We start from the raw sequence: 56,192 nt of genomic DNA on the forward strand, positions 1-56,192 counted from the left end.
GGCGGACATCCAGTTCGGCGCGCTGGCCGGCGTCGGCGCGGGTGTGCTGCTCTCGGCGGTGAGCTATCTCGGGCTCGCCTCGATCCCGGCGCGCTACGTCTTCTCGGTCACGAGCGTGCTCATCACCTTCCTGGCGGCGGGCCTCGCCTCGCAGGCGGCGCAGTTCCTGGCCAATGCCGGCGTGATCGACATCCTCGGCCACACGGTGTGGAACAGCTCCGCGATCATCGCCGAGAACTCGTGGACGGGCCGCGTGCTGCACGCCCTCGTCGGCTACACCGACCGCCCGACCGCCCTGCAACTCGCCGTCTACATCGCCACCATCGTGGTGATGGTGGTGCTGATGCAGTGGGTCGCTGCCGACAAGCGCCGGGCGGTGCGGACGGCCTGACGCCTCAGCCCTTCTCCACCGGGCGCTGCGGGTCGGCGCCCCATTCGGACCACGAGCCGTCGTAGAGGCTGCGGGCCGGGTGGCCCATCGTCTCCAGGGCGAGGCTGATGATCGCCGCCGTCACGCCCGAGCCGCAGGTGGTCATCACCGGCCGGCGCGGATCCACGCCGGCGGCGGCGAAGACCTCCGCCAGCTCTTCCGGGCTCTTCATCCGGCCGTCGCGCTGCAGGGCGGCGTAGTGCAGGTTCTTCGCCCCCGGCATGTGGCCGGGGCGCACGCCGGGGCGCGGCTCCTCCTCCTCGCCCCGGAAGCGCGTGGCGGAGCGGGCATCGACCACCTGGGCCGCGCCACTCTCCAGGGCGCGGGCGATGTCCGATCCGTCGGCCACGGCGCCATGGTCGAGGCGGGCGGTGAAGTGCCGTCGCTCGCGCGGCTGGCCCTCGCCCTCCTCGGTCGGGTAGCCGGCGGCGGTCCAGGCGGGCAGGCCGCCGTCGAGGACGAGCGCGTCGCGCATCCCGAAGGTCTTGAGCATCCACCAAACGCGTGGGGCCGAGAACAGGCCCATCCCGTCATAGACCACCACCTGCTGCCCGTCGCCAATGCCGAGCGCCCGCATCCGCGAGGCGAAGACCTCCGGCCGGGGCAGCATGTGCGGCAGGGGCGATTCGGTGTCGCTCATCGCGTCGAGGTCGAAGCGGATGGCGCCGGGGATGTGGGCCGCGCGGTATTCCGCCTCCGGGTCGCGGCCGGCGGCCGGGAGATACCAGGAGGCGTCGAGCACCACGATGTCCGGCGCCGACAATCGCTCGAACAGCCAGGCCGGCGGGACGAGGGGCGGGTGCGTCATGGTCGCTCCGTCTGAATCAACGGCGCGAATGAACCACAGGGCGGCGGCGGATGCACGGGGGGCCGTGGCGGCCGGCATCGCGACGGTCGAAATCCGTCACGCCCCGGCGATCAGCTACGCATCCGTCACTGTGGTCAATTGCGTGCAGTGCATCACGCACTTGTTTTCAAGGCTCTGGACCCCAGCTACGACAGTACCATGACAGCTCTGCGCCGGTCGCGAACCGGCTTTACGCGGGTTTTAGGGTACCACGCTGCCGTCAGCGGGTGTCCCACCCCGCGCGGCGGCAGGGCGTTTCAACTCCGCACTTGAAGGAGGCGACCCGGGCGGTCGCCGTCAGGACACGACCGATGAACCAACTCGTCCGCATGTCGCAGATCGGGGACGCCGAGACCGTCAAGGAGCCGTCGGCGGACCTTCGGGTGCCGTTCGCCCAGTCGGGCGCCTTCGTGTGCAAGTACATCATCGGCGAGCCGAGCGATCAGGCGATCTGCTGTGGCGCGCCCGTGCAGGACGGCAAGAGCTGGTGCGCGTTCCACCGCCGCATCGTGTTCGAGCCGGCGCGCCCCGGCCGCATCCGCTGACCGCAGCGCAGCGATTGCCTCGCGGGGCATCCCTCGGGCATGGTCGGCCATCACTTCGGAGATGCCGACCTTGACCGAGCCCCGCACGCCCGACCACGCGATCGACCCCCTCTTCATCGAGCGGCACTCGCCCCGGGCCTTCACCGGAGAGGCGGTGCCGGAATCCGAGCTGATGCGGATGATCGAGGCGGCCCGCTGGTCGCCCTCGGGCTACAATTCCCAGCCCTGGCGCTTCCTCTACGCCCTGCGCGGCGACGCCCACTGGCAGACCTTCTTCGACCTCCTCGTGCCCGGCAACCAGAAATGGGTGGCGGACACGGGAGCGATCCTCTTCCTCGTCTCGAACGCCCGGATGCGGGTGGGGGACGAACTGAAGCCCTCCTACAGCCATTCCTTCGATACCGGCACGGCCTCGCTCGCCTTCCAGCTCCAGGCGGTTCGCCAGGGCTGGCACGCCCACGGCATGACCGGGTTCGACCATGCCCGCGCGCCGGAGGTGCTGCGCCTGCCGGAGCATCACCGGATCGAGGCGGCCTTCGCCGTGGGCCGCAAGACGGCGCCCGCCGACCTCACCGTGGAGCAGCGCCCCCGCGAGGCGCCGAACGGTCGCCGGCCGATCACCGATTTCGTGATCGCCGGGGCCTTTCCCGCCGACGCCGGCTGAGCGAGGCTTCCCGGTCCTGCGGGGCCGGTCTCGTGTCTGTTCTGTCCTTCCTCAAGAACCTACTGGGTGCGGCCATGGCGCGGATGGGCGAGACCGAATCGGCCTCGGAGACGGGCTTCATCGACGGGGGCGGGGTCGATCACGTCACCGGCCTGCAGACGATCGCGGACCGGCACGGGGTGAGCCTCGACGCGGTGCGTCACCTCGTGCAGGCGCTGGAGCGCGGCCATGGCCGGATGGCGCAGTTCGACCATCCGGATCTCGGCGGTATGGGCCAGTGGAGCGCGGGCGGCATGACCATGGTCGGCCGCATGTTCGACGATGGCCTGCGGGCGCGGGTGGCCGCGCTCTGCACCGAACTCGCCGCCACCCTGCCGGCGGAGGGCTTCGCGACGCGAGCCTCCCCGGAGACGTGGTGGCCGGGCGATCTCGGACACCCGTCCGCGACGGGCTCGCAGAACGGGATGCGCTACGCCTATTTCCCGACGAGCCGGCGGCTCGCGGTGGAGGAGGCCTCTGGCGTCGCCGTGTACGATACGGGGGAGCACGCCATCTCGGGCGTCTCGCAGGCGAACGGCCTGCTGCGCTTCACCGGGTCGGCGGGGCCCATCGCCCTCGACACGCTGACACGCATCGGAGCGGAGGCCCCGGAGCCGAAGCCCGCGACACCGGAGCCGCAAGCCGTGCAGGGCTCCGGCGGCGACATCCTCGCCACGATCGAGCGGCTGGCGGATCTCCACGCCCGCGGCGTCCTCACGGCGGAGGAGTTCCAGGCCAAGAAGGCGGAGTTGCTGGCGCGGCTCTGATTGCTAGGATATCTGCCCGAGATGTCACCGCGTTCGGTCATTGCGGCCCAGGAGGCCCCCGCGCTTGGGATCGGTTACTACACCGTCCCCGAGGCGGCGCGTCTCATTCGCATGCCGGCGCGGAGCATCAACCGCTGGCTCGGTGGATATGCCTACAGGTCCGGTGGGAAGCCCCGGCGGATGCCGCCCCTGTGGACGCCCGAACTGCCCGCGAACGACGACGGACTTGAACTCGGCTTCCGCGACCTCATCGAGTTGCGCTTCATCCAGGCCTTCGTACGCGAGAACGTGGACCTCCGGGTGATTCGCGCCTGTCTCGAAGGGGCGCGGGAGGCCGTGGACGACCCGCGCCCCTTCTCGACCAGACGCTTCAAGACGGACGGACGGACGATCTTCCTCGAAAGCCTGAAAGCCGACGGGGCCAGCGAGATGCTCGATCTCAAGCGGGGTCAGTACGTCATCAAGGCCGTGCTGGAGCAGACGTTTCGCGACCTCGACCTCGACGGCGACGTGGTGAGCCGGTGGCGGCCCTATCAGGGCAAGGACACGATCGTCATCGATCCGAAGCGCGCCTTCGGCCAGCCCATCGCGGCGGAGGCCGGCGTGCCGACCGTGGCCCTGGCCGATGCTGTGAAGGCGGAAGGGTCGATCGAGCGCGTCGCGCGCCTCTACGAGGTCCCAGTTGCCGTCGTCCGCGACGCCATGCGGTTCGAAGAGTCCCTGCACGCCGCGTGAAGGTGATCGTCGACGAGAACCTGTCGCCTGCCCTCGCCCGGGCCCTCCAAGCCCTGTTCGCCGAGCAGCACGAGATCACCCACATCCGTACCCGTTTCGGGCCGGGCGTCACCGACCTTCAGTGGATCTCTACGCTGAGCCGCGAGGGGCGGTGGGTTGTGTTGTCGGGGGATCGCCGCATCCGGCGCAACAAAGCCGAGTTCAGCGCCTTCCGCGCCTCCCGGCTTCTTCCTGTCTGCCGGCCTCACGAAGGCGCCTCTGGTGAAGCAGGCCGAACGCATCCTCGCCCTCTGGAGCGGCATCGAGGCTTTCGCGGACCGGGCGCAGCCCGGCTCCATGTTCGAATTGCCGATGACGAGTACCCGGATCGGGACGCTCTGACGCCCCTCAGGCGATGCCGGCGCGGAGCAGGTCGTGGATGTGCAGGATGCCGACCGGTCGACCGTCCGCCACGGCGAAGACCGCCGTGATGAGGCGGCGGTTCATCAGTTCGAGGGCCGCATGGGCGAGCTTGTGCGGCTCGAGGGTGATCGGGTCGCGGGTCATCACCCGGTGGACCGGCGTCGCGAGGATCGCCGGGCCCATGTGGCGGCGCAGGTCGCCGTCCGTGACGATGCCCACGAGCCGCCCGTCCGGGCCGGTGACGCCGACGCAGCCGTAGCGGCGGGCGGCCATCTCGATCAGCACCTCGGACATCAGCGCGTCCTCGTGCACCAGGGGCATCTCGGAGCCCCCGTGCATCAGGTGCTGCACCGTCTTCAGGCGGGCGGCGAGGGTGCCGCCGGGATGGAGCGTGTGGAACCGCGCCGAGGTGAAGCCGCGCCGCTCCAGCAGCGTCACCGCGAGAGCGTCGCCCAGGGCGAGCTGGATTAGGCTCGACGAGGTCGGGGCGAGATCGTGCGGGCAGGATTCGCGCACGCGCGGCAGTTCGAGCACCACGTCGGCTGCCTTGCCGAGCGTGCTCGCGGCATTGCGCGTCACCGCGATGAGCGGAATGGAGTAGCGCCGGGAGAAGCCGACGAGATCGGAGAGTTCCGCCGTCTCGCCCGACCATGACAGGGCGAGGATCACGTCGTCGCGGGCGATCATGCCGAGGTCGCCGTGGCTCGCCTCGGTCGGGTGGACGAAGAAGGCATGGGTGCCGGTGGAGGCGAGCGTCGCCGCGAGCTTGCGCCCGACATGGCCGCTCTTGCCGATGCCGCTCACGATCACCCGGCCCCCGGTGCCGAGGATCAGGTCCACCGCGCGCTCGAAGGCTTCGCCCAGCGCGCCGTCGAAGGCGGCGGTCACCTCCTGGAGGGCGTTGATGCCGAGGGAGAGGCTGCGCAGCCCGAGTTCGCGCGCGCCCTCCGCGTCGCGGGCGACGGCGGGGTCGAAGGCTTCGTCGAAGAGGGCGGGCGCGGCCGAGGGCGTCATGGCGTTCCGGTTCGGTTCGGTCGCAGCGAGGCTTAAGGTCGCCCCATGGCCGGATTGTGACCCGGCTACCACCGTTGCCGGAGCCCCCGGCGGGGGTGCATGATGCGGCCCACGCCAGACCACCTCGCGCACCGAGGGACCACCATGACCATTCGCTTCCCCGAGCCCGACCCCGCCATCCTCGCGCGGCGGGACGAGATCGTCGCCGGCCTCGCGCCCCTCGTCGCCCCCGAGGCGCTGATCACCTCCGAGGACGAGCGCCGCGCCTTCGAGACGGACGGGCTCACCGCCTATCGCCAGATGCCGCTCGCCGTGGTGCTGCCCTCGACCACCGAGGAGGTGTCGAAGGTGATGGCCTATTGCCACGCCAACGGCGTGCGGGTCGTGCCGCGCGGGGCGGGTACCTCCCTCGCGGGCGGGGCCATCGCGCAAGGGGATGCGATCATCCTCGGCACCGCCAAGATGACGAAGATCCTCGACATCGACTTCGCCGACCGGCTCGCCCGGGTGCAGAGCGGAATCACCAACCTCGCCATCTCGGGGGCGGTGTCGCACGAGGGGTTCTTCTACGCCCCCGACCCGTCGAGCCAGCTCGCCTGCACCATCGCGGGCAACATCGCCATGAATTCCGGCGGCGCTCATTGCCTGAAATACGGCGTGACGACCAACAACCTCATGGGCGTCACCCTGGTGATGAACGACGGCACCGTGGTCGAACTGGGCGGCGACCATCTCGACGCGGCGGGCTACGATCTCCTCGGCCTCGTCTGCGGCTCCGAGGGGCAGCTCGGCATCGTCACCGAGGCGACCGTGCGCATCCTGCGCGCCGCCGAGGGGGCGCGGCCGGTCCTCGTCGGCTTCTCGAAGGTGGAGGATGCGGGGGATTGCGTCGCCGCGATCATCGCCGCCGGCATCATCCCCGTGGCCATCGAGTACATGGACCGCAACGCGATCCTCATCACCGAGGATTTCGCCAAGGCCGGTTATCCCCGCGACGCCGAGGCCATGCTCATCATCGAGGTCGAGGGCTCGCAGGCGGAGTGCGACGCGATGCTCGCGCGGATCGAGGCCATCGCCGCTGACTTCCGGCCGACCAGCATCCGCGTCTCCCGCTCCGAGGCGGAATCGGCCGCCATCTGGAAGGGCCGCAAATCGGCCTTCGGCGCGACGGGCCGCATCTCCGACTACATCTGCATGGACGGCACTATCCCCACCGGGCAGCTCGGGCCGGTGCTGGAGCGGATCGAGGCGATCTGCGCGGGCCACGGCCTGCGGGTCGCCAACGTGTTCCACGCCGGCGACGGCAACCTGCACCCGCTGATCCTGTTCGACATCAACACGCCCGGCGAATTGCAGAAGGCCGAGGCGGCGGGGGACGAGATCCTGAAGCTCTGCGTCGAGGTCGGCGGCTGCCTCACGGGCGAGCACGGCGTCGGCATCGAGAAGCGCGACCTGATGCGCTTCCAGTACACGCAGGAGGATCTGGAGCAGCAGATGCGGGTGAAGGGGGTGTTCGATCCCGACTGGATGATGAACCCCGCCAAGGTGTTCCCCCTGGACGGGCGCATCGCCGCCTGAGACGGCCCGAGCCGACCCAAGGCGGCGCAACCAGAGATTGTTGCGCCGCCGTAGGGCCGGCGGAAGTTTCTCTCAAGTATTACTCGGCGTCCGCCGTCTTGCGGCTGGACCGGCCCTTGGCGGTGGCGGTGGCGGCCTTGCGGCGCCCGCGCGGGGCCGGGGCGGCCTCTTCCTCGATCTCGTCGACGGCGTCGCTGCCCTGTCCCGAACGGCCAGGCTGGCCGAGGCCGAGGCTCTTCGCCAGGGCGGAGCGCTGGGCGGAATAGTTCGCGGAAGTCGTGGGGTAGTCGGCGGGCAGGCCGTAGCGCTCGCGATAGGTGTGCGGATCGAGCCCGTGCTTGGTCAGGTGGCGCTTCAGCGTCTTGTAGGACTTGCCGTCGATGAAGCTGATCAGGCCATCGGGGCGGATCGACTTGCGAACCTGGGCGGGGGTCGGCTTCTCGACGGATTCCGACGCCTGGGCGACGGGGCCGGAGGCGACCCGGTTCAGCGCCTCGTGAACGCTGGCGATCAGGGCGGGCAGTTCCGTGGTGGGCACCGAGTTGTTCGAGACATAGGCCGCGACGACGTCGACGGTGCGTTCGATGTAGTCCAATTGCGATGTCGGCGCGGTTTCAGACATCCTCGATACCCTCATTGGTTTTTTGATGAAATGGCCCCTCGGCGTCGAGTTATGTGGATCGACGGAAAAAGCAAGGTGTTTTCCGAAGGTGACCTGTGCTGGCTTGATAGTTTACGCACAGTTCCTTTGGCTGCGGCGATCGAGGGACGCTACGGAATGAAACATCGCGCGTTTTACCGCTCAGGGGAATGACTTTATCATCCGGCCGTAGCGAGAAGAATTTTCTCGTGAGAAAAGAGACCGTTACCCGTTGCTGAAACCAGCCGCGAACGGCCGGGACAAGCCAATTTAATCCACTAAAAGTTGTGTTAACTGTGCGCAACCAATCGCGCGCAATCGGACTGCCGGCATAGGCATTCCGTCCCATGCGACAATCTGGCTCATTCGCCGGATGGGAACGCGGTCAGGCGAAGGTTTTCCGGGGATCGAACGCATCGCGCACCGCCTCGCCCGCGAAGACGAGCAGGCTCAGCATCGCCGCGATCACGACGAACCCGGTCAGGCCGAGCCAGGGGGCGGTCAGATTGTCCTTCCCCTGTGCCAGGAGCTCGCCGAGGGAGGGCGAGCCGGGGGGCAGGCCGAAGCCGAGGAAGTCGAGGGAGGTCAGGGTGGTGATCGAGCCGTTCAGGATGAACGGCAGGAAGGTCAGCGTCGCCACCATGGCGTTGGGTAGCAGGTGGACGCGCATGATCCGCACATTCGACAGGCCGAGCGCCCGCGCGGCGCGAACATACTCAAAGTTGCGCGCTCGCAGGAATTCGGCGCGGACCACGCTCACCAGCGCCACCCACGAGAACAGCAGCATGATGCCGAGCAGCACGAAGAAGCCGGGGGCGATGAAGGCCGAGATGATGATGATGAGGTAGAGGGTCGGGATGCCGCCCCAGACCTCGATGAAGCGCTGGAAGGCGAGATCGACCCAGCCGCCGAAATAGCCCTGCACCGCCCCGGCCAGCACGCCGATGGCCGAGGAGACGGCGGCGAGGATCAGCCCGAACAGCACCGAGATGCGGAAGCCGTAGATCACGCGCGCCAGCACGTCGCGGGTGGTGTTGTCGGTGCCGAGCCAGTGCCAGGGGATGTCGGCGCAGCCCGTGCCGCCGAGGCGCTCGGCCACGGGCTTGCACTGCGCGTCCGAGAGCATCCAGGTCGGCGGGGAGGGGGAGGGGGTCGGCAGGTTCTCGTTGATCGTGTCGTAGGAGAACGGGATCGGCGGCCAGATGGCCCAGCCGTTCTCGGCGATCTCCTTGCGGATCTCCGGCGAGCGGTAATCCGTGACGGCGAGGAAGCCGCCGAACTTCTCTTCTGGGTAATCGACCAGCACCGGCACCAGCCACTCGCCCTTGTAGGAGGCGAGGAGCGGCTTGTCGTTGGCGATGAACTCCGCGAACAGGCTGAGGACGAACAGCAGGGCGAAGACCACGAACGACCAGTAGCCGAGGCGGTTCGCGCGGAAATTGGCGAGCCGCCGCCGGTTGAGGGGCGACAGTCCCCCACGGACGAGGGGCGCCTGGGCGCCGGGCATCGGGACGGCGTCGGTCATGCCCGGGACTTGCCGTCACGGGCGCCGTTGTCAAGGCGCGGCGCCCCTTCCGCTCAGTCGGGGAGCCGGGTCGCGGTGCCCTCGATCTCGTTGGGGCGCACGCCGCCGTGGCGCTCCATCCAGCGGCGGAGCAAGCGGACGTTGCGCCGGTTCGCCTTGAACGCCGCGTCGAAGATGTCGCCGGCCAGCGGCACCGCGCCGACCACGCCATCGAAGGCGACGTTCAACGCCATCCGGCCGATCAGCCAGCGGGGGGCGCCGAGGCGGCGCGCCTCGTAGACGATGAAGGACGAGATCACCATGCCCGCCACGTCGCCGACGAGGGGCACGAGGCCGATCAGGGCATCGAACCCGACCCGCCGGTTGATGCCGGGGATCACGAAGGCGCTGTCCATCAGGTGCGCCAGGGTTTCGAGCCGGGCGAGGCTCGCCTCGCGGCCGAGGTCGAGGGCGCCGGGGAACGGCCCGGCCTGATGCGGGATGTCGCGCCGGGGCGGGAAATCCTGCGGGGGAATGCGTGCGCTCGACATCGTCATGAGCAACGATGTGGCGGCGCCTCCGGTTGCGCGCAAGGAGCTTCAGGCGGCGAGGCGCGCCAGATCGCCCATGCGGTCGAGGGCGGCATCGAGGGTCGCGTCGGCCTTGGCGAAGCACAGGCGGACCACGTGGCGCACCGCCCCGTCGGGATAGAAGGCGCTGACGGGAATTGCCGCCACCCCATGCCGGGTCACGAGGGTTTCGCAGAAGGCCACGTCGTCGGGGTGGCCGAGGGGCGCGATATCGATGTTGAGGAACCACGTCGCCGCCGCCGGCAGCACGGTGAAGCCGCGCTCGGTCAGCCCCGAGGCGAGGCGGTCGCGGGAGCGGGCATAGCCGGCGCGCATCGCTGCGAACCAGGGCTCCTCCTTGCCGAGCCCGAGGGCCACGGCGGCCTGGAGGTTCGGCGGCGTGGTGAAGGTGAGGAACTGGTGCGCCTTGGCGAGCACCCGCATCAGCCGCGCGTCGGCGGTGACGAAGCCGACCTTCCAGCCGGTCAGGGAGAAGATCTTGCCCGCCGAGCCGATCTTCACCGTCCGCTCGCGCATCCCCGGAAGGCCCATCAGCGGAACGTGGCGGGCGCCGTCGAACACGACATGCTCCCACACCTCGTCGCACAGGGCGACGACGTCGTGGCGGCAGCACAGCGTGGCGAGCAGGGCGAGGTCGTCCGACCCGAACAGCGTCGCGGACGGGTTCAGGGGATTGTTGAGGAGGACGAGCTTCGTCCGGTCGGAGAAGGCCTCCGCCAGGGCCGCCGCGTCGAGGCGGAAGGCGGGCGGGGTCAGGTTGACGATCCGCGCCACGCCGCCGGCCCGGCGGACCAGAGGCAGGTAGGCGTCGTACATCGGCGCGAAGAGGATCACCTCGTCCCCCGGCTCGATCAGCGCCAGCAGCGCCCCGGCCAGGGCCTCGGTGGCGCCCGACGTCACCATCACCTCCGTCTCGGGGTCGAGGGTCAGGCCCTGATGCCGGGCGTAATGCGCGGCGACGGCCTCGCGGAGGGCGGGCAGGCCCATCATCGGCGGGTATTGATTCGGGCCGTCGATCAGCGCACGGGCGCCGGCCTCGCGGATGTCCGCCGGGCCGGGATCGTCGGGGAAACCCTGCCCGAGATTCACCGCCCCATGCTCGCGGGCGAGCCGCGACATCGTCTCGAAGACGGTGGTGGGGAGCTCTGCGAAGACGCGATTCATGGAGGCCCTTACCATGGTGCCTCGCCCCTTTCGAATGTGCGCTCGCGCACGGGGCACCTATCCGAACGCATCGGGACGGCTGACGATTGTTGACATTCATCACCCGGGGCATAGGTTGTCGTCACGGCCAGGGCGATGCCCGTTTCCAGCGGGGCTCTGCCCCCTCGCTCCGCTTTCCCGCGGTGCGTCGCCTGGGTCGCGTGTAGAGGGCCACCGGCTTGTCGGCCGGTGGCCCTTTCCGCGTTCGGGGGCTATCGGTCGGGGCTCGCAGCGGGCTTGGTCGCGATGACGCGGTGTCTGTTCTTCGCCCTGATGGTCACGGGCCTGGGGCTCGTCCTCAGGATGTCGCTCGTGCCGCTGCCCGTCGATGGCGCCTTTCGCGATGTTCTGCGTTCCTATGGCGCCTCGGTCAGCAATACCGCCGAAACGTCGTCGCCCTAGTGCAGGCTCATTGGACGCCTAGTTCAGGGTCCGTCACCGTTTTCGTGCGACACCGATGCGAAGCGGCCCGGTCTTGGGGTCGCGCGGCGATCCTGCCGATGGGTGTCGCGACCGGAATGTGCTTGAGTCGGGAATGAACGAGAGTTCGCCGATCCGTACCGAGACTGCTCGTGCCTACGAGCCGGGGCCGATCCAGGCCCCCGTCCGCACGCGCCGCCGGTTCCGGCCGATCCGCTGGCTGGTGCTGCTCGTCGCGCTCGCCGCCATCGGCGCCGTCGCGCATCGCTGGTACGATTCCCGCACCCAGAAGGGCACGGAGCAGGCGGCCGGCGCGGCGGGCGGTCGCCACGGCGGCAAGCGCGGCGGGTCCGACCTGCCCCAGGCCGTGGGCATCGCTCCCATCACGGCGGGCGACATGCCGGTGGTGCTGCAGGGCCTCGGCACGGTGACGCCGCTCGCCACGGTGACGGTGAAATCGCAGATCAGCGGCTACCTCACGGAGGTGAAGTTCCGCGAGGGCCAGATGGTCAAGGCGGGCGATCCCCTCGCCCAGATCGATTCGCGCCCCTACGAGGCGCTGCTCGCGCAGTATCAGGGGCAGCTCGCCCGCGATCAGGCGCTCCTGCAGAACTCGAAGCTCGATTTCCAGCGCTACCAGACCCTGAACCGCCAGGATTCGATCTCGAAGCAGAACGTCGACACCCAGGCCGCGCTGGTGAAGCAGAACGAGGGCACCGTCGCCGCCGACCAGGCGCTGGTGGACCAGCAGAAGCTCAACATCGCCTACACGCACATCACCTCGCCCGTGGACGGACGGGTCGGCCTGCGGCAGGTGGACCAGGGCAACTACATCTCCGCCGCCTCGACGGCGATCGTGGTGGTGACGCAGCTGCACCCGATCTCGGTGGTGTTCACCCTGCCCGAGGACGACGTCGCCCGCGTGATGCGCCGGGTGCGGGCGGGGGCGAGCCTCGCGGTGAAGGCCTACGACCGGGGCGATTCCCACGAGATCGCCACCGGCAAGCTCGACACGGTGGACAACCAGATCGACACGACCACCGGCACGGTGAAGCTGCGCGCTCTGTTCGACAACGCCGACGAGGAGCTGTTCCCGAACCAGTTCGTGAATGCCCGCCTCACCGTCGAGACGCTGCACGACGCCACCCTGGTGCCGAACGGCGGCATCCTCCAGGGCAGCCCCGGCGCCTACGTCTACCTGATGGACGGGGACGACAAGGTGTCGGTCCGTCCGATCAAGACCGGCGAGACGGACGGCATCCACACGGTGGTGCTCTCCGGCCTCAAGCCCGGCGACCGGGTCGTGACCGACGGCACCGACCGCCTCAAGGACGGGGCGAAGGTGCGGGTCACGGAGGGGGCTCAGGCGTCCGCCGTCAGCCCCACCCCCTCCGCCGGCCCGCAGGCGCCCGCCGCCGACGCGGCCAAGGAGGCGACCGCCGAAGGCGCCCCGCAGCAGGGCGGCCGCCGGCGGCACCGACAGCAGGGGCAATAAGGGCACGCGCCCATGAACCCCTCCCGCCTCTTCATCCTCCGCCCGGTCGCTACCACGCTGCTGATGCTGGCGATCCTGATCGTCGGCGGGGTGTCGTACCTGAACCTGCCGGTCTCGGCGCTGCCGTCGGTCGATTACCCGACGATCCAGGTCCAGACCTTCTATCCCGGCGCTTCGCCCGAGGTGATGACCTCCTCCGTCACCGCGCCCCTGGAGCGGCAGTTCGGGCAACTCGCCAACCTCAACCAGATGACCTCGCAATCCTCGGCGGGGGCGTCGGTCATCACGCTCCAGTTCAACCTCGATCTCCCCCTCGACATCGCCGAACAGCAGGTCCAGGCCGCGATCAACGCGGCGGGCAACCTCCTGCCCTCGGACCTGCCGGCGCCGCCGGTCTACGCCAAGGTGAACCCCGCCGACGCGCCGATCCTGACGCTGGCGCTCACCTCCAAGACCCTGCCGCTGACCCAGGTGCGCGACCTCTCCGAGACGCGCCTCGCGCAGAAGATCAGCCAAGTGGCCGGCGTCGGCCTCGTCAGCATCTCCGGCGGCCAGCGCCCGGCGGTGCGGGTTCGCTTCAACGCCCGGCAGCTCGCCGCCTACGGTCTCAACATCGACGACCTGCGCACGACGATCACCAACCTGAACGTCAACACGCCGAAGGGCACGATCGACGGCCCCCGGCAATCCTACGCCATCAACGCCAACGACCAGATCCGCGACCCGAAGGCCTACGATTCGGCGATCATCGCCTATCGCAACGGCGCACCGGTCCGCCTGTCGGACGTGGCCGAAGTCGTGGACGCACCCGAGAATACCAAGCTCGGCGCCTGGGCCGACGAGACCCCCGCCGTCATCCTCAACATCCAGCGCCAGCCCGGCGCCAACGTCATCGCCACCGTCGACAAGATCAAGCAGTTGCTGCCGCAGTTACAGGCGAGCCTGCCGCAGGCGGTGAGCGTCGCCCCGCTCACCGACCGCACCACCACGATCCGCGCCTCGGTGGACGATGTGCAGTTCGAACTCGGGCTGGCCATCGCCCTCGTGGTGCTGGTGATCTTCTTGTTCCTGCGCAGCCTGTCGGCGACGCTGATCCCGAGCCTGTCGGTGCCGCTCTCGCTGATCGGCGCCCTGTCGGTGATGGACCTCTACGGCTTCTCCCTCGACAACCTGTCGCTGATGGCACTCACCATCGCCACCGGCTTCGTCGTGGACGACGCCATCGTGGTGATCGAGAACATCGCCCGCCACGTCGAGGACGGCGATTCGCCCCTGGAAGCGGCTCTCAAGGGCTCGCGCGAGATCGGCTTCACCATCATCTCGCTCACCGTGTCGCTCATCGCGGTGCTGATCCCGCTGCTGTTCATGGGCGACGTGGTCGGCCGGCTGTTCCACGAATTCGCGATCACGCTCGCGGCCACCATCGTGATCTCGGCGGTGGTCTCGCTGACGCTGGTGCCGATGCTATGCGCGCGGCTGCTGAAGCACGTCCCGGCGGGGGTGGCCGTCCGGCGGGAGGGCCCCCTGGCGCGGATGGGCCGGCGGGCGACGGAGGGCACCATCGCCGCCTACGGCCGGGCGCTGCGGGTGGTGCTCGACCACCAGGGGCTGACGCTCCTCGTCACCCTGGGGACGGTGGCGCTCACCGCCTATCTGTTCGTGGTGATCCCGAAGGGCTTCTTCCCCGTGCAGGACACGGGGGTGATCCAGGGCATCACCCAGGCCGACCAATCGGTCTCCTACGCGGCCATGGCCGAGCGGCAGCAGCGGCTCGCCGCGATCATCCTGAAGGACCCGGACGTCGCGAACCTGTCCTCGTTCATTGGCGTCGATGGCCAGAACGTCACGCTGAACTCCGGGCGGATGCTCATCAACCTCAAGCCCCGCGAGGAGCGCACCGCCACCGCGAGCGAGATCATCCGGCGGATCGGCGCCGCGACGAATTCCGAGCCCGGCATCCGGCTCTACATGCAGCCGGTCCAGGACCTGACCATCGACACCGCCGTCTCGGCGACGCAGTACCAGGTGATCCTGGAGAGCCCGAACCTCGAGGATTTCGAGACCTGGGTGCCGCGCTTCACCGAGGCGCTGGCCGCCTCGCCCGTCGTCGCGGACGTGACGAGCGACCACCAGGGCAAGGGGCTCGCGGCTTACGTCACCATCGACCGTCCCACGGCGGGCCGCTACGGCATCACCCCCGCGACCATCGACAACGCCCTCTACGACGCCTTCGGCCAGCGCATCATCTCGACGATCTTCACCCAATCGAACCAGTACCGGGTGATCCTCGAAGCCGATCCGGACCTGCACAAGACGCTGGAGAGCCTGAACGGCATCTACCTGCCGTCCTCGACGGCGACGAACGGGCAGGTGCCGCTCTCCTCCGTGGCGCGTGTCACCGAGAAGCGGGCGCCGCTGCTGATTTCGCATCTCGGCCAGTTCCCGGCCACCACCGTGTCGTTCAACCTCGCGCCGGGCGCGGCCCTGGGGCAGGCGGTGGAGGCGATCGACGCGGCGAAAGCCAAGATCGACCTGCCGCCCTCCTTCCGGGTGGTGCCGCAGGGCTCGGTCTTCGCCTTCCAGGCGGCGCTGGGGAACGAGCTGTTCCTCGTGCTCGCGGCCATCGTCACCGTCTACATCGTGCTCGGCGTGCTCTACGAGAGCTTCATCCACCCGATCACGATCCTCTCGACCCTGCCCTCGGCCGGGATCGGGGCGTTGCTCGGGCTGATGCTGTTCGGCCTGTTCCTCGACATCATCGCGATCATCGGCATCGTGCTCCTGATCGGCATCGTGAAGAAGAACGCGATCATGATGATCGACTTCGCGCTCCAGGCCGAGCGCGAGGACGGGATGGCCCCCCGCGACGCGATCTTCCAGGCCTGCCTGCTCCGCTTCCGGCCGATCCTGATGACGACGCTGGCGGCGCTGTTCGCGGCGGTGCCGCTGATCCTCGGCACGGGCGTCGGCTCGGAACTGCGCCAGCCGCTCGGCATCTGCATCGCGGGCGGGTTGATCGTCAGTCAGGTGCTGACGCTGTTCACGACCCCGGTGATCTACCTCGCCTTCGACCGCCTGGAACGCCGCATCGCCGGCCGCGGGCGCGGCCTGGAGGGCGGGGAGGCGGTGCCGTGAGGCCGGCCCCGTGAATATCTCCGCCCCGTTCATCCGGCGGCCGATCGCCACGACGCTGCTCACCATCGGCGTGCTGCTGGCGGGCGTGTTCGCGTTCCTGAAGCTGCCCGTCGCGCCGCTGCCGCAGATCGACTTCCCCGTCATCCTCGTCCAGGCGCAGATGGCCGGCGCCAGCCCCGAGACCATGGCGACCACCGTCGCCGCGCCCCTCGAACGGCGGCTCGGCGTCATCGCCGACGTCAACGAGATGACGTCCACGAGTTCGCTCGGCACGGTGCGCATCGTGCTGCTGTTCGGCCTGAACCGCGACATCGACGGCGCCGCCCGCGACGTGCAGGCCGCCATCAACGCCGCCCGCGCCGACCTGCCGACCTCGCTCCGGCAGAACCCGACCTACCGCAAGTTCAACCCCGCCGAGACCCCGATCATCATTCTCGGCATGACCTCGGACACGCTCACCCGGGGCCAAGTCTACGATTCCGCCGCCACGGTCGTGCAGCAGAAGCTCTCGCAGCTGCCTGGCGTCGGCAACGTCGATGTCGGCGGCTCGTCCCTGCCGGCGGTGCGGGTGGAGCTCGATCCCACCGCCCTGTTCCACTACGGCATCGGCCTGGAAGGCATCCGCGCGGCGCTGGCCTCGGCCAACGCCAACTCGCCCAAGGGCGACATCGACGTCGGCAACCGGCGCTACCAGCTCTACGCCAACGACCAGGGCCGCAAGGCCCAGGATTACCGCGACATCGTCGTGGCCTACCGCAACGGCGCGGCGGTGAAGCTCACCGATGTCGGCCAAGTGCTCGACGGCGTCGAGGACAAGCGCAACCTCGGCATCGTCAACGGCAAGCCCGGCGTGCTGCTCTTCGTCTACAAGCAGCCCGGTGCCAACGTCATCGACACGATCAACGGCGTGAAGAAGGCCCTGCCGCAGATCATCGCGGCCCTGCCCGGCGGCATCGACATCAAGCTCACCGGCGACCGCAGCGCCACGATCCGCGCCTCGCTGGAGGCGACGGAGGAGACGCTTCTCGTCGCGGTCGGCCTCGTGATCCTCGTGGTCTACGCCTTCCTGCGCTCCGGCCGGGCGACGCTCATCCCCGCCGTGGCGGTGCCGATCTCCATCGTCGGCACCTTCTCGGCGATGTACCTCTTGAACTACTCCCTCAACATCCTGTCGCTGATGGCGCTCATCATCGGCACGGGCTTCGTCGTGGACGATGCCATCGTCGTCCTGGAGAACATCCAGCGGCACATCGAGGAGGGTAAACCCCGGTTCCAGGCGGCGCTGATCGGCGCGCAGGAGGTCGGCTTCACCGTCATCTCCATGAGCCTGTCGCTCATCGCCGTGTTCCTGCCGATCCTGCTGATGGGCGGCCTCGTCGGGCGCATCTTCCAGGAATTCGCCGTCACCCTGTCGCTGGCGATCCTGATCTCCCTCGTCCTGTCGCTGACCACGACGCCGATGATGTGCTCGCGGCTGCTCAAGCGCGAGGGGCATGGCGCGCAGGGCAAGGAACGCCGCAACCTCCTCGTCCGGGCGCTCGAAGGCGGGTTCGACGCGATGCTGGCGGGCTATGCCCGCACCCTGGAGATCGCCCTGCGCCATCCCCGGCTCGTGCTGCTGACGCTGCTCGCGACGGTGGGGCTCAACGTCTACCTCTACATCATCGTGCCAAAGGGCTTCTTCCCCGAGCAGGACACGGGGCAGATGATGGGCGGCATCCAGGCCGACCAGCGCATCTCCTTCCAGTCCATGGAGAAGAAGCTCACCGAGGCGACGCGGATCGTCGGGGCGGACCCGGCGGTGGAGAGCGTCGTCGGTTTCACGGGCGGGCGCGGCACCAACTCGGCCAACGTGTTCGTGGGGTTGAAGCCCCTCTCCGAGCGCGCGTCGATGAGCGCCGTGACCGCGCGCCTGCGCCCGAAGCTCGCGCAGGTGGCAGGTGCCCGGCTCTACGTCTTCCCCCGGCAGGACCTGCAGATGGGCGGGCGCCAGAGCTTCGCGCAGTACCAGTACACGCTGCAGGGCGACACGCCGGAGGAGCTCTACTCCGCCGCGCCCAAGCTCCTGGCCGCGCTGCAGAAGGATCCGACCTTCGCCGACGTCACCTCCGACCAGCAGGAGGGCGGGCTGGAAAGCCGCGTGGTGATCGACCGGGCCACCGCCTTCCGCTACGGCATCACCCCCGACAAGATCGACCAGACCCTCTACGACGCCTTCGGCCAGCGGCAGGTCTCGACCATCTACAATCCGCTGAACCAGTACCACGTCGTGATGGAGATCGCGCCGCGCTACCTGGAGACGCCGGAGACCATCAAGCGGATCTACGTCTCGACCTCCGGCGGCAACGCCAAGGGCTCGGCCACCACCAACGCCGTCGCCGGCACCGTCGCGGCGGGGGGCACGGTGAACACCAACGCCGCCACCGGCACGAGCAGCCCCACCGCCGGCGCAGCCTCCGGGACCGGGGCGGTCGGCAGCGGCACGGCCGGCGCGGTTGCGGCCGCCACGGCCGCGACCTCCACCGCCAGCACCGATGCCAGCACCAACGCGGCCGCCATCGCCTCCGATTCGGCCCGCAACGCCTCGTCCAACGCGCTCGCCGCCAGCAAGGGGGGCGCCTCGTCGAGCGCGCCGGTCTCGTCCGCCAAGGAGACGATGGTGCCGCTCTCGGCCTTCGCCCGGTTCGAGACGGGGAACGCCCCGGTGCAGATCAGCCACCAGGGCCTGTTCGTCGCCACGACGATCTCGTTCAACCTCGCCCCGGGCAAGAGCCTGTCGGACGCGACCGAGGCGATCGACCGGGCCATGGCGTCCTTACGCTTGCCCGCGAGCATCCACGGCGAGTATGCCGGCGCGGCCAAGAACTACGTGTCCTCCGCGTCGCGCCAGCCGCTCCTGATCCTCGCCGCGATCCTCGCCGTCTACGCGGTGCTCGGGATCCTCTACGAGAGCTTCGTGCACCCGCTCACCATCCTCTCGACCCTTCCCTCGGCCGGCGTCGGCGCGGTGCTGGCGCTGCTGGTGACGGGCACGGAGTTCACCATCATCGCCCTCATCGCGGTGTTCCTGTTGATCGGCATCGTGAAGAAGAACGCGATCATGATGGTCGACGTCGCCCTCGACGCGCAGCGCACCCGCGCCGCGAATCCGGTGGACGCGATCCGCGAGGCCTGTCTCCTGCGCTTCCGGCCGATCATGATGACGACGCTTGCCGCCCTTCTCGGCGCCGTGCCCCTCATCGCCTCGATGGGGGAGGGCGCGGAATTGCGCCGGCCCCTGGGCATCGCCATCGTCGGCGGCTTGATCGTGAGCCAGATCCTGACCCTCTACACGACCCCCGTCGTCTACCTCTCCCTCGACCGCCTCCGGCAGCGCTGGCAGAACCGCCGCGGCCGGGCCGGCGGGGCGCTCCCCGTTCCGGCGGGCGAATGAGGATGCCCGTGGTGTCGGCCGGTTCGCTGCGCGCCCTGTCGGGTGCCCTTCTCCTCGCGACGGCGCTCGCCGGCTGCGTGGTCGGGCCCGATTATTCCCGGCCCTCGGTGGAGACCCCGCTCGCCTACAAGCAGGGCGGCGTGCACGAGGACAGCCCCGGCTACGTCGCCGCCCGCAAGAAGGGCTGGCGCGAGGCGCGCCCCGCCGACGCCGTCGAGCGCGGCGACTGGTGGCGGGTGTTCCACGATGCCAGCCTCGATCGGCTGATCCGCCTCGTGGACGTGGACAACCAGTCCCTCCGGCAGTCGGTGGCCAATTACCGGCAGGCCCGTGCACTGGTCGCCTCGGCGCAGGCCGCGCTCTATCCGACCGTCATCGGCGCGCCCTCCATCACCCGCTCGCGCACGGCGGGCTTGGAGCGGACCAGCGTCTCGCTCCAGGGACAGGCGAGCTGGGAGCTCGACCTGTTCGGCGGCACCCGCCGCAACATCGAGAGCGAGACGGCGCTGGCCCAGGCGGACGCCGCCACCGTCGCGCTCACCCGCCTGTCGATCCAGGCCGAGGTCGCTGCGAACTACTTCTCGGTACGCTACGCCGACGCCCTGCAGAAGGTGCTCGACGAGAACATCGAGAACTTCCGCAAGACCTTGAAGATCACCGAGAACCAGTACGCGGCGGGCGTCGCCGCGCGCTCCGACGTCATCACCGCGCAGACGCAGGTGCAGACGATCGAGGCGCAATCCATCGCGGTGCGCCTCACCCGCGTGCAGTTCGTGAACGCCATCGCCACGCTGATCGGGCGCCCGCCCTCCGAGGTGGCGATCGCCGTCGCGAGCCTGCCGCGCACTCCCCCGGAGGTGCCCGCCGGCATCCCCGCCGACCTGCTGGAGCGGCGCCCGGACGTCGCCCAGGCCGAACGCCTCGTGCAGGCGCAGAGCGAGCGGATCGGCGTGGCGGTGGCGGCCTTCTTCCCGACCGTGACCATTTCCGCCTCGGGGGGCATTTCGGGGCTGACGAGCAACGGCATCCTCTCGCCGGTCAACCAGGTCTGGGCGGTGACGGCGGCGGGCAGCGAGGTCCTGTTCGAGGGCGGCGCCCGCATCGCGGCCGTGCGCGCCGCCCAGGCGGGCTACGACGCGGCGGTGGCCAATTACCGGCAGGTGGTGCTCGCCGCCTTCGCCGAGGTCGAGACCCAGATGGCCGCCCAGCGCATCCTGCGCCAGCAGCAGCGCGCCCAGGACGCGGCGGTGGACTCCTCCCGCAAGGCGGTGGAGATCACCCTCAACGAGTACCGGGCCGGCACGCAGAACTTCACCACCGTGGTGACGGCGCAGGGGCTCCTCGTGAACAACGAGATCACCGCCCTGCAGGTGCTGCTGAACCGCTACACGGCGGCCGTGACCCTGATCCGCGGCCTCGGCGGTGGTTGGGACGCCCGCGCCCTGCCGAGCGATTCCGAGTTGAAGGGGCCGAGCCTGCCCATCGATACCGGCGGGCAGGCGGTGCGCCCCGACGAGTGAGGAACGCCCTTCGGCACGAGGGGTTGTCCCGCCGATTTCGTTGCGGTGCCGCAACCGAGAGGGATCGCCGATGCCCGAGACCACGCCCCTGAAGGACAAGGCCGCCTGCGGGACCAAGCCCGCACCGCCCTGCACCCTCGTGATCTTCGGGGCGGGCGGCGACCTGACCAAGCGCCTGCTGATGCCTTCCCTCTACAACCTCGCGGGGGCGGGACTGCTGCCGGAGGGCTTCTCGATCATCGGCGTGGACCATGGCGACGGCGACGACCAGTCCCTCCGCGACGGCCTCACCAAGACGATGGAGGAGTTCAGCAAGGACCCGTCCTCCGAGTTCCACGCCGCCAGCATCGACGCGAAGAGCTGGGGCTTCATCCGCGACCGGCTGCATTACCTGAAGGGCGACTTCGAGAAGCCCGAGACCTTCGAGGCCGTGAAGGCGAAGGTGAAGGGCAGCGCTGTGTTCTACTGCGCCGTGGCGGCGCGGTTCTTCGGCACCATCGTCGACGGGCTCGGGCAGGCGGGCCTGCTCCGCCAAGAGGGCGACAGCTTCCGCCGGGTGGTGATCGAGAAGCCGTTCGGCTCCGATCTCGCCTCGGCGCGGGACCTCAACGCCCGCATCCTGAAGCAGGGTGACGAGAGCCAGTTTTACCGGATCGACCACTTCCTGGGGAAGGACACGGTGCAGTCGATCATGGCCTTCCGCTTCGCCAACGGGCTCTTGGAGCCGGTCTGGCGGCGGGAATACATCGACAGCGTGCAGATCACGGCGGCCGAGACGGTGGGCGTGGAGGAGCGCGGCGGCTTCTACGAGCCGACCGGGGCGCTGCGGGACATGGTGCCCAACCACATGTTCCAGTTGCTCTGCATGGTCGGCATGGAGCCGCCGAACTCGTTCGACGCGGAAGCAGTGCGCACGGAGAAGGCCAAGCTCGCCGAGGCCGTCCAGCCGATCCCGGCGGAGGACGCGGTGCGGGGCCAGTACACGGCGGGCACCAGCGAGGGCCGTCAGGTGGCCGGCTACCGGGACGAGCCGCATGTCGCCAAGGATTCGGCGACCGAGACCTACATCGCCCTGAAGCTCCACATCGAGAACTGGCGCTGGGCGGGGGTGCCATTCTACATCCGCACTGGCAAGCGGATGACCGGCCGGCGGACGGAGATCGCGGTGCTGTTCAAGCCCGCGCCGTTCAAGATGTTCGAGGAGACGCCGACCGACGATCTGCGCCCGACGGTGATGCGCATCACCATCGACCCGGATCACGGGATCAGCACGGAATACAACGTGAAGGTGCCGGGCCCGGAGATGAGGATCGGCCGGGTGCGCACGGCCTTCAAGTACGACGACTTCTTCGCGAACACGCCGAACGTGGGCTACGAGACCCTGCTCTACGATTGCATGATCGGCGACGCGACACTGTTCCAGCGGGCGGACAACATCGAGGCGGGCTGGGCGGCGGTGGACCCGCTGCTCAAGGGCTGGCCGCAGGCGAACCCGGCCCCCTACGCCGCCGGCAGCGCCGGCCCGAAGGAGGCCGACGACCTGCTGGCCCGCGACGGCCGCCACTGGCTCGGCATCGACGGGACGACGGATTGAGGCTTCGTTCCACGAGCCCCGGCCAGCATGATATAATGACGGGATTCGAAGCCGGGAGCGGATGCCGTGGGCGAGGCCGTCGTCACATTCGAGGTCGATGAGCACCTTAGGGACGAGTTCGTCCGTGCCACGGCGGCGGACGACCGGTCGGACGCTCAGGTCCTGCGGGATCTCATGCGGGATTACGTTCAGCGTCAGCGCGAGGCTGCCGAGGACGATGCTTGGTTCCGCAATCAGGTCCGGGACGGGCTGGCTTCGGCCCGTGCCGGCCGGCTCATCCCCGGCGCCGAGGTCGAGGTGCATTTCGCCGCGAAACGTGAGGCGACGCGGCGACGGCTCGGCGGCACCGAATGAGGCATCTGTTCTGGACGCCTGAGGCGCTCCGGGACAGAGAAGCCATCTACGATCACGTCGAAGGTGATGACCCTCAGGCGGCGATCGCCCTCGATGGCCTCTTCGCGGAGCGCGCAGGAACGCTCGTGGCCCATCCCGGCATCGGACGGCTTGGCCGTGTCGGCGGCACACGCGAACTCGTGGTCCACCGCCGCTACATCCTTGTCTATGAGCAGGCGGACAATGCCGTGACCATTCTCCGTGTGCTGCATACCGCGCGGCGATGGCCCCCGTGAGAAACTCTACCGCCGCTTGAACGGCGCCATGGCCGCCACGGCGAGCGCATCGACCCGGTTGTTCAGCGGGTCGCTGGCGTGGCCCTTCACCCAGTGCCACTCGACCTCGTGGCGCTCGCGGGCGGCATCGACCCGGCGCCAGAGGTCCTCGTTCTTCACCGGCTTCTTGTCGGCGGTGCGCCAGCCGCGCGCCTTCCAATTGTGGATCCAGGCGGTCACGCCCTGGCGCAGGTACTGGGAGTCGGTGAACAGGTCGACCCGGCAGGGCCGCTTCAACGCCTCAAGGGCCTCGATGGCCGCGAGCAGTTCCATCCGGTTGTTGGTGGTGTGCGCCTCCCCGCCGGAGATCTCCTTGCGGGTCTCGCCGAAGATCAGGATGGCGCCCCAGCCCCCCGGCCCCGGATTCCCGGAGCAGGCGCCGTCCGTGTAGATCTTGACCTTGCCGTCCTCGCTCATGCCGCGCGCCCGTAATCGGCCGCGCCCGTGGCCTGCCGGTGGAAGGTGAGCCGCCGGTCGTATTCGCGCGGGTCCTTCGGCTTCACCAGCGCGCCCGGCGGCACGTTCAGCCAATCCACCAGACGGGTCAGCATGAAGCGCAGGGCCGCGCCCCGGCACAGGATCGGCAGCGCCTCGACCTCTGCCGGCTCGAGGGGACGCTCGGATTCGTAGCCGGCAATCATCGCCGTCGCCATGTCCCGGTGGAAGTGGCCCTGGGCATCGAAGCACCACGCGTTCAGGCAGACCGCGAGGTCGTAGGCGAAGGCGTCGGTGCATGCGAAGTAGAAGTCGATCAGCCCCGACAGGCCGTCGCCGATGAAGAACACGTTGTCGGTGAACAGGTCGGCGTGGATCACCCCGCGCGGCAGGTCCTTCGGCCAGGAGGCTTCCAGCACGGCGAGGTCGTCGCGGGTGCGCGCGGCGAGGCCGGGGGAGACGGAATCGGCCTCATCGCCGGCCTGCGCGAAGAGCGGGCGCCATGAGGCGACGGAGAGGCTGTTCTCGCGCACCATCGGGAAGTCGCGGCCGGCTGCGTGCAGGCGTGCGAGCGCCACGCCGACCTCGCGGCAATGCTCCGGCCCCGGCGAGGACAGGGAGACGCCTTCGAGAAAGCTGACGAGGGCGGCGGGCCGCCCGCACAGGCGCCCGAGGGCGGTGCCGCTGCGGTCGCGCACCGGCTGCGGGCAGGCGAGGCCCCGGCTCGCCAGATGCTCCATCAGCCCGACGAAGAAGGGCAGGTCCTGTTCCCGCACCCGCTTCTCGTAGAGGGTGAGGATGAACGAACCGCCGGTCGTGTGCAGGAAGTAGTTCGAGTTCTCGACCCCTTCGGCGATGCCCTTGCAGGACAGCAGGGTGCCGATGTCGTAGGCCGCCAGGAACGCGCTGAGCGCCGCGTCGGATACCTCGGTGTAGACGGCCACGTCGTGCGCTCGTTCGTTAGGTTCACATCGTGCGAGCGTCGGAGCCCGCGAGTCATCGGGCAATACCGCCGCGCCGGGTCACGCACCACCCCGTCATCGCGAGCGCAGCGAAGCGACCCAGGGCAGCGCTGCCCTGGATTGCTTCGCTCACGCTCGCAAAGACGATGAAGGCCGATGGCCCGAGATTATTCGGCAGCCTCGCTGCGCAATTCGCGCGGCAGGGGGAACACCATGTCCTCGACCACCGTCGAGACCGTATCCACGGTCACGTCGTAGCGGGCGGCGAAGGCGTCGATGATCTCTTCCACCAGCACCTCGGGGGCCGAGGCGCCGGCCGTGAGGCCGAGCTTGGTGATGCCCTCGAAGGCCGGCCAGTCGATCTCCTCGGCCCGGTTCAGGAGCCGGGTGATTGGGCAGCCGACGCGCTCGGCGACCTCGCGCAGGCGCTGCGAGTTCGAGGAGTTCGAGGAGCCGACGACGATCAGCGCGTCCACCAGCGGCGCCACGTGCTTCACCGCTTCCTGGCGGTTGGTCGTGGCGTAGCAGATGTCGTCCTTGTGCGGCCCGGTGATGGTCGGGAACTTCCGCTTCAGGGCCTCGACCACGTGGCGGGTGTCGTCCACCGAGAGGGTGGTCTGCGTCACCCAGGCGAGGTTGTCGGGATCGACCGGCGTCAGGGCCTCGATCTGATCGACGTCCTCGACCAGGGTGATCGAGCCCTTGGGCAATTGGCCCATCGTGCCCACCACCTCCGGGTGTCCGGAATGGCCGACGAGCAGCACGTGGCGCCCGCGCTTGTGGTGGATCTCCGCCTCGCGGTGGACCTTCGTCACCAGCGGGCAGGTGGCGTCGATGGTGGTGAGCCCGCGCGAATCGGCGTTGGCCGGCACCGTCTTGGCGACGCCGTGGGCCGAAAAGATCACCGGGGCGTCCCCGTCCGGCACCTCGTCGAGCTCGCGCACGAACACGGCGCCCTTCCGCTTCAGGCTCTCGACCACATACTTGTTGTGGACGATCTCGTGGCGGACGTAGACGGGCGGGCCGTGGATGGCGAGCGCACGCTCGACCACGTCGATGGCGCGCACCACGCCGGCGCAGAAGCCGCGCGGGGCGCAGAGGAGGATGTCGAGCGGGGGCTTGGCCGCCTGGGTGGCGGCTTGGCCGGACGCGGGAGTTGTAGGTTCGGCGTTCATAGGATGGATGTGGCGAGGGCAGGGCTATCCTGTCAACGGTCATGGCTCGCGAACCGGGCAGGAACGAGGCCGGAGACGCGCCCTGTTACTGGTTTGCCGCGGCCTGTTCTGCCGCGCCGTGCTTGGACGAACTTTCCGAAATGTTTCCGGGCCGGGCCAGTATCCCCGTTATCCCGGCAGTCTGCGCCCCCCGGCACCCTCCGAGTCGGGTGGACCGCGGCCAAGGAATACACAATAGTGTCGTCGGACAGGACCGATGCGGCCGCAGAAGGTCTTGGCGAGCGCAAGTCTAGGCGGCCGGGACCGGTTGCGATGATTGGGAGAAGGCGTCCGGTTTCTCGCCGGGACGTGCAGAAGAAAAGGGCGGACCCCGTGTCCCACCGCATCGCATGTCGATGACGGCCGCCATGCCGCATGTCCTGGTCGCAGGGCCGCGTCCCGCGATCCCGGCACGGCCGGTTCGCGCCGTGCGCGTGCGGCTCGACCGGGCCGCCCTGCGCGGCTGGCACCTGCGCCTGCTCGAACGCCTCGCCCAGCGGGAGGATTGCCGGCTCAGCGTCGAGGCCGTCGAGGGCACGACGCCCATCCTGCCCGCCAACGCCGAATTGCTGTTCCGCCTGGAGGCGACGATCCACGGGCTGCCCCGCCCGGGGCTCTCCACCCCCGCCGCGCCCGTGGCACTCGCGCCCTACGAGGCGGCGGAGGCGGGCGCGCCCGACCTCGTCATCGACCTCAGCGGCGACGGCCCGGCGGGCGAGGACGGGGCGGTCTGGCGCCTCGACGTCGATGGCGTGCCGGGCGAGGCGGGGCTGCTCGCCTCGCTGTTCGCGGGGCGCATCCCCGTGGCGGCCCTGCGCGACGGGCAGGGCGCGGCGGTGGCCGCCGGGCGGCTCGGCGCCGAGTCCCAGACGGTGATGCTCGTCGCCTTCGAGGATTACCTCGCCCGCACCATCACCCTCATCGAGGCGGCCCTCTCGGGCGGCGCCTCCTGCGAGCTGCCGGAGGGTGCGCTGGCGCCCCTCGTTCCGGCGGGCGCGTTCGACATCGCCGGATGGACCGTCCGGCGCCGGGCGGCGGAGAATCTCGGCCGGCGGATCGCCCGGCGGCTCTACGGCCTGTGCTTCCACGGCGAGCGCTGGCGGGTCGGCTGGCGCCGGACGCAGGGGCCGGACCTGATCGACCTGCGCCGCCACCCGCCCGGCGGCTGGACCGACCTGCCCGACGACGGGCGCCGCTTCTACGCCGACCCCGTCGCCATCGCCCGCAATGGGTCGGTGACGCTCTTCATGGAGGAGTTCGACTACAGCCGCGCCAAGGGCGTGATCTCGGCGGTGCGGTTCGGTCCGCGCGGGCCGGTCGGGCGGCCGGAGCCGGTTCTGGAACGCGACACGCACCTCTCCTACCCCTTCGTGTTCGAGGCGGGGGGCGAGGTCTGGATGATCCCCGAATCGAGCCGGTCGGCGACGATCGACCTGTACCGGGCGACGCAATTCCCCGGCGGCTGGGCCCACGAGGCGGTGCTGGTCGAGGGCGTGGTGGCGAGCGACGCGACGCTCCTGCGGCATGGCGGGCGTTGGTGGCTCTTCGCCACCGTGCGGGAGGGGGGCGGTTCGTTCTCCGATTCGCTCCACCTCTGGCACGCGGCCGACTTCCGGGGGCCGTGGACCGCCCATCCCCGCAACCCCGTCCTCATCGACGTGGCCTCGGCGCGGCCCGCCGGGCCCATCGTCCTGCGCGACGGGGCACTGATCCGCCCGGTGCAGGATTGCCGGGGCGGCTACGGCGCGGCGCTCGGCCTCGCGCGGATCCTGCGCCTCGACGAGGACGGCTATGCCCAGCGCGTCGAGGCGCGGCTCGCCGCCGGCCCCGATTGGCCGGGCTCGCGCCTGCACATGTACAGCGCCGCCGGCGGATTGGAGTTCATCGACGGGTCCCGCCGCCCGCCGATGCGGCTTCGGAGGGGCTGAACGCCGCGTCGGACCAGTTTCGTCATCGAACGGTCACAGAGCGTCCGACAAGGCACGGGGCGAACTCTCCGCCAAAAGGGCCCCCGGCATGGATTTCCACCGCCGCTTTACCGTTCTGATGTGCACCCCGGCCTTCGACCCGGACGATCTCGAAGGCGCGCGCGTCAACCAGATCGTGGCGGCGGTCGAGCAGCGGGGCTTCGAGGTCGTGCGCGCCCGGCGCGTCGAGGACGCGGCCATCGCCGTGCAGACCGACGCGGCGGTGGGCTGCCTCGTGGTCGATTGGGGCAAGCGCGGGCTCGACGGCAAGGCCGCCGCGCTCATCGACATGATGCGCCGACGCGGCCTCGAAATGCCCATCGTCATCATGGTCCGCCGCAAGCGCCTGGAAGACATCCCCGTCGAACTGCTGGACTTCATCGACGGCTACATCTTCCTCGCGGAGGAGACGCCGGAATTCATCGCGCGCGGCCTCGTCAGCCGCGTGACGCAATATGCCGAGACGCTGAAGACCCCCTTCTTCGGCGCGCTGGTCGATTACGCGGAGAAGGGCAACCAGCTCTGGACCTGCCCCGGCCATAACGGCGGCATCTTCTACAACCGCTCGCCCATCGGCCGCATCTTCGTGGAGCATCTGGGCGAGGCGATCTTTCGCGACGACCTCGACAACTCGGTCCTCGACCTCGGCGACCTGCTGACCCACGAGGGCCCGGCCCTCAGGGCGCAGAAGGAGGCCGCCGCGATCTTCGGGGCGGAGAAGACCTACTTCGTCCTCAACGGCACCTCGGCCTCCAACAAGATCGTGCTCTCGTCCCTGGTGGCCGAGGACGACCTCGTCCTGTTCGACCGCAACAACCACAAGGCCGCCCATCACGGCGCCCTGTTCCTCGGCGGCGGCATCCCGATCTTCCTAGAGACCGACCGCAACGCCTTCGGCCTGATCGGCCCGATCTGCCATGAGGCGCTGGACGAAGGGCGCATCCGCGAAAAAATCAGAAAAAACCCCCTCGTGACCGACCGGGAGGCGTGGCGCCGGGAGCGGCCGTTCCGCGTCGCGGTGATCGAGCAATGCACCTACGACGGCACGATCTACGACGCGCGGATGATCGTGCAGAAGATCGGCCACCTCTGCGACTACATCCTGTTCGACGAGGCCTGGGCGGGCTTCATGAAGTTCCACCCGTTGTTCCAGGGCCGCTACGCCATGGGGCTGACCGGGCTGGACGAGACCTCGCCGGGCATCGTCGCCACGCAATCGACCCACAAGCAGCTCGCGAGCTTCAGCCAAGCGTCGCAGATTCACACCAAGGACAGCCACATCCGCGGCCAGACCCGCCGGGTGGAGCACAAGCGCCTGAACGAGAGCTTCCTCGTCCACGCCTCGACCTCGCCGTTCTATCCCCTGTTCGCCTCGCTCGACGTCGGCGCGCAGATGATGAAGGGCCGCTCGGGCATGATCCTGTGGGACGACACGATCCGGCTCGGCATCGAGTGGCGCAAGAAGGTGCGCGCCATCCGCCGCGAGTTCGAGGAGAACGAGGCCGACCCCGCCCGCCGCTGGTTCTTCGACCCGTTCGTGCCCGACCGTGTGAACGGCCCGGACGGCGAGCAGACCTGGGAGAGCGTGCCGACCGACCAGCTCGCCTCCGATGCCCGCTTCTGGGAGCTGGCGCCCGGCGCCGCGTGGCACGGCTTCACCCATGTCGCGCCGGGCTACGCCATCACCGACCCGAACAAGCTGACGGTGCTGACCCCCGGCTTCGACCGGAAGACCGGCGCCTATGCCGAGCACGGCGTGCCCGCGCCCATCGTGGCGCAATACCTGCGTGAGAACCGGATCGTCGCCGAGAAGAACGACCTGAACTCGCTGCTCTTTCTGCTGACCCCGGGCGTCGAATCGTCCAAGGCCGGCACGCTGATCTCGGGGCTCGTCGCCTTCAAGCGGCTGCACGACGACAACGTGCTCCTGGAGGAGGCCATGCCGGAATTCGTGAAGCGCCGGCCGAACCGCTACCGGGGCGTGCGCCTGCGCGACCTCTGCGCGGACTTCCACACCTTCCACCGGGAGCACGGCACGTCCGCACTCCAGCGCAAGCAGTTCATGCCCGAGCACCTGCCCGAGATGGTGATGCCCCCGAAGCGGGCCTCGCAGATGCTGACCCGCAACAAGGTCGATTACGTGCCCATCGCCGAGGCCGAGGGGCGGATCGCCACGACGCTGATGCTGGTCTACCCGCCGGGCATCGGCACGGTGCTGCCGGGCGAGCGCCTGGACGAGCGGGCGAAGCCCATGCTCGACTACTTCAAGATGTTCGAGGCCTCGGCCAACCTGTTCCCCGGCTTCGAGGCCGAGATCCAGGGCGTCTACCGCGAGGTCGATCCGGACGGGCGCATCCGCTTCCACACCTACGTCCTGCGCGAGGGCGCCTGATGGGGCCGGGCGAGCCCTGCCCGGAGATCGTGATCCGGCCGTCCTCCGATGCGGACGTGGCGGCGATGATCGCGATCTACGAGCACCACATCGCCAAGGGGGTCGGGGATGCGGGCGACTTCGAGGAGGAGCGCCTGCTGCCCGACGACCTGAAGCGCCGCCGCAAGACCATGCGCAAGAAGCGCCTGCCGCATCTCGTGGCCGAGCGGAACGGGGAGGTGGCGGGCTATGCCTACGCCGTGCCGTTCCGCAAGCGGCCCGCCTATCGCTACACGCTGAAGCACTCGATCTACGTGCATCACGCCCACCTGAACGCGGGCATCGGCCGGCGCCTGTTGCCCGCGCTGATCGAGGCCTGCGCGGCGGGGGGCTACCGGCAGATGATCGGCTACATCGACGCCGCCAACGAGGCGAGCCTGCGGCTGCACGAGACCTGCGGCTTCCGCCGCGTCGGCTACCTGCCCTTCGTCGGCTACAAGTACGGCCGGTGGACCGACAGCGTGATGGTGCAATGCGCGCTGGGCACCGGTGCGGAGGACCAGCCGCAGCCGCGGGTGGTGGCGCCCGTGCCGCCCCCGAGCGGCGTCTAGCGTGTCGAACGGCACGCGGCCACGCTCGCTTCCCCCGGCCGGCCGCGTTAAGCGATGACACCCTCCTCTGAAGTCTCCTTCGGAACGGCATGGCGACCCCCGCCGAACACGCGAGCTTTCTGCCCCCGGTCCTGACCTTCCTGGCCGCGGCCGTCGTCGGCGTGCCGGTGTTCCGCTGGCTCGGGCAGAGCGCCGTGCTCGGCTACCTCGTGGCGGGCGTGCTGATCGGGCCCTCCGGCCTGTCGCTCATCGCCGAGCCGGAGACCGCCGCCAGCGTCGCCGAGATCGGCGTGGTGCTGCTGCTCTTTATCGTCGGGCTCGAACTGCACCTCTCCCAGCTCGTCTCCATGCGCAGGGACATCTTCGGCCTCGGCGCGGCGCAGCTCGTGCTGTCCTCCCTTGTGCTCGGCGGCGCGGGCGTCCTCGCCGGCCAGCCCCTCGGCGCGGCGGCGGTGGTCGGCATCGCGCTCGCCCTATCCGCTACGGCGGTGGCGCTGCAACTCCTGGAGGAGCGGGGCGACCTCGGCAGCCCCTATGGCTCGCGCGCCTTCGCGGTGCTGCTGTTCCAGGACCTCAGCGTCGTCGGCATCCTCGCGCTGATGCCGCTCGCGGCCTCGGCCGGGCACGGGACGGGCGGGCCGTGGCTCGGCGAGGCGGCCCTCTCCACCGGGCGGGTGCTGGCGGCCATCGCCGCCGCCGTGCTCGTGGGGCGCTACGGCCTGAACCCGTTCTTCCGCCTGCTCGCGGCGAGCGGCGCCCGCGAGGTGATGACGGCGGCGGCCCTCCTCGTGGTGCTCGGCACGGCGATGCTGATGGAGAAGGTCGGCCTCTCCATGGCCATGGGCGCCTTCCTCGCCGGCATCCTGCTCGCCGAGTCGAACTTCCGCCACCAACTGGAAGCCGACATCGAGCCGTTCCGCGGCATGCTGCTCGGCCTGTTCTTCATGAGCGTCGGCATGTCCATCGACGGCGGCCTCGTGAAGACCGTCTGGCCCGCCCTGTTCGGCGCGACCTTCGCGGCGATCCTCGTGAAGGTCGCCCTCGTCGCGGGGCTGTTCCGGCTGTTCGGCTCGGACACGCTGAGCGCGCTTCGCGGCGCGGCGGTGCTGGCGCCGGCCGGTGAATTCGCCTTCGTGCTCCTGCCGCAGGCGGCCGACCTCGGCCTCACCGGCCCCACCGCGACGCGCTTCGCCGTGGCGCTCGCGGCGCTGACCATGCTGATCGGGCCGATCATGGCCAAGGGCCTCGACCGGCTGATCGACGCCCGGCTCTCGCGGGAGGCGCAGGCGGCGGCGGAGGAATCCCCCACCGAACTCACCGAGGGCGCCGCCGACGCGCGGGTGCTGGTGATCGGCTTCGGCCGGTTCGGGCAGATCCTGACGCAGGTGCTGCTCGCGGAGGGCGTGCCCGTCACCGTCATCGACAAGGACGTGGCGCAGTTGCGCGCGGCGACCCGCTTCGGCTTCCGCATCTATTACGGCGACGGCACCCGCCTCGACGTGCTGCGCGCGGCCGGCATCGGCAAGGCCGAACTTGTCTGCATCTGCGTGGACGACCGCGAGGCGGCGCTGAAGATCGTGGACATCGTCCACGAGGAATTCTCGGCGGTGCGGACCTTCGTGCGCGCCTACGACCGCCTGCACGCCGTCGAGCTGATGAACCGCGACGTGGATTACCAGATCCGCGAGACCTCCGAATCGGCGCTGGCCTTCGGCCGGGCGGCCCTCGAAGGGCTCGGCCTCTCCGCCGAGGCCGCCGCCGCGCGGGCCGAGGACGTGCGAAAGCGCGACATCGCCCGCCTCGTGCTGCAACAAGCCGGCGCCCTGCCGGAGGGCGCGACCTGGCTCGGCGGCACCGAGGCCGGCGAGGTCCGGCCCGAGCCGCTGACCCAGCCCGTGCGCCCCGCCCGCGCCCTCAACGCGCAGACCCGCGATCTCCTCGGCCAGGACCGGCGGGACGCCGCCGAGCGCGTGCTCGCCAAGCCCGTCGCCGAACCAAACGAGGCCGACGAGGTTCAGGACGGGGCCCAGGACGACCGTCACGACGACGAGGGCCTGGGCGAACCTGAACTCGAGACGGAAGGCGGCCGACGCGATGGCTGACGGACTGCCCGTGCCCCCCGGCGCGGGCCATTCGGAGCAGGGGCGCTTCGTCGCCGGCTCAATCATGCGCCACGTCCTCGTCATGAGCGCCACCGGTTCGGTGGGGCTGATGGCGATCTTCGTCGTGGACCTGATGTCCCTGCTCTACGTCTCGCGCCTGGGGGATCCGGCCCTGACGGCGGCGGTGGGCCTTGCCTCCGTGGTGCAGTTCTTCGCCACCGCCGTGAACATCGGCCTGATGATCGCGGCCGGTGCCCAGGTGGGACGAGCGCTGGGCGCGGGCGACCGGGCCCTCGCCCGGCGGCTCGCCGCCTCCTCCATGGCCCTCGGCGTGCTGGTCTCGGGGCTGCTCGCGGCCCTCATGCTGCCCTTCGCGGGTCAGCTCCTCGGCCTCGTCGGCGCACAGGGTGAGGCGCTGCGCGTCGCCCACCTGTTCCTCATGATCACCCTGCCGTCGAACGTGCTCCTCGGCCTCGGCATGCTGTTCACCGGCCTGCTGCGGGCGCAGGGCGACGCGCTGCGGGCCATGTGGGTGACGCTCGGCGGGGCCATCGTCACCGCCTTCCTCGATCCGCTGCTGATCTTCGGGGCCGGGCTCGGCGTCGAGGGCGCGGCGATCACCGTCTGCGTCGCCCGCGCGACCTTCGTCGTCATCGGCTGGCGGGCGCTCTCCCGCCATGGCCTGTTGCGGCGGCCCCGCATGGCGGAGGTCGTCGCCGACGCCCCCGGCATGGCGACCATCGCCGGGCCGGCGGTGCTCACCAACCTCGCTCCCTCGGTGGCGAGCGCCTTCCTGACGCATCTCTTCGCCGGCTACGGGCCGGATGCCATCGCGGCGGCGGCGGTGATCGACCGGCTGACGCCCGTGGCCTTCGGCGGGCTCTTCGCCCTGTCCGGGGCCATCGGGCCGATCCTGGCGCAGAACTGGGGGGCGTCCCGCTTCGACCGGATGGGCGAGACCCTGCACTCCTGCGTGAAGGCGACGCTGGTCTACGCTGCCACCGTGTGGCTGCTGCTCATCGCCCTGCGCTGGCCGCTGGCCGGGCTGTTCGGGCTGAAGGGCGACGCGGCGGAGCTGTTCGCGTTCTTCTGCCTCGTCGGCGGGGCGATCTGGTTCTTCAACGGGCTGCTCTTCCTGGGGAACGCGGCCTTCAACAACCTCGGCTTCCCCCTGCGCTCGTCGCTGCTCAACTGGGGCCGGGCGACGCTCGGCACCGTGCCGCCAGCCTATCTCGGCAGCGCCCTGTTCGGCACGCGCGGCATCGTGGCGGGGATGGGCATCGGCTCCCTCGTGTTCGGCGTGGCCGGGCTCCTCCTCGCCCGCCGCACGGTCGTCCGCCTCGCCGAACGGTCGAATACCGCTCACTCCGGCCCGGGATCGACAGGGATTGTCACCGGGGAACTGGCGTTTCCCCCCGGAGCGGGTCACGATACCCCGCACAGATGAGCGGACCCGACGGGCCGCAGGGCCGTGCGGACACCGAGGCATCATGTTCAATCCCCTCGACATGGTCCAGGCCGCCGGCGGACCCGAGATGCAGGCGATGGCGCGGCAATTCGGCCTGACGGTCGAGCAGACTCAGCGTGCCTTCGAGGCGCTGATGCCGGCCCTGACCCTCGGCCTCCAGCGCGGCGCCGGCCTCGACCCCACGGGCTTCGCGCGGATATTCTCCGCGCCGGAGACGGCCCGCACCGCGATGCCGCTGGGCCTCGACGCCCTGGGCCAGATGTTCGGGTCCGCGCAATTGATGCAGGCGGTGCTGCAGCAGGCCTCCACCGCGAGCGGCGTGGGGTCGCAGGTGCTGCGGCAGATGCTCCCGATGATGGCCGGCGCCGTGGTCGCCAGCATCGTCCACGTCATGCTCAACCAGCCCCAGGCGGAGGCATCCCGCAAGCTGGCGCCCGCCGCCGCGCCGCCAGCCTCGCCGATGGCCTTCGTATCCCTGTGGTCGGACATGGCCCGCGCCTTCATGACGCCCCCGGCCGCCGCCCCCGCGCCGACGCCCCCGCCGCCGCCGAGGCCCGCTCCGCAGATGGAGGCGCCCCGCCCACCGCAGGGCGAGACCCCCGGCGCCGACGTCATCAGCCAGATGCTCCGCACCGGCGCGGAGGTTCAGGAGCAGAATCTCAAGGCGATGCAGCAATTGTTCGAGGCGTTCTGGCCTGCCGTGGGTCAGGCGCAGGAGACGGCCGCCCCCGGCCCGAACCCTGGCGCGAGCCCCCGCGAAAAACCGGCGTCGCGGCCCCGCCGGGGACGGCCCGGCGAGGGCAGCTGACGCCCCGTTTTCAATTTTTCTCAGCCGTTCCGAAAAATGCCTGCGCTTGGCCTCACCCGGCCCGGCGTGTAGGACTCCTGTGAGAAACGCCGCCCGGCCGCGCCACGGCTTGGCACCCAATCAGAACAGAGGCACGCCATGAGCGCCGGGACCGCCGCAGACAAGCATTTCTCGAACAGCTTCTTCGCCGCCCCGCTGACGGAGGCCGATCCCGAGATCGCCCGCGCCGTCGAGCAGGAACTCGGCCGGCAGCAGCACGAGATCGAGCTGATCGCCTCGGAGAACATCGTGTCCCGCGCGGTGCTGGAAGCGCAAGGGTCGGTGCTCACCAACAAGTACGCCGAGGGCTATCCGGGCCGTCGCTACTACGGCGGCTGCCAGTTCGTGGACATCGCGGAAGACCTCGCCATCGAGCGCGCCAAGCGCCTGTTTGATTGCGGCTTCGCCAACGTTCAGCCGAACTCGGGGAGCCAGGCCAACCAGGGCGTGTTCCTCGCCCTCATGCAGCCGGGCGACACCTTCCTCGGCCTCGATCTCGCGGCCGGCGGCCACCTGACGCACGGCGCCCCGCCGAACGTCTCCGGCAAGTGGTTCAAGCCGGTCTCCTACACCGTGCGCCGGGACGACCAGCGCATCGACATGGAGCAGGTCGCCCAGCTCGCGCAGGAGCACAAGCCGAAGGTGATCATCGCCGGCGGCTCGGGCTACCCGCGCCATTGGGACTTCGCCAAGTTCCGTGAGATCGCCGATTCCGTCGGCGCCTACTTCATGGTCGATGCCGCCCACTTCGCCGGGCTCATCGCGGCCGGCGTGCATCCGTCGCCGTTCCCACACGCCCACGTCGTCACCACGACGACCCACAAGACTCTGCGCGGCCCGCGTGGCGGCATGATCCTCACGAACGACGAGGCGCTGGCCAAGAAGTTCAACTCGGCGATCTTCCCCGGTCTCCAGGGCGGCCCGCTGATGCACGTCATCGCCGGCAAGGCGGTGGCCTTCGGCGAGGCGCTGAAGCCCGAGTTCAAGATCTACGCCCGTCAGGTGGTGGAGAACGCCAAGGCGCTCGCCGACACGCTGATGTCCGGTGGCTACGACATCACCTCCGGCGGCACCGACAACCACCTGATGCTGGTCGATCTGCAGCGGAAGGGCCTCACCGGCAAGGCGGCGGAAGCCGCGCTGTCGCGGGCGCACATCACCTGCAACAAGAACGGCGTGCCTTTCGACACGCAGAAGCCGACGATCACGTCGGGCATCCGCCTCGGCACCCCGGCCGGCACCTCGCGCGGCTTCGGCGTCGCCGAGTTCAAGCAGATCGGCGGCTTCATCGTGGAAGTGCTGGACGGGCTCGCCGCCAAGGGCGAAGCCGGTGACAGCGCTGTCGAGGAGAGCGTGAAGCAGAAGGTTCACGCCCTCACCGACCGCTTCCCGATCTACGGCTGACCTTTCCGGTTCAGCGCCCCTGCGCTACGAGACGGCCGCGGATCACCCCGATCCGCGGCCGTCTTCGTTTTTGCCCCTGAGAGAACCCGCCCGATGCGGTGCCCCTATTGCGGCGGGTCCGACACGCAGGTGAAGGACTCGCGCCCCTCCGAGGATGGCGCCGCCATCCGCCGCCGCCGGGTCTGCCCGGATTGCGGAGGGCGCTTCACCACCTTCGAGCGGGTGCAGCTGCGCGAACTCACCGTGATGAAGCGCTCCGGCAAGCGGGTGCCCTTCGACCGGGACAAGCTTCAGCGCTCCATTGACGTGGCCCTGCGCAAGCGCGCCGTCGAGCCGGAGCGGATCGAACGCCTCGTCAGCGGCATCACCCGCCAGTTGGAGAGCGCGGGCGAGGCCGAGGTTGCCTCGGAGGCGATCGGCGAATTGGTGATGGCGGGGCTCAAGGGCCTCGACGACGTCGCCTACGTGCGCTTCGCCTCGGTCTACAAGAATTTTCGCGAGGCCAAGGATTTCGAGGACCTGCTCGGCACCCTCGGCGGCACCCTGGTGCCCGCCCTCGAGCCGGAGCCCGAACCGGAGGCGAAGCCCGCCCCCCGCCGGGGCCCGAAGCCGTGAGCCGCGACGCCAATCTCATGCGCCTCGCCCTGGCGCTGGGGCGCCGCAACCTCGGGCGGACATGGCCGAACCCCTCCGTGGGGGCGGTCGTGGTCGCGCCGGAGACCGGCACGATCCTGTCCGCCGCCGTCACGGCGCCGGGCGGGCGGCCCCATGCCGAGACGCAGGCGCTGGCCCAGGCCGGCGCGGCGGCGCGGGGGGCCACCCTCTACGTCACCCTGGAGCCGTGCTCCCATCACGGCCGCACGCCGCCCTGCTCGGAGGCGATCATCGCCGCCGGGATCGGGCGGGTGGTGAGCGCCCTCGAAGACCCGGATCCCCGGGTCGCCGGGCGCGGCCACGGCCTGCTGCGCGCGGCGGGCGTCACCGTCGAGACCGGCCTGTGCCGGGAGGAGGCGGCCCGCGATCATCGCGGCCACGTCACCCGCGTCACCCTCGGGCGGCCGATGCTGCACCTGAAGCTCGCCCGCACCCGCGACGGGTTCGCCGCCGGGGCCGGCACCGAGCGGCTGCGCATCACCGGGCCGGTGGCGGATGGGGCGGTGCATCTGTGGCGCGCCCATGCCGACGCCATCCTCGTCGGGATCGGCACGGCGCGGGCGGACGACCCCTCGCTCACCGTGCGCCTCCCGGGGCTCGCCGCGCGCTCGCCCCTGCGGATCGTGCTCGATTCGGACTTGCATCTGTCCCCCGCGAGCGTGCTGGCCCGTACCGCGCGGGACGTGCCGGTGCTCGTCCTCACCACCCGCTCCGCGCCGGTCCATGCCCGCCGCGCCCTCGAATCGCTCGGCGTCGAGGTCCTGCCGGTCGCCACGGGCGCGCAGGGGCTGATCGACCTGCCGGCGGCTCTGGCCGTTCTCGGCGAGCGCGGCCTCACCCGTCTGTGCAGCGAGGGCGGCCCCCGCCTTGCGGAGTCGCTGGCGCAGGCCGATCTCATCGATGCGGTGACGCTGCTCACCGGCCCGACCACGGCGGGGCCGGAGGGCGGGCTGCCCGCCATCGGCCCCGTCCTGGCCAGCCGGATCGCCGCCTTCGCCACGGCCGAGGATCTCGTCCTCGGGCAGGACCGGGCCGTCACCTACGAACGGAGCGTCTGAGACATGTTCACGGGTCTCGTCAGCGATGTCGGTACGATCCTCTCGGTGTCGGGGGAGGGCGACCTGCGCCGCATCGCCATCCGCTGCGCCTACGATCCGGCGGGGATCGCGCTTGGCGCCTCCATCGCCTGTTCCGGCCCCTGCCTCACGGCGGTCTCCATCGCCCCGGACGAAGGCGGCGCCGTGTTCGAGGTCGATGCGGCGGCCGAGACCCTGGCGCGCACGAATGTCGGGGCCTGGGCGCCGGGCCGCCGGATCAACCTCGAACGCTCCCTCAAGATCGGCGACGAACTCGGCGGCCATCTCGTCACCGGCCACGTGGACGGGCTCGCGGAGATCGTCGCCCGCGACGCGGTGACGGACGGGGCCTGGGGTCCGAGCGAGCGCTTCACCCTGCGCGCGCCCCCGGCGCTGGCGAAGTTCATCGCCGAGAAGGGCTCGGTCTGCCTCGACGGCACGTCGCTCACCGTGAACACCGTCGATGGCGACCTGTTCTCGGTGCTCCTGATTCCCCACACGCTTCAGGTCACGACCTGGGGCGAGCGGAGGAAAGGCGACGCCGTGAACCTCGAAGTGGATCTCATCGCCCGCTACGCCGCCCGGCTCTCCGAGGCGCGGGTCTGATTCCCTAGCGCGGCGGGATCGAGTAGGTGCCCGTGGCGTGGCAGACCACATCCGGGTGGCCGACGGCCGTGATCGCGACCTCGCCCATGGCGAGGCGCCGCCCGAGCTTCATCAGCCGGCACTCCGCCTGAAGGTCGCCGGAGGCGGGCTTGCGCAGGAAGTTAAACGTGAGGTTGGTTGTCACCGCCAGGGCGACCGGGCCGATATTGGCGAGGATCGCCGCGTAGAGGGCGTAATCGGCCAGCGCCATCATCGCCGGGCCCGAGACCGTCGCGCCCGGCCGGAGGAAGCGTTCGTGCGCTTCGAGCCGCATCCGCGCCGTGAGCGGACCCACCGCTTCCAAATGATAGGCCCGCCCGCCGGCCTGCATCTGCGGAAATTCGCTGTCGAGGAAGGCCTGCGTTTCCGCGAGGCTCATGATCGTGCCGCTCATGCAAGTCTTGCAGCATGAGTGGCCGCGCGGCGCAATCGTGGCCGGCACACTATCCGCACCCGGATGACAGCCACGCGAAATTGACAGCCTTCGATTGTTTTCGGTCCCGCCTCGCGAGCATTCGCCGGCTCGACTTCATCTATCGTTGTGTTGTTTGCGCTAAAAACGGTCGCTGAGCCCCAGATGCTCCCGCCCTGCCTGGGCGGGCGGTCCGGGCCCTCCCGGACTGGCATGGCGGCGACGATCAGAATCCAGCATCTTCAGTGGGTCGTGGGGGCGGTGGCGGCGTTCGGCTGCACGACCCTCGGCGGCACCCTGGTCGCGTCCAACCTCACCGAGTTGAGCCGGGTGGGGCGGGCGGTGGAGGATGCGTCGCGCTTCGGCCTCGTCATGGCCGCCACCGACATGATTTCCGCCGAGCGCGGCCCCGCCAACGCGGCGATGGACCCGCTCGGGCCCTCCACCGAGGAGAGCCTGCGCCGCCTCGCCGCCATCCGCGCCGCCACCGACGCGCGCCTCGCGGAGGCCCGGGCCGCCGCCGGGCCGGACGCGGCGGCGTTCGAGCCCGTCGCACGCCTCCTCGCCGAAGGCCGGGCCAAGGTCGATGCCATCTGCGCCAGGGCGCCGGAGGAGCGATCCGGCCCGACGATCTCGGCGGCGATCCGGGCCATGTTCGCCGTCGCGGACGAGGCGGCGACGCTCCGCAGCGAGTTCGGCCGGCGGCTCCTGCGCCACGCGCCGGAGGTCGGCGCCGAGGTGCTGCTGCAGGCTGAGGCCAGCACCCTGCGCGAGCAGGCCGGGCGGCTCGGCTCCTACGCGGTCATGATGCTGACAGGCGGCCTGCCCAGCGACGAGGCCCGCCTCGAAGTCACGCGCACCCGCAGCACGCTCCGGCATCTGTGGCTGAACCTCGCCACGTTCGGGAAGAACCACGCCGACGATCCCGCCATCGGCGAGGCGCTGGAGCGGGTGAGGACGGAATTCTTCGCCGGCAGCGTGCCGATGGCGATGGATGTGTTCGCGGAGCCGACCCTGAGGGGCAGCGCCGCCGAGTTCACCCGCCGCTACGTGCCGGGCCTCGCCGCCCCCACCGAGTTGAAGGACCGCCTCGGCGCGCTCACCCTGCGCCGGATCGAGAAGGCCCGCGAATCGGCCATCGGGGCGACCCTCGCCTCGGCCGGCATCACCGCCTCGGTGGTCATGGCCCTGCTCTGGCTCGGCCTCACCTTCCGCAATCGCCTGTTCCGGCCGCTCGCCGCCATGCGCGAGGAGATCCTCGCCCTGTCGGTCGGGCGGCTGGAGGAGCCCGCGCCGAGGGCGCCCTGCGGCCCGGAGGTGGACGGCATGTTCGCCGGTCTCGCCGTGTTGCGCGGGGAATTGCGGCGCAAGGTCGTGCTCGAACGGGCGCGGCGGCGCACGAACCGCAACCTCAAGGTCCTTGCCCAGACCGACTCGCTGACGAGCCTCCTCAACCGGCGCGCGGTGTCGGATCAGGCCCCGGCGATGATCGAGCAGGCCGCGCGGTCGGGGCTGCCCGTCGCGGCGATCCTCGTGGACATCGACCATTTCAAGATGGTCAACGACCGCTACGGCCATGCCGGCGGCGATGCCGTGCTGCGGCGGGTGGCGATGGCGCTGAAATCCGTCGCGCGGCCGGGCGACCTCCTCGCCCGTTACGGCGGCGAGGAGTTCCTGATCCTCGCCCCCGGCCTCGATGAGGCGGCGGGGCTGGAGATGGCGGAGCGGATGCGGACCCGCCTCGGCGCACCGGATGCGCGGCAGGGCGGGCCTCCCGTCACCGGAAGCTTCGGCGTCGCCTGCCGCGAACCGGATTGCGCCCGCGACTGGGAGGCCCTGGTCGCCCGCGCCGACACGGCCCTGTACCGAGCCAAGCGCCTCGGCCGGAACCGCGTCTGCACCGAGGCGCCCGCCGCCGCGCTCGTCCACGCCCAGCGGGCGTGAGGCGTCAGAAGAAGATCGGTCGGGCGCTGGCGCTCATCTCGCTGAGGACGGTGCCGTTGGCCTCCACCTCCTTGAGCACCACGTCGTAGCCCCAGAGGTCGGCGAGGTGCTGCAGCACCCGGCGGGCGTCGTCCTTCTGCAGGGTGATCTTGTTGAGCACCTTGTGGTGCAGGACGAGGCGGCGGTCCCCTTCGAGGTCGACGTCCACCACCTCGATGTCGGGATCGAGCCACGCCACGTCGTATTGCCGGGCGAAGGAGCGGCGCAGGCGGCGGTAGCCGCGCTCGTCGTGGATCGCTTCGACCCGCAGGGCCTGCTCGTCGGGATCGTCCACCACGTGGAACAGGCGCAGGTCGCGCATCAGCTTGGGCGAGAGGAACTGCGCGATGAAGCTCTCGTCGCGATAGTTCTCCCAGCAGTCGCGCAGCACCTCCATCCCGTCGCCCCGCCCGGCGATGTCGGGGAACCACTCCCGGTCTTCGTCGGTCGGCGTTTCCGCGATCCGGGCGATGTCCTGCATCATCGCGAAGCCGATCGCGTAGGGGTTGTGCCCGCCATAGGACCGGTCGTCGTAGTTCGGCTGACGGATGACGTTGGTGTGGGATTGCAGGAATTCGAGATAGGCGGCCTCGGTGATCTGGCCGGTCTCGGAGAGGGCGTTCATGATCCGGTAGTGGACGTAGGTCGCGCAGCCCTCGTTCATCACCTTGGTCTGGCGTTGCGGGTAGAAGTACTGCGCCACGAGGCGCACGATCCGCAGGATCTCCCGCTGCCAGGGGCGCAGGCGCGGCGCCACCTTCTCCAGGAAGTAGAGGATGTTCTCCTGCGGCAGTTCCAGCAGGGCGCGGCGGCGCTCGGCGGCCATGTCGGAGGGGGCGGCGCCCGGCTTGTTCGGCAGGGTGCGCCAGAGGTCGTTGTAGATCTGCTCGCCGTGCTCCACTCGCTCGCGCTCCCGGCGCTGCTCGGAGGCGAGGTCGGGCCGCTTCTTGCGTGGGTAGCGGTGGACGCCCTGGCTCATCAAGGCGTGGGCGGCGTCGAGCATCTGCTCTACCGCCTGGTGGCCGTAGCGCTCCTCGCAGCGGGCGATGAAGCCCTTGGCGAAGTCGAGATAGTCGAGGATGCCCTCGGCGTCGGTCCACTGCCGGAAGAGATAGTTGTTCTTGAAGAAGTGGTTATGCCCGAAGGCGGCGTGGGCGATGACGAGCGTCTGCATCGTCGCCGTGTTCTCCTCCATCACGTAGGAGATGCACGGGTCCGAGTTGATGACGATCTCGTAGGCCAGCCCCATCAGGCCGCGCCGGTAGCCCGATTCGTGCTGGGCGAAATGCTTGCCGAAGGACCAGTGCTTGTAGAACAGCGGCATGCCGATGGAGGCATAGGCGTCCAGCATCTGCTCGGCGGTGATGATCTCGATCTGGTTCGGATACCAGGACAGCCCGAGCCGCCGCGCCTCGACCTCGCAGGCATCGTGAATGCGGCGGATGGTGTCGAAATCCCAATCGTTGCCGGTGAACAGGGGTTTGTCGGCGCGGATGATCGGCGGGGGGGCGAGGCGGGTCATGGCATCTCCCGAAGGATCTCGGACATCTCCCTCCCCCCTCTGCGGGGGAGGGTGGCCCCCGAAGGGGGTCGGGAGAGGGGAGCGACGGCGCAGGATGCGGCGCCGCCCGTCGTCAAACGCCTGCCCCGTCCGGCACCGGCGCTCCCCTCTCCCCCCCTGCTGCGCAGGGTACCCTCCCCCGCAGAGGGGGGAGGGGGAGTGGCGTGGCAGGACGGACGAGCCATGCCCATCGGCTCACGCCTCTGCCTTGTCCTTGCGGCCGAACAGCTCGCGGAACACGGGGTAGATCTCCCGGCGGTGGTTCACCTTGCGCATGGCGATGGGGCCGCCCGCCTTGGCGATGGCCTCGTAGGTCCGCCACAGGGTGGTGCGGTGCTCCACGAAACCGGCGCGGGGGCCGTTCTCGTCGCCCACCTCGAGATAGGCGAAATGCTGGCAGGCCGGCAGGATATCGGCCCGCAGCAGGTCCGTCGCGGTGGGGCCGTCGCTCGACACGTTGTCGCCGTCGGAGGCCTGGGCGGCGTAGATGTTCCAGTCGTTCGGATCGTAGCGCTCGGCGATGACGCGCTTCATCTCGATCAGCGCCGAGGAGACCAGCGTGCCGCCGGTCTCGCGGGAGCCGAAGAAGGTCTCCTCGTCCACCTCCGTCGCCCGGTCGGTGTGGCGGATGAAGACGATCTCCACGTGGCGGTAGCGCCGCGTGAGGAAGATGTGGAGCAGGATGTAGAACCTCTTGGCGAGGTCCTTCATGTGCTCGGTCATCGAGCCGGACACGTCCATCAGGCAGAACATCACCGCCTGCGCGATGGGGCGCGGATAGGGCTCGAAGCGCCGGAAACGCAGGTCGATGGGATCGACGTAAGGGATGCGCCTCGCCCGCTCTCGCAGCAGGGTGAGCGAGGCTTCGAGGTCGGCCCGCACCGGATCGCCCTCGTGCAGCGCCGCGATGCGGGTCTCCAGGGCCTCGACCTCCTCGGGCTTCGGCCGCTTCAGGGCGATGCGGCGCGACATCGAGTTGCGCAGCGTCCGCGTCAGGGCGAGGTTGGCGGGCGAGCCCGTCACCGTGTAGCCGGCCCGGCGCAGGCCCTCCGTCTCCACGATCGACAGGCGGCGCTTGGCGAGGTCCGGCAGTTCGAGGTCTTCGAGGAACAGTTCCAGGAACTCGTCCCGGGTGAGGACGAACTGGAAGGCGTCCTCGCTGTTCTCGCCGCCGTCGCCGCCCTCGCCGGAGCCGCCGCCGCTCCCGCCGCCGCCCGGCGGGCGGTCGATCGTATCGCCTTCGACGTAGGTCTTGTTGCCGGGCAGGATGTGGTCGTGCCGGCCGCTGCCGGGCTGGCGGCTGAAGCGCGGCTCGCGCACCCCGTCCGCCGGCACGGTGACGCGGCCGTCCTTGCCGAGGTTCTTGATGTCGTTCTCTCGGGCCGATTCACGCACCGCCCGCTGGGCCACGTCCTTCACGCGGCGCAGGAAGCGCTGACGGTTCGGGAGGCTCTTACCCCCCGGATTGAGGCGTCGGTCGACGATGTGCATCAGGTGCTCAAGCCCTCGCCCGCGTGTCCGGCCGGCTGGAAGTCTCGCCGGCCGATCGTCCGAAACTGTGGCGGCTGAGGGTGTTCGAACCCGCCCGTCAGCCCGCCTGCTTCACCCGCATGTACCATTCCACCAGACGGCGGACCTGCCGCTCGGTGTAGCCCCGCGACACCATCCGCTCGACGAACTCGCCGTGCTTCTTCTCGGTGTCGCCATCCTTCTTGGAACCGAAGGAGATGACCGGCAGAAGCTCCTCGACCTGGGAGAACATCCGCCGCTCGATCACCTCGCGCAGCTTCTCGTAGCTGGTCCAGCTCGGGTTGCGCCCGCCATGCTGCGCCCGCGAGCGCAGGGCGAACTTCACCACCTCGTTGCGGAAGTCCTTCGGGTTGGCGATGCCGGCCGGCTTCTCGATCTTGGTCAGCTCCTGGTTCAGGAGCTCCCGGTTCATGAGCTGGCCGGTCTCGGAATCCTTGAAGTCCTGATCCTCGATCCAGGCATCGGCGTAGTCGATGTAACGGTCGAACAGGTTCTGGCCGTAATCGTGGTACGATTCGAGATAGGCCTTCTGGATCTCGTGGCCGATGAACTCGGCGTAACGGGGCGCCAGTTCCGTCTTGATGAATTCGAGGTACTTCTTCTCGGTCTCCGGCGGGAGCTGTTCCCGGCGCAGCGACTGCTCCAGCACGTACATGAGGTGCACGGGGTCAGCGGACACCTCGGTCGTGTCGTGGTTGAAGGTCGCAGCCAGCACCTTGAAGGCGAAGCGGGTCGAGATCCCGTCCATGCCCTCGTCGACGCCGGCCGAGTCCTTGTACTCCTGCATGGAGCGGGCGCGGGGATCGACCTCGCGCAGGCTCTCGCCGTCATAGACCCGCATCTTGGAGAACAGATTCGAGTTCGCGTGGTCGCGCAGGCGCGACAGCACCGAGAACCGCGCCAGCATCTCCAGCGTGCCCGGCGCGCAGGCCGCGTCCGAGAGTTCGGAGCCGGAGATCAGCTTGTCGTAGATCTTCTGCTCCTCCGTCACCCGGAGGCAGTAGGGCACCTTGATAACGTAGATGCGGTCGATGAAGGCTTCGTTGTTCTTGTTGGTCTTGAAGGTCTGCCACTCGGCCTCGTTCGAGTGGGCGAGGATCACGCCCGTGAAGGGAATCGCGCCGATATTCTCGGTGCCGACATAGTTGCCCTCCTGCGTCGCGGTGAGCAGCGGGTGGAGCATCTTGATCGGCGCCTTGAACATCTCGACGAATTCGAGGACGCCCTGGTTCGCCCGGTTCAGGCCGCCGGAATAGGAATAGGCATCCGGGTCCGCCTGGGAGAGGGTTTCGAGGCGGCGGATGTCCACCTTGCCGACGAGGGACGAGATGTCCTGGTTGTTCTCGTCGCCCGGCTCGGTCTTGGCGATGCCGATCTGCCGCAGGCGCGACGGGCGCACCTTGATGACCTTGAACTGGGAGATGTCGCCGCCGAACTCGTCGAGGCGCTTCAGCGCCCAGGGGCTCATCAGGCCGGTGAGGCGGCGGCGCGGGACGCCGTAGCGGCGCTGGATCTCCTCGCCCATCACCTCCGGGTCGAACAGGCCAAGGGGGCTCTCGAAGACGGGGGAGACCTCGTTGCCGGCCTTCAGCACGTAGATCGGGTGGAACTCCATGAGCAGCTTCAGCCGCTCGGCGAGAGAGGACTTGCCGCCGCCCACCGGGCCGAGCAGGTAGAGGATCTGCTTGCGCTCCTCCAAGCCTTGCGCCGCGTGCCGGAAGAACGAGACGATCCGCTCGATCGTCTCCTCCATGCCGTAGAATTCGCGGAAGGCGGGGTAGGTGCGGATCGTCCGGTTCATGAAGATCCGGCCGAGGCGGGAATCCTTGGCCGTATCCACGAATTCCGGCTCGCCGATCGCCGCCAGAATGCGCTCCGCGGCGGAGGCATACATCAACGGTTCGTCGCGGCAGGCTTCGAGATACTCGGAGAGGCTCATCTCCGTGTCGCGGCGTGCTTCGTAGCCGCGGGCGAAGCTCTGGAAGAGGTCGTTCGTCGCTTGCATAGGCATTCGCGTCACTCTCTCAGACCGGGACAGCTTCATCCTGTCCCGGCTCGGATGCAACCGACAGGCCCGCCATTTGTCGCAGTGCGGCGACGACGCCGCAATCATGGTGATTGCGTGCAACACTCACGGAAACGAATTCCACACTCGTCAGACTACGGAGTGGTATTCTTCCAAGAGCCTTTGCTGTCGTCGCCGAAAAACGATGCATTGAGCGAATTCGACTGCCTGCGGCTTAGAGGTCGGTGCCTTCTTTCTTGGCATCGGTCGATGGTTTGGCGGCGGCGCCGCCGACGGTGATCTTGATCGTCTGGGTCTGGATCTGCCCGTCCGAAGTCTTGACCTCGAAGGTCACTTCGTCCTGGCCGCTATAGCCTGCATTGGCTTGGTAGAAGAGCGCCTGGACGGCGGCCTCCTTGTTCGGGCAGCGGTAGCTCGCGGGGGTCTTCAGCTTGCCGACCTTGGTGATCACCGAACCGTTCTTCGGCGCGCCGGACACCTTGAACTCCGGCATCGGGCCGGAGCTGCAATCCTTCTTGAGATTGGGCGCGATCTCCAGCCGCACCGTCTGGCCCGGCGCCACCGTCTTGGAGCGCGTCACCGTCGTCTGCGCGGCGGCGGGGGCCGCCAGCAACAGGACGCCGAACAGGGCCGGGAAGCAGCGGCCGGGGAGGGCGGTGGCGATCGTCACGGGGCAGGTCTCCATCGCGGGCAGTGGACCAGCCCGCCTGATGGGCATGTGGGAACGTCCACGGCGCGCGTCGAGGGGCTGGCGCCGACGAACCCGCCTCAGTCCTGAAGCGCCGCCGCGACGATGCCGGTCACGCGGGCGATCTGCGCGGGGGTGAACTCGCCGCTGAGGGTCGAGGCCAGCCGTTCCTCCACCCGCGCCCGCTCGCCGGCGTCGGCGATGGGGGAGGCGGGGATCTCGTCTTCCTTCAGGCGGCAGACCTTGCGGATCGTCTCGGCGGCCGTGAGCAGCTTCTGGCGGTCGGCGGGGCCCATCTCCCACAGGGGCGCGCGCAAGCGCGCGATCACCCGCCGCGCGTCACGGTATTTCGGATCGACGGCGGTCGCCGCCTCGACCTGACTGACCAGGGTGATCAGTTCGAGGATTTCGGAGGCCGCGTCCGGGCAGGCGCGGACGATCCGCAGGATGCGGGCCATCAACTCCTGACTGGGAGACAACTTCTGGTGAGGAGTGGCCATTCGGGCGACAACGCAAGTCCCCCGGTAAAGTTCGGCTCCTGCGACAACGCCCTGTCGGGCCTTGCATCCGCTACTCCGGCGGCTGGCGCAGCCCGTCGAGGATCGCCCGGCAGGCCCGCATTTCGTGGAGGGCGTCCTCCAGGGCGGCCTGATCCACGGAGGGGAGGGCGGCGCTCGCCGAATCGTAGGCGGCGTGGCCCTCGGTGCCGGATTCCAGATCCTGCAGCGGCGGCGGCGCGGCCATGGCCTCGCCCCGGCCGACCGCCTGGACGAAGCGGATGCCATTCTCCTTGATGATCCGCTGCGCGCCCTTGATCGTGTAGCGGCGCACATGGAGCAGGTTCTTGATGCCGGCGACGAGGTCGACATCCTCCGGCCGGTAGTAGCGCCGGCCGCCGGCCCGCTTCAGCGGACGGATCTGGCCGAAGCGCGTCTCCCAGAAGCGCAGGACGTGCTGGGGGACGTCCAGGTCCTGCGCCACCTCGCTGATCGTGCGGAAGGCGCCCGCGCTCTTCTCCCGCGCCTCGTTCGTGTCGTCGGTGGCGGCCAGCACTGGGGGCATCGTGATTCGACTGAGGCTATCGGGTGAGGGCGATCTTGCCGCCCTCGCGGGCAACGCTCAAGCCTCGATCGGAGGCCGCGTCCTCACTCGTCGTCGTCCTCACCCTCGCCGGTGAGGCCGTTGATGCGGGCCTTGAGGACGTTCGAGGGCTTGAACACCATGACCTGACGGGGCTCGATGGCCACCTCGACGCCGGTCTTGGGGTTGCGGCCGACCCGGCGGCCCTTGCTGCGCACCACGAAGGAGCCGAAGGAGGAAAGCTTCACCGTCTCGCCGTTGGCGAGGCAGGTGCAGATCTCGGAGAGGACGGTTTCGACCAGGGCGGCGGATTCGGTCCGCGACAGCCCGACCTGATGGTAGACGGCCTCGCTCAGGTCGGCACGCGTCACCGTCTTCCCCGCCATTCCTCGTCCCCTCGCCGGTTGGCCCCTGTCCCGACGCGGGCCTCCGGGCGGTCCTGCCGCCGGGCCCTGTGGGACGTATCTCTATGATCCGCCACGCTAATCCGCTGCGGCGGCCCGGTCAACCACGGGTTTTGCGCCCGGCTCTCCTACCAACGGAGGAGTGCCGCGCCCCAGCTGAAGCCGCCGCCGATCGCCTCGATCATCACGAGGTCGCCCGGCTTGATGCGGCCGTCCCGGACGGCCACGTCGAGGGCCAGCGGGATCGAGGCGGCGGAGGTGTTGCCGTGCCGGTCCACGGTCATCACGATCTTCTCGCGGGCGATGCCGAGCTTGTCGGCGGAGGCCTCGATGATCCGGCGGTTGGCTTGGTGCGGCACGAACCAATCGAGGTCGTCGGCGGTCACGCCCGCTTTCGCGAAGGCGTCCACGATCACGTCCGTCACCTGCCCCACGGCAAAGCGGAACACGTCCTTGCCCTCCATGCGGAGATGGCCGACCGCGCCGGTCGAGCCGGGGCCGCCATCGACGTAAAGCTTGTCCCGGTGGCGCCCGTCCGAGCGCAGGGCGGAGGAGAGCACCCCGCGCTCGCCGCCCTCGCGGGCTTCCAGCACCACGGCCCCGGCGCCGTCGCCGAACAGGACGCAGGTGGTGCGGTCCTCCCAATCGACGATCCGCGAGAAGGTCTCGGCGCCGATCACCAGGGCGCGTTGGGCCGCCCCGGTGACGAGGAACTTGTCGGCGGTGGTGACGCCGAACACGAAGCCGGCGCAGACCGCCTGCAGGTCGAAGGCCGCGCCCTGGCCGATGCCCAGGGCCGCCTGGATCTCGGTGGCCGTCGCGGGGAAGGTGTGGTCCGGCGTCGAGGTCGCGCAGATCACGAGGTCGATGGAGTCGGGGCCGAGCCCGGCCGCGTCGAGGGCGGCCTGGGCGGCGCGGGTGCCCAGCGTCACGGTGGTCTCGTGCGGAGCGGCGATGTGGCGCTGACGGATGCCGGTCCGCTGGACGATCCACTCGTCGGAGGTCTCGACCCGCTCGGCGAGCATGGCGTTTGTGACCGCCCGCTCGGGCAGGCAGGAGCCTGTGCCGAGGACGACGGAACGCAGGGCTGACATCGTGTGGTCCTTTCCGGCAGGCCCGTCGTGCGGCCCGCCCGTCTCCTCAAGCGGCGCTCAGGCCGGGGCCAGGGCCGGCGTCTGGTCGAGCATCTCGCGGATGGTGCGGATCATGTCGTGGCGGGCCATGTCGTGGGCGAGGTCCACGGCGGAGGCGAAGCCGGCGGCGTTCTCGGAGCCGTGGCTCTTCACGACGATGCCTTCGAGGCCGAGGAACACGCCGCCATTGGCGCGGCTCGGGTTCATCTTGTCCCTCAGCGCCCGGAAGGCGTGGCGGGCGAAGAAGGCGCCGATCTTGGCCGAGAGGGTGCGGGTCATGGCCGAGCGGAGATAGGAGCCGATCTGCTTGGCCGTGCCCTCGGCGGTCTTCAGGGCGATGTTGCCGGTGAAGCCCTCGGTGACGACCACGTCCACCGTGCCCTTGCCGAGGTCCGTGCCCTCCACGAAGCCATGATAGGTCAGGCCCGCCGCCTCCATCTCGCGCAGCATCCGGGCGGCTTCCTTCACCGCCTCGTTGCCCTTCATCTCCTCGGTGCCGACGTTGAGCAGGCCGACCGTCGGCCGGTCGAGGTCGAACACGATGCGGGCCATGGCCGAGCCCATCACCGCCATCTCCACCAGATGCTCGGCATCGGTGCCGATGGTGGCGCCGACATCGAGCACGACGCTCTCGCCGCGCACGGTCGGCCACAGGCAGGCGATGGCCGGGCGCTCGATGCCCGACATGGTCTTCAGGCAGATCTTCGACATCGCCATCAGTGCGCCGGTGTTGCCGGCCGAGACGCAGGCATCGGCCTGCCCGTCGCGCACCGCCTGCACCGCCTGCCACATGGAGGACTTGCCGCGCCCCTGGCGCACGGCCTGGCTCGGCTTGTCGTCCATGGCGATGGAGACGGTGGTGTGGCGGATCTCGACGCAATCCTTCAGCCGTGGCTCGGCGGCCACCAGCGGCGCGAGGATCGCCTCGTCGCCGAACATCAGGAAGGTCATGCCGGGGTGGCGCTCGCGGGCGAGGGCGGCGCCGGGCACCACCGTCGCGGGGCCGTGGTCGCCACCCATGGCGTCGAGCGAGATGCGGACGCGGTCGGACATTGGATCTAGGTTCGCGGCCTCGGCGGGGAGGGATCCGGCGGGGCACCACCGGGCGCGGCGGACCATAGCGATGCCCGCCGCATGGGCAAACGAATTCGGCGCCGGGTCGGGTTCCGCCGCTCAGGTCCCTTCTTCGCGAAGCCGGCGAAGGACATCGAACGGGCTGCTCTCCGGCCCGCTCGCCACCGGCTCGAAATCCACCCCGGGCTTGCGCGGATAGGGATCGAGGCCGAGCGCCAGGAATTCGGCGGTGAGCGCGCCGAGGTCGATGCGGCCGTTCACGATCGGGTCCGGCGGCTCGGGGGCGCCCTCGGGCGGGCCCTCCTCCGGCTCCTCCGGCGGCGGGGCGTCGCTGTACACCACCTCCACCGGCTCGCGCACGGCCGTCTCGAAGGGCTCCAGCGTCACGGTGCAGACCTGCGTCACGACCGCCTCCACCGTGCCGGTGACGGTGAGCCGGCTCACCGTTCCGGTCAGAGCGAAGCGGCCGACGAGGTCGCGCAAAGCCGGGATGCCGAAATCGCGGGCCAGCACGGCGCATTCCTCCTCGGTCGCCTCGACGGAGACCTCGGCCCGGCCGCGCGGCAGGCGGCCGACCTCGATGGGGCGGGAGAGGGGCTGGCGGGGCGTGGCACTCATGCCGGGTTGTCCGTGACAGTAGCGGGGCGCGCGGAGGCGGCCGGTTCCGGGAAGGGCGGCCCTGCTTGGAGCAGGGATTCGAAATCGACGGCCGCGAGCGCGGCCTCGGCGGCGCGGACATAGGCGGCAAGCCCCGCCGGATCGGAGTCGGGGCCGAGGATGTTGCGGGCGAGCGCGGTGCGGAGACCCGCCTCGTCCGGAGCCGCAAGGGCGGCATCGTAGCTGCGCGCCCGCCCGTAGAAGGCGGAGGCGATCTTCTTCATGCGCTTGCTCACGCCCACGTCGCTGACGCCGAGTTCGCGGACATTGGCATCGAGGTTCGCGAACACCGCGTCCACAAGCTCCTGCGCGAAGTCGGCGGCGGGGGGCGGCAGCCGGTCGAGCCGGCGCAGCACGAGGTAGACGTGCAGGCACAGGGCCTCGAACCGCCCCTCCACCGTGTCCGGCACGGCGAGGTCGGTATAGAGGCCGGGCTGCCGTGCGGCAGCCACGATGGCCCCGTGCAGGGCCTCCACGGGGCGCCGGCGCGCGGCGCCGCGCCGGAAGAACCGGGCGATCACCGGGAGGAGCCCGCGTGCGGGGGAACGAGATGGCCACGGCGGTGTGGCCAAGCTTGCCTTGTCAAAGCCATGACCACGCGGTAGGCCAACCGACGCCCGGGGCGCAAGCGCCGCCGCACATCGTGCGGCCGGTCCGCTGCGTCCTGGCGGTCAACGGAATGCTTGGGGGGCCGATGCGGCGCCGTCTCGTCTCGTCTTTCGCGCGCCTTGCCCTGCTCGGCCTCGTCGGCGCAGGTCTGTCCGGCTGTATCGGCGAGGAATTGCGCCACGGCTATCAGGTCGATCAGGCCGCCCTCGCCACGGTGAAGCCGGGCATGGGGCCGGAGCAGGTGCTCCAGATCCTCGGCACGCCCTCCACCGTGTCCACGGTCGGCAACAAGTCCTGGTACTACATCTCCCAGAACACCAGCCGCACGGTGATGTTCCTGGGCGAGCAGGTGCAGGACCAGAAGGTCATCGCCGTCTACTTCACGCCGGGCTTCAAGGTGGAGCGCGTGTCGCTCTACGGCCTGCAGGACGGCAAGGTGTTCGACTTCATCGACCGCACGACGCCGACCAGCGGCCAGGATCGGGCCTTCATCAGCCAGCTCTTCCGCGGCCTCACCCGCTACGAGCCCTTCGGCTCGGGCTCCGGCGCCAGCATCGTGCCGGGCGCGAACCGGGGTCAGTAGGCCCCGCCGACCGCCGCGACCACCTCGCCCGGTTCCCGGAAGAGGTGGTCCGGCGCGAGCGCCGCGAGCGCCTGCGGGTCGGTGTAGCCCCAGGCCACCGCCCCGAAGGCGCAGCCCATCGCCCGCGCGGCCTCTGCGTCGCGGACCTCGTCTCCGATGCAGAGCACCCGCCCCGGCGGCAGCCGCGCGGCCTTCACCAGCCGGCGCAGGCGCCGGGCCTTGCCGAAGATCGAGGCGCCGCAGGACCACGCGCCGATCCGCGCTGCATCCTCCGGCCCCAGCACCCGCCGCACCACGTCCTCGCGATTCGAGGAGAGGATCGCGAGCCCCGCGCCCGTCGCGGAGAGTCCCGCCAGCATGGACGGGATGCCGGGGAACGGGCGCAGCTGCGCGACGTCCCGCGCGGCGAGCCCGTGCATGTGCCGGGCGATGAGGGGCACCTTCCAGCGCGGGATGCCGAGATGGCGCAGGATCTCCCGCGCGCCGAGACGGCGCATGGCCTCGGCATCGTGCGCCTCCACCCGGCGGAAGCGGTAGCGGTCGGCGACGCCGTTCAGGACCCCGCAGAACCAGCCGAAACTGTCGATGAGCGTTCCATCGACATCGAGCACCACGAGGCCGTAGGAGCCGGCGCGGGCCGTCAATGGCGCAGGTTCGCCACCGGCACGTCGAGGCGCATCACCAGCCCGCCCGGCGCCCAATCGTGTTCGAGCAACCCGTCGAGTTGCCCGGCGATGCTGCGCTCGGCCAACACCGTGCCAAAGCCTTTTCGTGATGGCGGCGCGGCGACGGCGGGGCCGCCGCTCTCGGCCCAGGTGAGGGTGTAGCGCCCGTCCGCACTGCAGCCGGTGAGGGCGACCTGCCCCCCGGCCCGCGAGAGGCCGCCATACTTCACCGCGTTGGTGGCCTGCTCATGCATGATGAGGGCGAGCGCCGTGGCGGTGCGCTCGCCGATCTCCACGTCGTCGCCGCTGATCGCCACCCGCTCGCGGCCCCCCTCGACATAGGCCGCCATCAGCAGCCGCATCAGGCCGAGCACAGTCTGGCCCGCCACGGCGGGGGCGCTGTCGGGGGAATGCGGGCGGACGTATTCGTGGGCGCGGGCCAGCGCCCCCAGCCGCTCGCGGAACGCCGCCGCGAAGGGCTTCGAGGCCGGATCGCTGCGTGCGGTGAGGGCGGCGAGGCCGCCGACCACGGCGAAGATGTTCTTGATCCGGTGGGACAATTCCCGGATCAGCAGGTCGCGCGCCTCCTCCGAGCGCTTCGCCTCGCGCAGGTCGCGGGTGACGGTGGCGAAACCCGCCACCGCGCCCGAGGCGTCGCGCACGGTGAAGATCGTGGAGCGCACGGCGATGCTCTCGCCGGTCGTAAAATGCCGGAAAGCGAGTTCGCCCTCCCACCAGCCTTGGCGGTGCACCGCCGGCATCACCGTGTCGGCGAGCGCCAGCCGGCTCTCGGCGGTAAAGAAATCGGGGATCGTCAGGGTGCGGGCGGCGGCGAGGTCGGGCAGGCCCACCAGCGCCAAAGCCGCCTCGTTGAGGTGATCGACCCGGCCGTTCTCGCCCGCGAGGCCGATGAAGTCCTTCGAGGCCGCGACGATGGCCGCGAGCCGGACCGCCTCGCCCTCGGCGCGCTTCAGGTCGTCGATGTCGGTGCAGGTGCCGAACCAGCGCTCGATCCGGCCCTCCGCGTCGCGGATCGGCATGGCGCGGCCGAGGGTCCAGCGGTAGACGCCGCTGTGGTGGCGCAGGCGGTACTCGATCTCGTAGGGCTCGCCGGTCTCCAGGGAGTGGCGCCAGCGCGTCCAGGCCCTCTCCTGGTCGTCAGGGTGGAACATGTCGTTCCAGCCCTCGCCGTCCGTCGAGCCGTAGCGCACGCCAGTGAACTCGTACCAGCGGTCGTTGTAATAGTCGTGGAACCCGTCTGGCAGGGTCGTCCAGACCATCTGCGGCATGGACGCGGTCATCACCCGGAAGCGGCGCTCGGTGGCGGCCAGCTCCGCCTCGCGCTTGGCGACGAGGGCGAGGGCGCGGCGATGTTCGAACAGGGTCGAGACCTGCCGCGCTAGCGCGGCGAGGGTCGCGGTCTGGCCGGGGGTGAGGCCTTCCGGGCGCGTCTTGTAATCCAGCACGCAGAGGGCGCCGAGGAACACACCGTTCCGGCCGGGGATGCCCGCGCCGGCATAGAAGCGGTACCCGTCCTCGGTGACGAGGGGGCTGGCGGCGGTCCTGGGGTCGGCGGTGAGATCGGGGATCGTCAACTCGCCGCCCGCCGCCAGGGTGTGGACGCAGATCGTCCGGTCGAGGCCGAGTTCGCTCAGGCCGAGGCCGATCTCAGCCTTGAACCATTGCCGGTCCGAATCGAGCAAGCTCACCAGCGCGACGGGCGCGCCGCAGACATGGGCCGCCACGGAGGCGAGGTCGTCGTAGGCGCGCTCGGAGGGGGTGTCGAGGATGCCGAGTTCGTCAAGCTCCGCCGCCCGGTCCGCGGCGTCCCGGCGGGATTCGGACATGTCGGGGAGGGCGCATGCGCCGGGCATCGGCTTGGTCATGGTGTGCCCGACACTTAGTCGCCCGCAACGGCCATGCCTAGGGCACGTCACGGAAAAGTGGAAACAGCCGGTTCCGAATCATCGTGCGGCTGCAAGGGCCTGGGCATGCCGGCCCGGTTCGGGCCGGCATGCGGAAGAGTGCTCAGGCGGCCTTCTGCTCGGCGAGCGTCGGGTAGTCGGTGTAACCCTCCGGCCCCTGCGAGTACCACGTCTGGGCGTTGTCCTCGGTGAGCGGGGCACCCTTGGCGAACCGCTCCGGCAGGTCCGGGTTGGCGATGAAGGTGCGGCCGTAGGCGATGGCGTCGGCTTCGTTCCGGTCCAGGGTCTCCTGGCCGCTCTTGGCGTCGTAATCCGCGTTCAGGATCAGCGGCGCCCGGAACACCTTGCGCATCGCCGGGGCGATCGGCGGATGGTCGGCCTTGCCGAAGGTGCCCTCGTAGCCCGGCTCGCGCATCTCGAGGAAGGCGATGCCGATCTCGTCCAGCGCCTTGGCGGCGGAGACGAAGAGCGGCTCGGGGTTCGAATCGTTCGTCCCCTGGATCGCGCCGTTCGGCGAGAGGCGCACGCCCGTGCGCTCGGCGCCCGCGACCTTCACCACGGCCTGGGTCACCTCGCGGAGCAGGCGGACGCGGTTCTCGATGGAGCCGCCGTACTCGTCGGTGCGCAGGTTGGTGCCGTCACGCAGGAATTCGTCGATCAGGTAGCCGTTGGCGGCGTGGATCTGCACGCCGTCGAACCCGGCGGCCAGGGCGTTGGCGGTCGCCTTCTCGTAATCCGCGAGGAGACGCGGGATCTCGGAGACCTCCAGGGCACGGGCCTGGGAATAGGGCTTCTTGCCCTCGTAGGTGTGGGCCTGGTCCGGCGCGGTGGTGGCCGAGGACGAGACCGGGGGCTTGCCGCCGAGGAAGTCCGAATGGACCAT

50 protein-coding genes and 1 pseudogene (2 of these 51 running past the window's edge) are annotated in these 56,192 nt (G+C 70.0%); 27 read left to right on the top strand and 24 right to left on the bottom strand.

Features of this window, described 5'->3' with window-relative positions:
• Window positions 1-391, top strand: the end of a protein-coding gene (locus AAHF99_RS01685; protein WP_342162382.1) for an FTR1 family iron permease. 434 nt of this gene lie to the left of the window's left edge; 391 of the gene's 825 nt are visible here — the last part of the coding sequence; its start codon lies beyond the left edge, outside the window; the stop codon is at window positions 389-391.
• Between the two features lie 4 nt (window positions 392-395).
• Here the strand turns inward: AAHF99_RS01685 and sseA are convergent, their stop codons facing one another.
• Window positions 396-1,238, bottom strand: coding sequence for a 3-mercaptopyruvate sulfurtransferase (gene sseA / locus AAHF99_RS01690; RefSeq protein WP_342162383.1), 843 nt, complete (start codon window positions 1,236-1,238; stop codon window positions 396-398).
• 50 nt (window positions 1,239-1,288) lie between these two features.
• On the opposite strand from sseA, the gene AAHF99_RS01695 reads away from it, so the two are divergent.
• From AAHF99_RS01695 to AAHF99_RS01715, 5 genes and pseudogenes are all read left to right on the top strand, one after another.
• Window positions 1,289-1,822 carry a GcrA family cell cycle regulator gene (locus AAHF99_RS01695; protein ID WP_342162384.1) on the top strand — a complete coding sequence of 178 codons (534 nt, stop codon included), beginning with the start codon at window positions 1,289-1,291 and terminating at the stop codon, window positions 1,820-1,822.
• Window positions 1,823-1,883: 61 nt separating this feature from the next.
• Window positions 1,884-2,486, top strand: coding sequence for a nitroreductase family protein (locus AAHF99_RS01700; protein ID WP_412759816.1), 603 nt, complete (start codon window positions 1,884-1,886; stop codon window positions 2,484-2,486).
• Window positions 2,487-2,569: 83 nt separating this feature from the next.
• Entirely contained in the window at window positions 2,570-3,292 is a 723-nt protein-coding gene (locus AAHF99_RS01705; RefSeq protein WP_342162859.1) for an SHOCT domain-containing protein, read from the top strand.
• Window positions 3,293-3,313: 21 nt separating this feature from the next.
• Window positions 3,314-4,027, top strand: coding sequence for a hypothetical protein (locus tag AAHF99_RS01710; RefSeq protein WP_342162386.1), 714 nt, complete (start codon window positions 3,314-3,316; stop codon window positions 4,025-4,027).
• Window positions 4,028-4,029: 2 nt separating this feature from the next.
• Window positions 4,030-4,203: pseudogene (locus AAHF99_RS01715) on the top strand (PIN-like domain-containing protein); the annotation flags it as partial.
• 211 nt (window positions 4,204-4,414) lie between these two features.
• On the opposite strand, the gene AAHF99_RS01720 reads toward AAHF99_RS01715, so the two are convergent.
• Window positions 4,415-5,443, bottom strand: a complete 1,029-nt coding sequence (locus tag AAHF99_RS01720; protein WP_342162387.1) for a KpsF/GutQ family sugar-phosphate isomerase — start codon at window positions 5,441-5,443, stop codon at window positions 4,415-4,417.
• 144 nt (window positions 5,444-5,587) lie between these two features.
• On the opposite strand from AAHF99_RS01720, the gene AAHF99_RS01725 reads away from it, so the two are divergent.
• A complete protein-coding gene (locus AAHF99_RS01725) occupies window positions 5,588-7,021 on the top strand; it encodes an FAD-linked oxidase C-terminal domain-containing protein (RefSeq protein ID WP_243959439.1) in 1,434 nt (477 codons plus the stop codon).
• Window positions 7,022-7,100: 79 nt separating this feature from the next.
• Here the strand turns inward: AAHF99_RS01725 and AAHF99_RS01730 are convergent, their stop codons facing one another.
• From AAHF99_RS01730 to AAHF99_RS01745, 4 genes are all read right to left on the bottom strand, one after another.
• Window positions 7,101-7,643 (bottom strand): Ros/MucR family transcriptional regulator, encoded by a 543-nt coding sequence (locus AAHF99_RS01730; protein ID WP_342162388.1) that lies wholly within the window; start codon window positions 7,641-7,643, stop codon window positions 7,101-7,103.
• A gap of 403 nt (window positions 7,644-8,046) precedes the next feature.
• A complete protein-coding gene (locus AAHF99_RS01735) occupies window positions 8,047-9,186 on the bottom strand; it encodes an ABC transporter permease (protein ID WP_243959435.1) in 1,140 nt (379 codons plus the stop codon).
• Window positions 9,187-9,239: 53 nt separating this feature from the next.
• The gene (locus tag AAHF99_RS01740) at window positions 9,240-9,716 is read right to left on the bottom strand and encodes a DUF4112 domain-containing protein (RefSeq protein WP_412759817.1); all 477 of its coding nucleotides are present in this window, start codon (window positions 9,714-9,716) and stop codon (window positions 9,240-9,242) included.
• Between the two features lie 48 nt (window positions 9,717-9,764).
• Window positions 9,765-10,919 carry an aminotransferase gene (locus AAHF99_RS01745; RefSeq protein WP_342162390.1) on the bottom strand — a complete coding sequence of 385 codons (1,155 nt, stop codon included), beginning with the start codon at window positions 10,917-10,919 and terminating at the stop codon, window positions 9,765-9,767.
• A 228-nt stretch (window positions 10,920-11,147) separates the two neighbouring features.
• On the opposite strand from AAHF99_RS01745, the gene AAHF99_RS01750 reads away from it, so the two are divergent.
• From AAHF99_RS01750 to AAHF99_RS01785, 8 genes are all read left to right on the top strand, one after another.
• Window positions 11,148-11,360 (top strand): hypothetical protein, encoded by a 213-nt coding sequence (locus tag AAHF99_RS01750; protein WP_342162391.1) that lies wholly within the window; start codon window positions 11,148-11,150, stop codon window positions 11,358-11,360.
• A gap of 133 nt (window positions 11,361-11,493) precedes the next feature.
• Window positions 11,494-12,873, top strand: coding sequence for an MdtA/MuxA family multidrug efflux RND transporter periplasmic adaptor subunit (locus tag AAHF99_RS01755; protein ID WP_342162392.1), 1,380 nt, complete (start codon window positions 11,494-11,496; stop codon window positions 12,871-12,873).
• A 12-nt stretch (window positions 12,874-12,885) separates the two neighbouring features.
• Window positions 12,886-16,008: an MdtB/MuxB family multidrug efflux RND transporter permease subunit gene (locus AAHF99_RS01760; RefSeq protein WP_342162393.1), complete on the top strand. Its 3,123-nt coding sequence runs from the start codon at window positions 12,886-12,888 to the stop codon at window positions 16,006-16,008.
• Between the two features lie 10 nt (window positions 16,009-16,018).
• Window positions 16,019-19,441, top strand: a complete 3,423-nt coding sequence (locus AAHF99_RS01765) for an efflux RND transporter permease subunit (protein WP_342162394.1) — start codon at window positions 16,019-16,021, stop codon at window positions 19,439-19,441.
• Window positions 19,442-19,443: 2 nt separating this feature from the next.
• Window positions 19,444-20,961, top strand: coding sequence for an efflux transporter outer membrane subunit (locus AAHF99_RS01770; RefSeq protein ID WP_342162860.1), 1,518 nt, complete (start codon window positions 19,444-19,446; stop codon window positions 20,959-20,961).
• 70 nt (window positions 20,962-21,031) lie between these two features.
• Window positions 21,032-22,555, top strand: a complete 1,524-nt coding sequence (gene zwf, locus AAHF99_RS01775) for a glucose-6-phosphate dehydrogenase (RefSeq protein WP_342162395.1) — start codon at window positions 21,032-21,034, stop codon at window positions 22,553-22,555.
• Between the two features lie 66 nt (window positions 22,556-22,621).
• Entirely contained in the window at window positions 22,622-22,909 is a 288-nt protein-coding gene (locus tag AAHF99_RS01780; protein WP_342162396.1) for a CopG family ribbon-helix-helix protein, read from the top strand.
• Entirely contained in the window at window positions 22,906-23,184 is a 279-nt protein-coding gene (locus AAHF99_RS01785; RefSeq protein WP_243959417.1) for a type II toxin-antitoxin system RelE/ParE family toxin, read from the top strand. The genes AAHF99_RS01780 and AAHF99_RS01785 overlap by 4 nt, the downstream gene beginning before the upstream one ends.
• A 6-nt stretch (window positions 23,185-23,190) precedes the next feature.
• On the opposite strand, the gene rnhA is transcribed toward AAHF99_RS01785, so the two are convergent.
• From rnhA to ispH, 3 genes are all read right to left on the bottom strand, one after another.
• Entirely contained in the window at window positions 23,191-23,640 is a 450-nt protein-coding gene (rnhA, locus tag AAHF99_RS01790; RefSeq protein ID WP_243959415.1) for a ribonuclease HI, read from the bottom strand.
• Window positions 23,637-24,602, bottom strand: coding sequence for a homoserine kinase (gene thrB / locus AAHF99_RS01795; RefSeq protein ID WP_342162397.1), 966 nt, complete (start codon window positions 24,600-24,602; stop codon window positions 23,637-23,639). Before thrB ends, rnhA begins: the two co-directional genes overlap by 4 nt.
• 185 nt (window positions 24,603-24,787) lie before the next feature.
• Window positions 24,788-25,795, bottom strand: coding sequence for a 4-hydroxy-3-methylbut-2-enyl diphosphate reductase (gene ispH / locus AAHF99_RS01800; protein WP_243959410.1), 1,008 nt, complete (start codon window positions 25,793-25,795; stop codon window positions 24,788-24,790).
• A gap of 407 nt (window positions 25,796-26,202) precedes the next feature.
• On the opposite strand from ispH, the gene AAHF99_RS01805 reads away from it, so the two are divergent.
• The 10 genes from AAHF99_RS01805 (at window position 26,203) to AAHF99_RS01850 (ending at window position 38,940) form a co-directional block, all read left to right on the top strand.
• Window positions 26,203-27,762 (top strand): glucosamine inositolphosphorylceramide transferase family protein, encoded by a 1,560-nt coding sequence (locus AAHF99_RS01805; RefSeq protein ID WP_342162398.1) that lies wholly within the window; start codon window positions 26,203-26,205, stop codon window positions 27,760-27,762.
• 88 nt (window positions 27,763-27,850) lie between these two features.
• Window positions 27,851-30,193 (top strand): Orn/Lys/Arg family decarboxylase, encoded by a 2,343-nt coding sequence (locus AAHF99_RS01810; protein ID WP_342162399.1) that lies wholly within the window; start codon window positions 27,851-27,853, stop codon window positions 30,191-30,193.
• The gene (locus AAHF99_RS01815; RefSeq protein ID WP_342162401.1) at window positions 30,193-30,783 is read left to right on the top strand and encodes a GNAT family N-acetyltransferase; all 591 of its coding nucleotides are present in this window, start codon (window positions 30,193-30,195) and stop codon (window positions 30,781-30,783) included. The genes AAHF99_RS01810 and AAHF99_RS01815 overlap by 1 nt, the downstream gene beginning before the upstream one ends.
• Before the next feature lie 89 nt (window positions 30,784-30,872).
• On the top strand, window positions 30,873-32,885 hold the full coding sequence (locus AAHF99_RS01820) for a monovalent cation:proton antiporter-2 (CPA2) family protein (protein ID WP_342162402.1): 2,013 nt from the start codon (window positions 30,873-30,875) through the stop codon (window positions 32,883-32,885).
• Window positions 32,878-34,332, top strand: coding sequence for an MATE family efflux transporter (locus AAHF99_RS01825; protein ID WP_342162403.1), 1,455 nt, complete (start codon window positions 32,878-32,880; stop codon window positions 34,330-34,332). Before AAHF99_RS01820 ends, AAHF99_RS01825 begins: the two co-directional genes overlap by 8 nt.
• 43 nt (window positions 34,333-34,375) lie before the next feature.
• The gene (locus tag AAHF99_RS01830; RefSeq protein ID WP_342162404.1) at window positions 34,376-35,161 is read left to right on the top strand and encodes a DUF937 domain-containing protein; all 786 of its coding nucleotides are present in this window, start codon (window positions 34,376-34,378) and stop codon (window positions 35,159-35,161) included.
• 138 nt (window positions 35,162-35,299) lie between these two features.
• Window positions 35,300-36,604 (top strand): serine hydroxymethyltransferase, encoded by a 1,305-nt coding sequence (gene glyA / locus AAHF99_RS01835; RefSeq protein WP_342162405.1) that lies wholly within the window; start codon window positions 35,300-35,302, stop codon window positions 36,602-36,604.
• A gap of 93 nt (window positions 36,605-36,697) precedes the next feature.
• Window positions 36,698-37,219 (top strand): transcriptional regulator NrdR, encoded by a 522-nt coding sequence (gene nrdR / locus AAHF99_RS01840; protein ID WP_342162406.1) that lies wholly within the window; start codon window positions 36,698-36,700, stop codon window positions 37,217-37,219.
• A 17-nt stretch (window positions 37,220-37,236) separates the two neighbouring features.
• Complete coding sequence (gene ribD, locus AAHF99_RS01845; protein WP_342162861.1) at window positions 37,237-38,316, top strand: bifunctional diaminohydroxyphosphoribosylaminopyrimidine deaminase/5-amino-6-(5-phosphoribosylamino)uracil reductase RibD; 1,080 nt, start codon at window positions 37,237-37,239, stop codon at window positions 38,314-38,316.
• A gap of 3 nt (window positions 38,317-38,319) precedes the next feature.
• Entirely contained in the window at window positions 38,320-38,940 is a 621-nt protein-coding gene (locus AAHF99_RS01850; protein WP_342162407.1) for a riboflavin synthase, read from the top strand.
• 4 nt (window positions 38,941-38,944) lie between these two features.
• Here AAHF99_RS01850 and AAHF99_RS01855 read toward each other — a convergent pair whose 3' ends face one another.
• Window positions 38,945-39,373, bottom strand: a complete 429-nt coding sequence (locus AAHF99_RS01855; protein ID WP_243959390.1) for a PaaI family thioesterase — start codon at window positions 39,371-39,373, stop codon at window positions 38,945-38,947.
• 231 nt (window positions 39,374-39,604) lie between these two features.
• Here AAHF99_RS01855 and AAHF99_RS01860 point away from each other — a divergent pair, with 231 nt between their 5' ends.
• Window positions 39,605-41,335, top strand: a complete 1,731-nt coding sequence (locus tag AAHF99_RS01860) for a GGDEF domain-containing protein (protein WP_342162408.1) — start codon at window positions 39,605-39,607, stop codon at window positions 41,333-41,335.
• 4 nt (window positions 41,336-41,339) lie between these two features.
• Here AAHF99_RS01860 and AAHF99_RS01865 read toward each other — a convergent pair whose 3' ends face one another.
• From AAHF99_RS01865 to AAHF99_RS01915, 11 genes are all read right to left on the bottom strand, one after another.
• Window positions 41,340-42,896 (bottom strand): SpoVR family protein, encoded by a 1,557-nt coding sequence (locus tag AAHF99_RS01865; protein WP_342162409.1) that lies wholly within the window; start codon window positions 42,894-42,896, stop codon window positions 41,340-41,342.
• Window positions 42,897-43,130: 234 nt separating this feature from the next.
• Window positions 43,131-44,426, bottom strand: coding sequence for a YeaH/YhbH family protein (locus AAHF99_RS01870; RefSeq protein ID WP_342162410.1), 1,296 nt, complete (start codon window positions 44,424-44,426; stop codon window positions 43,131-43,133).
• A 97-nt stretch (window positions 44,427-44,523) separates the two neighbouring features.
• Window positions 44,524-46,476, bottom strand: a complete 1,953-nt coding sequence (locus tag AAHF99_RS01875; protein ID WP_243959382.1) for a PrkA family serine protein kinase — start codon at window positions 46,474-46,476, stop codon at window positions 44,524-44,526.
• A gap of 229 nt (window positions 46,477-46,705) precedes the next feature.
• Entirely contained in the window at window positions 46,706-47,176 is a 471-nt protein-coding gene (locus AAHF99_RS01880; protein WP_412759831.1) for an Ig-like domain-containing protein, read from the bottom strand.
• An 83-nt stretch (window positions 47,177-47,259) separates the two neighbouring features.
• Window positions 47,260-47,679, bottom strand: coding sequence for a hypothetical protein (locus AAHF99_RS01885; protein ID WP_342162412.1), 420 nt, complete (start codon window positions 47,677-47,679; stop codon window positions 47,260-47,262).
• Window positions 47,680-47,749: 70 nt separating this feature from the next.
• Window positions 47,750-48,241, bottom strand: coding sequence for a MerR family transcriptional regulator (locus tag AAHF99_RS01890; RefSeq protein WP_342162413.1), 492 nt, complete (start codon window positions 48,239-48,241; stop codon window positions 47,750-47,752).
• A gap of 83 nt (window positions 48,242-48,324) precedes the next feature.
• The gene (locus tag AAHF99_RS01895) at window positions 48,325-48,645 is read right to left on the bottom strand and encodes an integration host factor subunit alpha (RefSeq protein WP_243959376.1); all 321 of its coding nucleotides are present in this window, start codon (window positions 48,643-48,645) and stop codon (window positions 48,325-48,327) included.
• A 146-nt stretch (window positions 48,646-48,791) separates the two neighbouring features.
• A complete protein-coding gene (locus tag AAHF99_RS01900) occupies window positions 48,792-49,757 on the bottom strand; it encodes a beta-ketoacyl-ACP synthase III (protein ID WP_342162414.1) in 966 nt (321 codons plus the stop codon).
• A 57-nt stretch (window positions 49,758-49,814) separates the two neighbouring features.
• A complete protein-coding gene (plsX, locus tag AAHF99_RS01905) occupies window positions 49,815-50,849 on the bottom strand; it encodes a phosphate acyltransferase PlsX (RefSeq protein WP_342162415.1) in 1,035 nt (344 codons plus the stop codon).
• 120 nt (window positions 50,850-50,969) lie between these two features.
• Entirely contained in the window at window positions 50,970-51,488 is a 519-nt protein-coding gene (locus AAHF99_RS01910) for a YceD family protein (protein WP_342162416.1), read from the bottom strand.
• On the bottom strand, window positions 51,485-52,048 hold the full coding sequence (locus AAHF99_RS01915; RefSeq protein ID WP_342162417.1) for a ubiquinol-cytochrome C chaperone family protein: 564 nt from the start codon (window positions 52,046-52,048) through the stop codon (window positions 51,485-51,487). The genes AAHF99_RS01910 and AAHF99_RS01915 overlap by 4 nt, the downstream gene beginning before the upstream one ends.
• A 173-nt stretch (window positions 52,049-52,221) precedes the next feature.
• Here AAHF99_RS01915 and AAHF99_RS01920 point away from each other — a divergent pair, with 173 nt between their 5' ends.
• Entirely contained in the window at window positions 52,222-52,719 is a 498-nt protein-coding gene (locus tag AAHF99_RS01920) for an outer membrane protein assembly factor BamE (RefSeq protein WP_342162418.1), read from the top strand.
• Here AAHF99_RS01920 and AAHF99_RS01925 read toward each other — a convergent pair.
• The 3 genes from AAHF99_RS01925 to AAHF99_RS01935 all read right to left on the bottom strand — a co-directional run.
• Window positions 52,713-53,363: an HAD hydrolase-like protein gene (locus AAHF99_RS01925; RefSeq protein WP_342162419.1), complete on the bottom strand. Its 651-nt coding sequence runs from the start codon at window positions 53,361-53,363 to the stop codon at window positions 52,713-52,715. The genes AAHF99_RS01920 and AAHF99_RS01925 overlap by 7 nt on opposite strands.
• Complete coding sequence (locus AAHF99_RS01930) at window positions 53,360-55,270, bottom strand: PAS domain S-box protein (RefSeq protein WP_412759818.1); 1,911 nt, start codon at window positions 55,268-55,270, stop codon at window positions 53,360-53,362. Before AAHF99_RS01930 ends, AAHF99_RS01925 begins: the two co-directional genes overlap by 4 nt.
• 142 nt (window positions 55,271-55,412) lie before the next feature.
• Window positions 55,413-56,192: the 3' portion of an alkene reductase gene (locus AAHF99_RS01935; protein ID WP_342162420.1), read on the bottom strand. Its footprint extends 312 nt past the window's final position; the window shows 780 of its 1,092 coding nt (coding positions 313-1,092); the start codon falls outside the window, past its right edge; it ends in the stop codon at window positions 55,413-55,415.

The organism is Methylobacterium litchii, from assembly GCF_038442315.1.
Classification (GTDB): Bacteria; Pseudomonadota; Alphaproteobacteria; order Rhizobiales; family Beijerinckiaceae; genus Methylobacterium; species Methylobacterium litchii.

Excerpts from the sequence above, each read along its gene's own strand:
- AAHF99_RS01805 (WP_342162398.1), top strand. The coding sequence starts at position 26,203 with ATGCCGCATGTCCTGGTCGCAGGGCCGCGTCCCGCGATCCCGGCACGG.
- ribD (WP_342162861.1), top strand. The coding sequence starts at position 37,237 with ATGCGCCTCGCCCTGGCGCTGGGGCGCCGCAACCTCGGGCGGACATGG.
- AAHF99_RS01770 (WP_342162860.1), top strand. The coding sequence starts at position 19,444 with ATGCCCGTGGTGTCGGCCGGTTCGCTGCGCGCCCTGTCGGGTGCCCTT.
- AAHF99_RS01860 (WP_342162408.1), top strand. The coding sequence starts at position 39,605 with ATGGCGGCGACGATCAGAATCCAGCATCTTCAGTGGGTCGTGGGGGCG.
- AAHF99_RS01890 (WP_342162413.1), bottom strand. The coding sequence starts at position 48,241 with ATGCCCCCAGTGCTGGCCGCCACCGACGACACGAACGAGGCGCGGGAG.
- AAHF99_RS01810 (WP_342162399.1), top strand. The coding sequence starts at position 27,851 with ATGGATTTCCACCGCCGCTTTACCGTTCTGATGTGCACCCCGGCCTTC.
- AAHF99_RS01920 (WP_342162418.1), top strand. The coding sequence starts at position 52,222 with ATGCGGCGCCGTCTCGTCTCGTCTTTCGCGCGCCTTGCCCTGCTCGGC.
- plsX (WP_342162415.1), bottom strand. The coding sequence starts at position 50,849 with ATGTCCGACCGCGTCCGCATCTCGCTCGACGCCATGGGTGGCGACCAC.
- AAHF99_RS01910 (WP_342162416.1), bottom strand. The coding sequence starts at position 51,488 with ATGAGTGCCACGCCCCGCCAGCCCCTCTCCCGCCCCATCGAGGTCGGC.
- AAHF99_RS01710 (WP_342162386.1), top strand. The coding sequence starts at position 3,314 with ATGTCACCGCGTTCGGTCATTGCGGCCCAGGAGGCCCCCGCGCTTGGG.
- AAHF99_RS01900 (WP_342162414.1), bottom strand. The coding sequence starts at position 49,757 with ATGTCAGCCCTGCGTTCCGTCGTCCTCGGCACAGGCTCCTGCCTGCCC.
- nrdR (WP_342162406.1), top strand. The coding sequence starts at position 36,698 with ATGCGGTGCCCCTATTGCGGCGGGTCCGACACGCAGGTGAAGGACTCG.
- AAHF99_RS01700 (WP_412759816.1), top strand. The coding sequence starts at position 1,884 with ATGCCGACCTTGACCGAGCCCCGCACGCCCGACCACGCGATCGACCCC.
- AAHF99_RS01875 (WP_243959382.1), bottom strand. The coding sequence starts at position 46,476 with ATGCCTATGCAAGCGACGAACGACCTCTTCCAGAGCTTCGCCCGCGGC.
- AAHF99_RS01815 (WP_342162401.1), top strand. The coding sequence starts at position 30,193 with ATGGGGCCGGGCGAGCCCTGCCCGGAGATCGTGATCCGGCCGTCCTCC.
- AAHF99_RS01705 (WP_342162859.1), top strand. The coding sequence starts at position 2,570 with ATGGGCGAGACCGAATCGGCCTCGGAGACGGGCTTCATCGACGGGGGC.
- AAHF99_RS01695 (WP_342162384.1), top strand. The coding sequence starts at position 1,289 with ATGCACGGGGGGCCGTGGCGGCCGGCATCGCGACGGTCGAAATCCGTC.
- AAHF99_RS01760 (WP_342162393.1), top strand. The coding sequence starts at position 12,886 with ATGAACCCCTCCCGCCTCTTCATCCTCCGCCCGGTCGCTACCACGCTG.
- AAHF99_RS01880 (WP_412759831.1), bottom strand. The coding sequence starts at position 47,176 with ATGGAGACCTGCCCCGTGACGATCGCCACCGCCCTCCCCGGCCGCTGC.
- AAHF99_RS01930 (WP_412759818.1), bottom strand. The coding sequence starts at position 55,270 with ATGACCAAGCCGATGCCCGGCGCATGCGCCCTCCCCGACATGTCCGAA.
- AAHF99_RS01825 (WP_342162403.1), top strand. The coding sequence starts at position 32,878 with ATGGCTGACGGACTGCCCGTGCCCCCCGGCGCGGGCCATTCGGAGCAG.
- AAHF99_RS01855 (WP_243959390.1), bottom strand. The coding sequence starts at position 39,373 with ATGAGCGGCACGATCATGAGCCTCGCGGAAACGCAGGCCTTCCTCGAC.
- AAHF99_RS01725 (WP_243959439.1), top strand. The coding sequence starts at position 5,588 with ATGACCATTCGCTTCCCCGAGCCCGACCCCGCCATCCTCGCGCGGCGG.
- rnhA (WP_243959415.1), bottom strand. The coding sequence starts at position 23,640 with ATGAGCGAGGACGGCAAGGTCAAGATCTACACGGACGGCGCCTGCTCC.
- AAHF99_RS01895 (WP_243959376.1), bottom strand. The coding sequence starts at position 48,645 with ATGGCGGGGAAGACGGTGACGCGTGCCGACCTGAGCGAGGCCGTCTAC.
- AAHF99_RS01755 (WP_342162392.1), top strand. The coding sequence starts at position 11,494 with ATGAACGAGAGTTCGCCGATCCGTACCGAGACTGCTCGTGCCTACGAG.
- ispH (WP_243959410.1), bottom strand. The coding sequence starts at position 25,795 with ATGAACGCCGAACCTACAACTCCCGCGTCCGGCCAAGCCGCCACCCAG.
- AAHF99_RS01730 (WP_342162388.1), bottom strand. The coding sequence starts at position 7,643 with ATGTCTGAAACCGCGCCGACATCGCAATTGGACTACATCGAACGCACC.
- AAHF99_RS01820 (WP_342162402.1), top strand. The coding sequence starts at position 30,873 with ATGGCGACCCCCGCCGAACACGCGAGCTTTCTGCCCCCGGTCCTGACC.
- AAHF99_RS01885 (WP_342162412.1), bottom strand. The coding sequence starts at position 47,679 with ATGGCCACTCCTCACCAGAAGTTGTCTCCCAGTCAGGAGTTGATGGCC.
- AAHF99_RS01720 (WP_342162387.1), bottom strand. The coding sequence starts at position 5,443 with ATGACGCCCTCGGCCGCGCCCGCCCTCTTCGACGAAGCCTTCGACCCC.
- AAHF99_RS01830 (WP_342162404.1), top strand. The coding sequence starts at position 34,376 with ATGTTCAATCCCCTCGACATGGTCCAGGCCGCCGGCGGACCCGAGATG.
- AAHF99_RS01740 (WP_412759817.1), bottom strand. The coding sequence starts at position 9,716 with ATGTCGAGCGCACGCATTCCCCCGCAGGATTTCCCGCCCCGGCGCGAC.
- AAHF99_RS01865 (WP_342162409.1), bottom strand. The coding sequence starts at position 42,896 with ATGACCCGCCTCGCCCCCCCGCCGATCATCCGCGCCGACAAACCCCTG.
- AAHF99_RS01870 (WP_342162410.1), bottom strand. The coding sequence starts at position 44,426 with ATGCACATCGTCGACCGACGCCTCAATCCGGGGGGTAAGAGCCTCCCG.
- AAHF99_RS01735 (WP_243959435.1), bottom strand. The coding sequence starts at position 9,186 with ATGACCGACGCCGTCCCGATGCCCGGCGCCCAGGCGCCCCTCGTCCGT.
- glyA (WP_342162405.1), top strand. The coding sequence starts at position 35,300 with ATGAGCGCCGGGACCGCCGCAGACAAGCATTTCTCGAACAGCTTCTTC.
- sseA (WP_342162383.1), bottom strand. The coding sequence starts at position 1,238 with ATGACGCACCCGCCCCTCGTCCCGCCGGCCTGGCTGTTCGAGCGATTG.
- AAHF99_RS01785 (WP_243959417.1), top strand. The coding sequence starts at position 22,906 with ATGAGGCATCTGTTCTGGACGCCTGAGGCGCTCCGGGACAGAGAAGCC.
- zwf (WP_342162395.1), top strand. The coding sequence starts at position 21,032 with ATGCCCGAGACCACGCCCCTGAAGGACAAGGCCGCCTGCGGGACCAAG.
- AAHF99_RS01850 (WP_342162407.1), top strand. The coding sequence starts at position 38,320 with ATGTTCACGGGTCTCGTCAGCGATGTCGGTACGATCCTCTCGGTGTCG.
- AAHF99_RS01745 (WP_342162390.1), bottom strand. The coding sequence starts at position 10,919 with ATGAATCGCGTCTTCGCAGAGCTCCCCACCACCGTCTTCGAGACGATG.